The following is a 56,480-nucleotide window of genomic DNA, read 5'->3' on the forward strand; positions in this document are numbered from 1 at the left end:
ACTGGAATGCCGAAACTACATCGAAAACGCCGGATACAAGTCAACCTAAATGCGAAAGGCTCTAGCCTCCGGCCAGCAGGCCTTCGAGCGAGGGCAGGATCAGGGCCGGGGGAAAGTCCCGGTATTCCTCGGGCTGGTTGGAACGGTTGATCCAGACTGTCCGAAAGCCGAACTTGGTGGCGCCGGCGACGTCCCAGCGGTTGGATGACTGAAACGACACCGCACCCGGATAGAGGCGCCAGCCTGTCGTGACCATGTCGTAGACCGACGGATCGGCCTTGAACCGCTTGACGGCATCGACGGAATAGATGTCGTCCAGAACCTGGTCGAGCGCGGCCGATTTGACCGCCGCCTCCAGCATTTCAGGCGAGCCGTTGGAAAGGATCGCCAGCTTTGCGCCCGACGCCTTGAGCGCCTTGAGCACGGCCGGCACCTCCGGATAGCAGTCCAGCCGCCAATAGGCGTCGAGCAAGTTGGCCCTGAGTCCCTTGTCCGCGGAGGGAACCTTGCGCAGAGCGAAATCGAGCGCCTGCTCGGTGAGTTGCCAGAAATCGGTGTAGGCGCCCATCAGCGTCCTGACCCAGGAATATTCAAGCTGCTTGGCGCGCCAGATCTCCGACAGGAGCTGGCCGTCCGGCCCGATCTGGTCGGCATGACGGCGCACGGCGGCATGGACATCGAACAGCGTGCCGTAGGCGTCGAAAACGTAAGCCGCATGGTGCATGGTGATAGTTTTGCGGCGACGCAAGGCGAGGCGCAAGCACAGATCGCAATTCACATACCGCTGGCCTCAACAAATCTCAGCAAACCCCGTTGACGGCAGACGCCAAAGCATCTTCCAATGGCGAGACAGGACAAGTCTGTAACGGAAACAAGCGATGACACTGGCAACTGCGGCGCAATCCGCGACATGGACCTTCGTGGACGGCGACTGGTATGAAGGCAACGTCGCCATCCTGGGGCCGCGCAGCCATGCCATGTGGCTCGGCACCAGCGTGTTCGACGGCGCCCGCTGGTTCGAGGGCGTTGCCCCAGATCTCGACCGCCACGCCGCGAGGGTGAACGCATCGGCGATCGCGCTTGGTCTCAAACCATCCATGAGCGCCGAAAAGATGGTCGGGCTGACCTGGGACGGGCTAAAGAAATTCGACGGCAAGACGGCGGTGTATATAAGGCCGATGTACTGGGCCGAGCATGGCGGCTATATGGGCGTGCCGGCAGATCCGGCCTCGACCCGTTTCTGCCTTTGCCTCTACGAATCGCCAATGATCTCGCCGGCGGGCTTTTCGGTCACCGTCTCGCCGTTCCGGCGCCCGACCATCGAAACCATGCCGACCAACGCCAAGGCCGGCTGCCTCTATCCCAACAATGGTCGTGCCATCCTCGAAGCCAAGATGCGCGGCTTCGACAATGCCCTGGTGCTCGACATGCTGGGCAATGTCGCCGAGACCGGAACCTCGAACATTTTCCTGGTCAAGGACGGCCATGTCCTGACGCCGGCGCCGAACGGCACGTTCCTGTCCGGCATCACCCGCTCGCGGACGATGACGCTGCTTGGCGAGTATGGGTTCAAGACCACCGAGAAGACGCTGTCGGTGCGTGACTTCCTCGAAGCAGACGAGATATTCTCGACGGGAAACCATTCGAAAGTCGTGCCGGTCACCCGCATCGAGGATCGCAATCTCCAGCCTGGGCCTGTAGCCAAGAAGGCGCGCGAACTCTACTGGGATTGGGCCCATTCGACTTCGACCGGCTGACTGGCGAAAAAGCGAACCGGCGCTTCATTCCGGAGTTGCTCCATAACAATCCAGACCTATGTTAGTCCGGTATCGCACCGGATTTTTCCACGAGGAGTACGACCGATGGCTTTTGAACTGCCTGCCTTGCCCTATGACTACGAGGCCTTGCAGCCTTACATGTCGAAGGAAACGCTGGAGTATCACCACGACAAGCACCACAAGGCCTATGTCGACAACGGCAACAAGCTGGCTGCCGAAGCTGGGCTCGGCGATTTGTCGGTCGAAGAGGTTGTGAAACAGTCCTTCGGCAAGAACCCCGGGCTCTTCAACAATGCCGGCCAGCATTACAACCACATTCATTTCTGGAAGTGGATGAAGAAGGGCGGCGGCGGCAACAAATTGCCGGGCGCGCTGCAAAAGGCGTTCGACAGTGACCTCGGCGGCTACGACAAGTTCAAGGCCGACTTCATCGCCGCCGGAACCACCCAGTTCGGTTCAGGCTGGGCCTGGGTTTCGGTCAAGGACGGCAAGCTGGCGATCTCGAAGACGCCGAACGGCGAGAATCCGCTGGTCCATGGCGCGACGCCGATCCTGGGCGTCGATGTCTGGGAGCACTCCTATTATATCGACTATCGCAACGCCCGGCCGAAATATCTCGAAGCCTTCGTCGACAGTCTCATCAACTGGGACCATGTCCTCGAGCTCTACGAAAAGGCGTAGGCCTAACTGAGTTGCAGAAAAGCCCCGGTAAAACCGGGGCTTTTCTTTTGGCTCAAGATCGGCCGCCCTTTTCCAGCACAGAACGACTGTCGCAAAAAATTCACACAAGCGTGAGGCGAACTTCCGGAATTTTTAAGCCAATTTTGCCGTTATCGATCAGTGCCGACCTTCATCCGAAACGTCTTCACCATGGAGCCAATTGAATGAGAAAGCTTATCCTCGCCATCTCGACGCTCGCCTTCGCCGGTTCGGCGGCATTCGCCGATCCGATCCAGGAGCGCCAGGCCCTGATGAAGGAACGCGGAAAGATCGCCGGCCAATTGTCGAAAGTAGTCAAGGGTGAGACCCCCTACGACGCCGGGGCCGTGCTGGCGGCGTTGAAGGCGCTGCAGGCCAACGCCGAGAAATTCCATGCAAACGTCGAGACCCTTTTCCCGGCTGGCAGTGAAACCGGCGACACCACCGCTGCCCCCAAGATCTGGGAGGATATGGCCGGCTTCAAGGCGATTGAGGAAAAATATCTCGCCGACGTCAAGGCTGCGGCGGCCGCCGCCCCGGCCGATGTCGATGCCTTGAAGGCGGGGTTCAACACCATAGGCGGCGATTGTGGCACCTGCCACCAGACATACAGGATAAAGAAGGGCTGATCGCGGGCGATGCGCCTGCTGAAAAAACTCGTCGGCGCCGCCCTCGTTCTGGGCGCCGCCGGCGCTGTCGCCGGCTGGGTCCTGTCGGTGCCGGTCAGGCTCGACACTGAGACCCTGGCGCAGCTCGGCCCCGGCGATGCCGCCAGGGGCAAGCGCATTTTTTATGCCGGAGGCTGCACATCGTGCCATGCGAAGCCAGGTTCACAAGGCGATGCCCGCCTTCAACTTGCAGGCGGTCTCGAACTCAAGACGCCGTTCGGCACCTTCGTGCCACCGAACATTTCGCAGGATGCCAAGGACGGTATCGGCGCCTGGTCGGTCGAAGACCTCGCCAACGCCATGATGAAGGGAGTGTCGCCGAGCGGCGAGCATTTCTATCCGGCGTTTCCTTATGCATCCTACGCGCGCATGAAGCCGGCCGACATTGCCGATCTCCATGCCTTCATGAAAACGCTTCCGGCGGTCGCCGGCAAGGCACCGGCCAATTCGCTGGGATTCCCGTTCAACGTCCGTCGCGGTATCGGGCTGTGGAAACGTCTCTATTTGAGTGACCAGCCGGTGGTTTCCTTCCCCGAGGGCACGCCGGATCCGGTGATGGCCGGCCGCTACCTGGTCGAAGGGCCGGGCCATTGCGGCGAATGCCACACGCCGCGTGATTTTGCTGGCGGCACCAGGAAGAGCGAGTGGCTGGCCGGAGCCACTGCTGCCGAAGGCAGCGGCATCGTGCCGAACATTACTTCGGGTGAAGGCGGGCTTAGTGACTGGTTGGAGGCTGACATCGCCAACTTTCTCGAGACCGGCTTCACGCCGGATTTCGATACCGTCGGTGGCGCCATGGTCGACGTGCAGAGAAACATGGCCCAACTGACGCCCGAGGACCGGGCGGCGATATCAGCCTATCTGAAGGCCATACCGCCGCATCCCAATGGCTATCCGGCGCGCAAGCAGCCTTCGAGCTGACGCGAAAACCGAACGGGATGGCGGCGCGTCAGCGGTCGCCGAGGAAATCGAAGCCGGCTTCGAAGAAATGATTGTAGTTGCAGGTCATTTCCTCGCCGGGCGCGATGTCGCGCGACGCATACGTCTCCTCGGGCGAGGAGACGTCGCAATTCGGGTCATCGGCATGGTTCATGTAGCGTGCGTCGTCGGCTTCGAAGACGATGTAGTTCGGGTCGCGCCGGTCGGGATAGGAATAGCGATCGAGATAGGCTTTGATCGGCCCGGTTTCGCGCTCATAGGTCTCGACGGGAATGCGCCGGTCGTAATTGGGATCGAGCTTCCAAACCAGAGTGCCACGGGGAATGTGGTTCTTGGCAAAGACTCCGATGCCCTGGATACGCGATTTGTCGAGATAGACGTCGACGAGCAACATGGCAGACCTTTGACGTGACTGGATGATTTTGGTGGCGCGGCTGCGAAAAGCCGCGCATTGGGTAGCGCGCGGCCATCGCAATTGCGAGCGGAAAATCAGCCAGGCCGTGACCGGAAATTGGAATCGATTTTCCGCAGGGGATCGTGCGCAAGATCAAGCTCCTACAGCGCCCATTGCGCGTCCAAAGGGTGGGTGCCGCTGGTGGGGGCAAGGTCGGCCTTGCCCGCCACCTTCAGCGCAAACGCGTAGGTGAAGGCGATTTCCTCGAGCCTGGAAAACCGGCCGGATGCGCCGGCATGGCCGGAGTCCATGTTGATCTTGAACAGCACCGGATTGTCGCCGGTCTTGCGGTCGCGCAGCCGCGCCACCCACTTGGCCGGCTCCCAATAGGTGACACGCGGATCGGTGAGTCCGGCAAGCGCCAGAATCGGCGGATAGTTGAGCGCGGCGACATTGTCATAGGGGGAGTAGGCGGCGATCGTTCGGTAGTCCTCCTCCGAAGCGATCGGATTGCCCCATTCGGGCCATTCCGGGGGCGTCAGCGGCAAGGTCGCGTCGAGCATGGTGGTGAGCACGTCGACGAACGGAACCTCGGCGACAATGCCGCCGAAGCATTCCGGCGCCATGTTGGCGATCGCGCCCATCAGCAGGCCGCCGGCCGAGCCGCCCTGTGCGACGATGCGGTCATGTTGCGTATAGCGTTCGGCGACGAGGTGGTGGGCGACCGCGACAAAATCGGTGAACGTGTTCATCTTGTGCGTCCGCTTGCCGTCATCATACCAGCCATAGCCCTTGTCCTTGCCGCCGCGGACATGGGCAATCGCGTAGACGAAGCCGCGGTCGACCAGCGAAAACAAATTGGTGTTAAAGGCGGCCGGGACTGTGATGCCGTAGGAGCCGTAGCCGTAAAGCAGGCAAGGCGCTGATCCGTCGAGCGGCGTGTCGCGATGGTGGATGAGCGAGATCGGCACCAGTTCGCCGTCGGCGGCGGGCGCCATCAGCCGCCGTGTCACATAATGGTCCGGGTCGTGACCGGACGGAACTTCCTGCGTCTTCAGCAGCACGCGCTCGCGGGTCCGCATGTTGTAGTCGAAGATCTGCGCCGGCGTTGTCATGGACGAGTAGGAAAAGCGCATGATCTCGGTGTCGTATTCATAGGATCCCGACAGGCCGAGCGAGAAGGCTTCCTCGTCGAAGGAGATGAGGTGTTCCTCGCCGCTCTTGCGGTCATGCACGACGATGCGCGGCAGGCCTTCCTTGCGCTCAAGCCTGACCATATGGTCCTTGAAGCCGATCACCGAAAGGATCAGCCGGCCCGCTTCGTGCGGCACCAGTTCCTGCCAGTTGGCGCGCACCGGGTCGCTCGCCGGCGCCGTCATGATCTTGAAATCCTTGGCGCCGTCGGCGTTGGTGAGAATGAAGAAGATATCGCCGCCTTCTTCGAGGTCGTATTGCAGGCCGGTCTCGCGCGCCGAAACCAGCTTCGGTTCGGCGAACGGCTCGCTGGCGCTCATGATGCGATATTCCGAGGTCTCGTGGTCGTTGATGCCGACCATGATCCACTCGTTGGAGCGCGTGCCGCCGACATTCATGAAGAAGCCCGGATCGGTTTCTTCGTAGATCAGCCGGTCGTTCTCAGGACTGTCGCCAAGGGCATGGAACAGCACCTTGGAAGGACGGTGGTTGGGATCGAGGCGGGTGTAGAAAAATCCGTCATTGTCAGCATTCCATACGCCGCCGCCACCGGTAGCCGGGATCCTATCCGGCAACTCCTTGCCGTCGGCGAGATCGCGGACGCGAAGCGTGTAGAATTCGGAACCCTTGTCGTCGAAGGCCCAGAGAAGCTTGCGGTGGTCGGTCGAATGGTCGACACCGCCGAGGCGGAAATAGGCCTTGCCTTCGGCCTCGAGATCGCCGTCGAGCAGGATCTGCTGGTCACCGCCATCGCGCGGCGTGCGGAAATAACGCGGCTGCTCGCCGCCAAGCTTGAAAGATGAGCCATAGGCGTACGGCCCATCCTTCATCGGCACGGAAGAATCGTCTTCCTTGATGCGGCCCTTCATCTCCTTGAAAAGCTGCTTCCGCAACTGGGCGGTGTCTGCCATCAACGCCGCCTGATAGGCGTTTTCGGCTTCGAGATGGGCGCGGATTTGGGCGTCGAGCAGGGACGGATCCCTGAACATCTCTTGCCAATTGTCGGCTCTCAGCCACGCATAGTCGTCCGTCCGGGTTACTCCATGATGCAGATCGAAGACCGGCCGCTTCTCGGGTTGTGGCGGGCTGACAGTCGGAAATGCTGGGGTTCGGGTCATTGCGTCTCGCTGTGGAAGTTATTTGAATGGAGAATGAACACGCCGATCAGCGCAGGTTCAAGAGCCGGAATATATGTTTTGCGCTGGGCTCCAGAAGATGAGCCGGAGGAGAGAGAAAAATGAAATTCCGTTTTCGCGCTGCCGCGGCTTTCGTCGCGGCTTCGACAGTTTTGGCCTTTACCGGCCAATCTCATGCAACCGTGTTCGCAGCTTGGCAAGTGACCAACGTTCCGTTTGGCGACACGCTCAACGTGCGCAAGTACCCGACGGCGTCATCCCAGAAGCAGGCCGCCTATCCCAACGGTGCCGTTTTGCAGATGATCGGGAAATGCACCGGCGGCATAAACCTGCTCGACCTCGCCAAGCAGCCGGTTTGGAAGCAGGAACAAAAGATCCGCTATCGCTGGTGCGAAGTCTGGCATGATCCGGCACACAACGGCAATTTTTTCACCGGCTGGGTCTACGGAAAATACATTACCCCACATTGATGGATCGGCGCCGATCCGCGGCGCTGATTTCTGGTTTGTTTGCAAACAGCAAATCGCAACCTATGGTTTTGCAGATTCTGAAAACAACCAAATAGCCTGCGCCACAACCAAGCATAGCCAAGCATTGAGAACTTTTTACTGGCCATCGAGGATGTAACGGCAGTCCGACGGGGCGTCAGCCGTTGCTGGTCGGACCAGAAAATATCGCAAAATTACAGAGTGCACGAAAGGTTGAAGCTGATCGTGGAATATTTTATTAACATCGATGAATACAGCGCAAGAAGCGAATTGACTTACTTGGTTCACTGGCTCATTAGGATGTTGTGACGCGAATCGCAGAGGCTCTTTCCTGCAAAAATTTCGCGCGATGCCCGACTTGTCAAAAATAGGGCGCAGATAGAAACAACTCTCGTTGGGGTCATGAAGCCATGGATATTATCGAAACACCTTCCAGAAATAGTGATGCGCTGATCGAGTTGACGGCCGACGTCGTGGCCGCCTATGTCAGCAACAATCCGGTGCCGGTCGGCGAGCTGCCGAGCCTCATCGCCGATGTCCATGCCGCCCTCGGGCGCGTGGGCGGGACCAGTGAACAACCTCCTGCCGACAAGCAGAAGCCGGCAGTAAACCCGAAACGCTCCGTCCATGACGACTACATCGTCTGTCTTGAAGACGGCAAGAAGTTCAAGTCGCTGAAGCGCCATTTGATGACCCACTACGGTCTGACGCCCGACGAGTATCGTGAAAAATGGGGCCTGGACGCAAGCTATCCGATGGTTGCTCCCAACTATGCTGCCGCCCGCTCCCAGCTCGCCAAGAAGATGGGTCTCGGCCGCAAGCGCAAGGGACGCTGATATCGGCTCTTCCCAACGTGGGTTGAACGATCAACGGCGCCTCCGGGTGCCGTTTTGCTTTGGAGGCATTGCTGGAGCAATCGATACGCCTTGCCCGAGGTGCGGGGCTCACTGCCGTGCGGGGGCAATCGCGCGCTGTTGTCTAATCAGGCGGTCTGCCTCAACGCCGCCTCGGCGTCGCGCTTAATGCGCTTGACCATGGAACGAAGACCATTGGCGCGTTGCGGCGACAGGTGTTCGTCGAGGCCAAGTGCCTTCAGCGTGGCTTCCGCGTCGGTCTTCTGGATCTCGCTGGCCGGTCGTCTGGAAAACAGCGCCAGCATGATAGCGACGAGGCCGCGCACGATATGGGCGTCCGAATCACCGGCGAAGGTGACGACTGGATCGGGACCCGGTCCATATTCGGTTGTCAGCCAGACCTGGCTGACGCAGCCGGGCACCTTGTTGGCGGCGTTGCGTTCCTCATCGGGAAATGGCGGCAGGGCCTCGCCCAGTTCGATCACATAGCGGTAGCGGTCTTCCCACTCGTCAAGCAGGGAGAAGTCGTCGCGGATCGTTTGGATCGTCGTGCTCATCACCTCGGATATAGTCATCCGGCGACGCCGCGTCACGGAAAAAGAGGAAAAACACCATAGGCGTCGAGGTGCGGACGGCCTGCGGTGCAGTGACAGATGCGCTGAAAATATCTCAGTTTTTCGCCGGCAACTCGACTTTCGCGGGCAAGTGGACTTTCGCCGGTAAGACGATGTCTTCCGGCACGCTGCCGGTCGTTGTCGCCGTGTCGGGTTCGGCGGTCTTGTCGTCCAACATGGCGGCCGCGATCTTGGCTGTCTCCTTGGCCCGGGCGGTGATCGTGTGCATTGCGGACTTGCCGGTCTGGCAGACGTCGGGCTTGCGCTCGCATATGCCGGCAATATCGCCAACGGCTTCGCGTGCCGCAAACAACGCCTGGATCGGCCCGACGCTTTGGTGGCCTGTCTCGTCGGAGCCGACATTCAGCGGCAGCGCCAGAAGCACCAGCGAAAACCAGAAAGCCATTCTGATCAGAAAGCCCATCTGTATGCCCTCATCTTTGACCGGATCATGCATTCGGCGACATGACCTCTTTTATGGGGTACGATAGTGGCATAGACGCTCAAAGGACGGCTTGCCCGGTCAGCGAAAATTTTCCTCGAATTTTAGGCAAACTCGAAACGAAGTATTTTGCAATGGATTTGTGTCAAATCCAGCCGATTTTCTTCACTTAAGGCTAACTATCCATCTGCCTGTTTTCCTTAGTTATTTCTCGGAAGCGCGGGCGTGCCGGTGGCGACTGTCAGAGGCGAAAGGGCGGTCCGCCCGGATAACGCTCCATTTACTATGGCCGCAATTGCCAAGGTTTTGCCGCGCCGGCCTCCCAATATTTCCCTCAGGCTGGGCATTGATCGATCCCGCCTTATCCATTCCTTAAACGCTGGATGCGAGTTTCAGATCAATAAAAGCAACCTGCGAAGCAGGGCTGTTCACGACTAGGTGCGAGTGCGTTGAGTTGAGTTCGATAAGGGCCAGATACGTTGAGTTGCCCGGCGCGATGGCAGCCGGTTGCGAACGTATGGTTCATCCGTCGATCCTCGGAAAGAACGACCGCCGGTGCCAGGGGCGGTTTATCGGTGTCATGCTGGCCGCTCCGTTCTTTGCCGCAGGTGCAGCAGTCACGCTGGTTACCTCGGGCATGGGCGTGGCCGTGACCATGGCTGCGATCTTTGCGACATTCGGCCTCTGCTGGTTTGCTGCCTTGCTGGTGGCAGCATCGGGCAAGATGGCGTTCGCCGGCCAGGTCGCCCTGGTGATGGGCAGTCTTGCTCTTGCCGGTGTCATTGCCGCGGCGGGCGGGATGGCCTCGCCGGTAGCCATGCTTGTCGTGGCGCTGCCGTTCGAAGCCTGGTGGATCGGCGCGTCTCGTCGCGCTGCACTCTGGGGTGCCGCATCCGCATTTGTCGCTATCCTGCTGCAGGCTTTTGCCGGTTCTGTTTTCCCGTTCGGCCCGGCGGAAACCGCTGCTTGGCACTGGCTGCTGCCGCTGGCTTGGGCGCTCACCTTGGTTCCCCGCGTAGCAGCACCCGGCAGCCCGGCCGGCGCGCAGCTGGATCCGGCGACCGATGACCGGCTCGAGAACATCATCGACGCCGTTGTCCTGCGGGCCGGCAGGCATGGCGAGGTTCTGGATGCGTCGGCAAAGGCGCGCACGATCCTGAAGCTGCAGCCGGAACTGCTGTTCGGAACCGGCCTGTTCGACCGTATCCATCTGTCCGATCGCGTCGCGTACCTCAGCGCGCTGGCCGACATGCGCGACGGCGCGTCGGCGCGCCGGCTCGATCTTCGCGTCCGGCTGCCGCAAAACGGCCATGGCCCGACGGCGGACAACTACCGGCCGTTTTCCCTTGAGCTGATGCGGGCGGAGCATGAGGATGTCTTCACGCTCGTCCTGCGCGAAAACGACGAACTCGCCGGCTTGCGCGAAGAGCTTGCCGCCGCGAAAGAGGCGGCCGCGTCTGCCGAAGTGGCGAAGGGACGGTTTCTGGCGGTCGTCAGCCACGAGCTTCGCACGCCGTTGAACGCCATCATCGGTTTTTCCGACATGCTGCTGCATGAGATGTTCGGCACCTTCAAGGATCCGCGCCAGAAGGAATATGTCGGTCTGGTCAAGGAGTCCGGCCAACATTTGCTTGCCGTCGTCACCTCGATACTCGACGTGTCGAGGATCGAAGCCGGCGCCTACGCAACCGAGCCGGAACCGTTCCGTTTCGTGGAAGCCGTCGAAATGTGCCAGTCGATGATGCGGCTGCAGGCAGAGGCAAAGAACATCGATCTGCAAGCTCAGATCGCACCGGATGCAGGCGAGATAAACGCTGATCGTCGTGCCGTGCAGCAGATACTCATCAACCTAGTCTCCAATGCCATCAAGTTCACGCCCGATGGCGGCGATGTCGTCGTCGGCGCCAAGCGGATCGGCTCGCGACTGCATTTCTGGGTCAGGGACACCGGTATCGGCATCGCCGAGGAAGACTTTGCCAATCTCGGCAAGCCGTTCATGCAGATCCAGAACGACTATACGCGCCGCTTCGAGGGAACCGGGCTCGGCCTGTCGCTGGTAAAGGGCCTTGTGGCGCTGCACGAGGGCACGATGTCGATCGAAAGCATGCCGGGCGAGGGCACCACGGTCACGATCAGCTTGCCGGTGAATGGACCGAAGGGACGTTCGACCGACAAGCCCGGCGTGCTGCCGATGCCTGCAGCCAAGGCGGAGACGAAGGGGGACAGGCATGGCTCGCTCCGCAAAACAGCCTAAGGCGGTCAAGCGCCGTGGCAATGCCTTCCAAGGTAGCGCGGTCGCCGTCGGCAGCCTGATCTCGCGCAATCCGGTTCTGGTCGGCGGTTCGACCGCCTTCCTGGTGACGCTGTTCTACGTCTCGGCGAATGCCCTGTGGTATCAGCCTTTTCCTCATGCCGGCGCGTTTTTCGCGACCAGGAGCATCGAGGGCTTTCCTCGAGCCGGCGCCGAGGAACCCGAAACCACCATCAACATCGTGCGGCCGGGCTCGGCTCCGATCAAGAGCGATCCGGTCGTCGAGCAGATCCAGGGCATATTGAAGGATCTGGACTTTTATTCCGGCACCGTCGACGGCATTTCCGGCCCCAACACGCGTAAGGCCATACAAGCCTATCAGCAGAAAGTCGGGCTCAACGCTTCCGGCGAGATCGACAGCGTTCTGCTCGATCAACTGGGCGCCACGCCAACCGCCTCGACGGTCGTGCCGCATCCGGCACCTCGTCCGGACGACATGGCCGCAATTCCCGTCTCCGCTTCGGCGCCGGCAGATGCGCCGGCGCAGGCACCCGATGCCCGCATCATCAAAATCCAGGCCGGGCTGAAGGCATTCGGCAATGACGACATGCAGCTCGATGGCGTGGTCGGGGCCCGCACCAAGGCAGCGATCAAGGAGTTCCAGTCGCTGTTCGGGCTGCCGGAGACCGGCGAGCCCGACGAGGTCGTCTACGTCAAGATGCGCGAGATCGGCCTGACCAACTGAGGCTTTGGCCTACTAATAGTCGAAGCGATCGCTCGCGGATTGGCGATAACCTCGCTAAAAAGCATCCGGATCTCGTCCGGAGTTTTGTAATGCGCGTAACCACCGATCTGTGGGTGTCGGCCCTATTGCGCCGGGTTTTCGGCGCCGGCGGATTCGCCGCCGTGGTCAAGCGCGGCGCAACTGAGGCCGGCGCCGTCTTCGTGCTGGCGCGTGGCCGCCTGGGCGAGGTTGCTTTGTTTGGACCGGCGCCGCAGACGAGCTACGATTCAGCGAAACCCGACGACCGTTTCTTCAGTCTGCTCGGCGCCGGCGACGATGCCGCCGTCTTTGACGCGCGACTGGAAAGGGAGAAGAAATTCGATCCCGACATCTGGGTGATCGAGATCGAGGCCGGCGCTGCTCCCGTCGAGGAGTTTATTTCCGTCAAGTCGCTCTAACGATTGTGGATGAAAACAAAGGCTTAAAGCGTTCGCCTGAATCTCTTTCAGACGTGACGCGCCTTAGGCCTGGCGGCAGCATTATCGCTGTCCGCTTTACGGATGTCGGCGTTTGCCGAGATGGGTCCGGCATTGCGAATGGCCTTCGACAGTATCTCCGCCTTCCAGCCGCGTAGCCTGTCCAGCGCCGCGTCGCGATGCAGCAGTCGGTAGCGGTCGAGAAAGATGCGGATGGCCTGCGGATGCGGAAACTCTGTGGGATAGACGGCGGCGGTGATCAGGAACGCCCTCTCTTCGCCGAAATCAAGCGCGCGCAGGGCGGCCAGCAGCGACGTGTAGTTCTGGTTTGCGGTGAGCGCCCGCGCCGTTGAAAAATCGATTTCGAGCGCGTCGGCCAGTGCTGTCTGGAAGAATGCGGCGTTTCCGGTCAGCGCCGTCTCGCGCAGTTTGACATAGGTTTCAGCGCCGGCGAACGGATTGACGGTCGCGCCGCCGCTCTCAGTATCGGCACGCATCAACGACCGCAGCCGGCGCCGTGCATTCTCGGCGGCGGCGCCGGGCACCTGCTGGCTGTCGGGGCTGGGCGCGACGATCTCGGCGCTTTTAGGCGCCGTCTTGGCGATTGCCTCCGGCTGCCGCACGCTCACCAGCGTCGGCTTTTCAAGCGCCCTGATCAGCTGGGCGATGGTCGGGTTCAGATCCTTGCGGCGCGCGATGGCACGCGCATGCGGCAGGCCGTGCCGTCCGATCAGCGCGATCAGGTCGATATCGCTGAGCGCGCACGAGCGGATGAGCAATGGCGCGGCAACGTCGACCGGCTCCTCGCAAAGCCGCCGGACCAGCGCAGCGGGCGCATATTCGCATTCGGAAAGGGCGGCGGCGACGTAGCGGCGCGATTCGACCGACACATTGGCGAAAAGCGGAAGCGTCAAATCCTCAAGTTGCGCGATCTCCCGGCGCGAAGGGCGGGTGAGCGAACAGAACGCCGACACCGCGGCGCGGAACAGCCTTTCGGCCTTTCCCGATTCAGCCCGTATAGCGATTTGCCTGAAATCCGAAGCTGACACGAAGGATACGCCCGATACTCGACACAATCTGGACCATGCTCGACCGGGACTGTGTCGGTTTCGCATTTGCCTCGGGTCAAGAATTCCTGACCTCAGAACAAACATCAAATTAGCGGCGATCCGTTAGCGTTCCGTTAACCTACTGCCGTCCTTAATCAGATTGGAGGCGTTGCGTTGTGCTCCGGGGCAACCGAGAGGAATGCACGAACCATGGGCATGGTACTGACTTTCGTGCCGCGAACGGCGGCAACCAATCGAGCAGAACGAAACACCGGAACGCCGGCAGCGGTGATCATTTTCCCCGGCGTCCGCTACGAGCCACGGACGGGCGAAACGCGGCCAGGCGTCGGTCTGGACAAGCCGGGCTCGTCAAGGACGATGCCGGGATCGTCGGGGACGATGCCTGTTCCGCATCATTAGAGCGCCGCGCGCCCTGCTGGGCGCGCGCAAAGGAAGACCTTGAATGAGCGCCGCGGCCCGGTCCGACGCGCAAAGGATCTCTAACACTTTGAAAGCGCGCCGCGCGCCCTGTTCGGCGCGTACAGGAGGCTCTAACTTTGAATCGCTGCAGGCTGGAAACCGGCCGCCGCATACTTCGGTTGACGTCAGTAGCCCTGCAGTTCGCAGGAACTCCGCTCGAGAAACCGCGACACGATCGGCTTCCAGCTGTCATCGGGCACGAACGAGCGGATCACGAACATGCCTTCGTCGATGGGCGCCTCGACGAAGATTGCTCCTTGCAATTCCTCCGGGAGATCCTTGCGGATCTCGATCATCTGGGCCGGCGTCAGTACGATACTGTCCAGCACCCTTCCGGTCGCACTATGGTCGTTGAAGGAATAGATGTTATGTCCGCTGCGGTCATAGACCGATACGGACCAGAACGGGACGTTTCCCGGTGCCTTCACCCGAACCATCCCTTCGGACAGATCGAACCGGCAAGCCGCAGCATAAAACAGCGGATCGACGGATCTCACCACCGGCGTCCCGCCGGCCTCCGCATCCAGCCTGGTCATCTTATAGAGGTCCGATGCCATGGCCAGCCGCGACCACGCATCACGTTCGGAAAATTCCGGAACAAGCAGCAGCACGACGATGTGCACGATGCCGGCGCCAAGCAGGCCGAGCAGGATCGCGTGTAGCAGCCTACGCATTGCAGCCGACCTTCAGGACCTGCGGCAACGTGATATCCGAAAGACCCGTGCTGCTGGCGACCGGCGTGTCGTAGAATGTCAACACGAAATACATCCGGCCGAAGCCGTCGGAAAGCAGCCAGTTGCCTGGTGCGGGGCGGTTGCTGACGGAAATCGCCACCGAATTGTCGGGCTGGCGCAGCACCTGGTAGGATTGAAGTGCCGCAAGCCTTGGTTTTCCGGTCTCGATCACGCCGAGCGATTCATCGGCGGCATAGAGGGTCCAGAACCGGGCTGTGGGAAATCCGCCTTCGATCTCATAGGCGCATTGGCGTTTCAATTGTTCGCCGCCGGAATCGCGTTCGGCGATAAAGGACAGGCCTTCTGTCTGCCCGAGTGCAAGGACACCCTCGCGCGCCACGCGTGCTTTCGAATAAGGATCCGCCGCCCGCGTGCCGATATCGGGGAACGCCGTCCATGGGCCGATCCTGATCGCGCCGATGCCATCCTGCGTCTTGAGAGCGTACCAGACGCTGCCGCCGCCGCCGCCGATGGCTATGGCAAGCGCGAGGAGCGTCAGGAATGCGTTCTTGAGCATGAAGAGCCGCGGGAAAAAGGAGTGCGCTCGGGGATATCGCGGGGGAGGGGGCCATGGCAAGCGGACCTCTGTGGAATTGCCGGCGCGAGGGTGGCCTGGCCCGTGTGCCGGAATCAAAGCGCCGACAGGGTCTCCGGCGTCGCAGGCGCCTGGAGGACGGGCGCCGACTGGAACAATCTTGTGATGTCCCTGAGCGCCCGCGTGGTTTGGCTGGACAGCACTGGCGGGCGCTCGGCGGCGGCGTCGGCCGCTGCCTGCTCGGCATTCTTCTTTTCCGCTTCCTCGGCCTTGGCGGCGATCTCCTCGTCGACGAAGGGATGATCGAGACCGGGGATCGGCTTGAGGTCGATATTCTGGTGCGCATAGACCATCAGCCGCTGCCAAACCATCGCCGGCAGCGAGCCGCCGGTCATGTTGTTGGTCGTGGTGAAGTCGTCATTGCCGAGCCACACGGCAGCCGTGTAGTTGCCGGTGAAGCCGACATACCAGGCGTCGCGGTAAGACTGCGTGGTGCCGGTCTTGCCGGCCGAAACGATATTGGGAAGGGCAGCGCGCCGCGCCGTACCCATCACCGGCACCGCCGCCAGCATGGTGTTCATATATTTCAGCGCCTGTTCCGAGAGCACACGGTGCGGCGGCGGCGCATCCTTGGCGAAATCGTAAACCACCTCGCCGGTACGAGTAACCAGCTGGGTGACGCCATGCCGAGAGCCGACAAAGCCGTTTTGGGCGAACACGCTATAGCCTGTCGCCTGGTCCATCACGGTCATGCCCGATGTGCCGAGCACCATCGTCTTGTGCGATTCGAGCGGCGATTCGACGCCCATGGCTTCCGCCATCGCCTTGATCGGCTTGATACCGAGATGATTCTTGGCCAGCCGCACCGGCACGGTGTTGATCGATTTGGCCATCGCCGTGATCAGCGTGACATTGCCGGCCGATCCGCCATTGTAATTGTGAGGCGACCAGCCGCCCCAGGAGATCGGCCCGCCGGAAACGACGGAGTCCGGCGTGAAGCCGTGCTCCATCGCCGTCGCATAGACATAAGGTTTGAACGATGAGCCGCTCTGGCGCAGCGCCTTGGTTGCGCGGTTGAACTGGCTGGCACCGTAGTCGCGGCCGCCGACGATCGCCCTGACTGCGCCGTTGGTTTCGATGACGACCATGGCGCCTTCGGTGACGTTGTATTCCTTGCCGAACTGGCGGAGATGGAACTCCATCGATTCTTCCGCCCCCTTCTGGATGTTGGCATCGAAAGTGGTGTGAGCGACCAGCGAATGCTGGCCGGACTTCGCCGCGATCTTCTTGACCTCTTCGAATGCCCAGTCGAGGTAGTAATCCGGGCTCTTCTGCTCGCCGCGGTCGACGATTTCGGCCGGATGCAGCCGCGCCTGCAGCACCTGACCCTCGCTCATGAAGCCTGCCTCGACGAGATTGGACAGCACCACATTGGCCCGCGCCCTGGCAGCAGGCAGGTTGATATGCGGCGCATATTTGGTCGGTGCCTTGAACAGGCCGGCCAGCATAGCTGCTTCGGCGAGGTTCAGATCCTTGACGCTTTTGCCGAAATAGAAATCGGCGGCCGCTTCGATGCCAAAGGTGCCGCCGCCCATATAGACGCGGTCGAGATAGAGCTGCAGGATCTCCTTCTTCGACAGATTGGCCTCAAGCCACAGCGACAGGAAGGCTTCCTTGACCTTGCGCTCCAACGTCCGTTCATTGGTCAGGAATAGGTTCTTGGCCAGCTGCTGGGTGATGCTCGAGCCGCCCTGCACCACGGAATTCGCCCGCACATTCGCGAAGATCGCGCGCGAAAGGCCGAGCGCATCAATGCCGTGGTGATCGAAGAAACGCCGATCCTCGGTGGCCAGCACCGCCTTGATGACCTGGTCGGGCATCTCGTCGACTGGCACCGAATCACGCTGGATGATACCGCGCTGGCCGATCTCGTTGCCATAGCGGTCGAGGAAGGTGACGGCGAAATCGCCCTGGGCACGCCAGTCGCCAGCGGTTTCCTGGAAGGCCGGCAAGGCAAGCGCCAGCATGACGACGATGCCGCCGGCGCCGAGCGTGAAACCTTCGCTCAACAGTTCGATGATGCCGCGGCGCCAGCCGGAGACGCGGAAGCGCCGGAAAAAAATGGTGGCCGCTTCCCAGAACCGGCGTGCCTTGAAGCCGATCTCATAGAGCGAGGAATCGAACCACGCATCTGCCGCCAACAGTCGTGCGGCAATCGGACCTCTTCTCTTGCGTGGTTTCAAGGGACTGGTCATTCCAGGATCCTGCTGCGGCTACGCCTCCCACTGAGAAAACTGCTTGCGGGCAATTTCAGGGCGGCGCGCCAGCCAAGACTATTCGTCCATTTTGGCCCGGCTCACAAGAGCGAGTGAGGCTTTCGCGGTACAGTTCGTGGATACGAAGATTAGAGCTTGCCACTCGCACCGCTTTCAATATTACCGCGCGGCGATAAAGCGCATGAAATGCGCCACATGGGCGTCGCTTGGCTCCTGGCCGGTGAAGCTGCGCAGATAGGCAGCGAGATGACTGACTCTCGCCTCGACCGGTTCCTTGAGGTCGAGCACATAGTAACCGATCTGCATGTAGTAGAGCACGCGGGCGCGGATGAAGGCATCCTCATCATCGTAGCCATGCCGGCGATACATGTCGCGGATCGCGCCGAGGCGGTCATTGTCGGCCTGGTCGATGGCCCGGCGGACGTCGTCGGAGCGACGCGCCCATTCCCGGATGGCGAAGTCGAGCCTGGGATCGAACAGGCGCTCGTCCGCCCAGCATTCGAACACGTTCATGACGCCCATGATGATGCTTTCGGCCGGCCGCTGCGCGCGTTCGACGAGCGCCCTGGTGTTGGTGTCCCGCCAATGGGCAAGCAACTGGTCGAGCAGATCCTGACGGCTCTCGAAGTACCAGTAGAAGCTTGAGCGCGAAACACCGAGCTTCTGGCCGAGCGGCAGCACGCGCACGCTTTCGATGCCGTCTGAAATCAATGTCCGGAGCGCAAGATTGATCCAGTCCCAGCGCGTCACCTTGATGTTGCCGGGCGCCGGCTCGTCCTGCGGAGCAATCATGATCATGGCCGCACAATAGGCATGAGGCGAGCCGCATACAACCGTACTAGACACATATGTACAGTACAAGTATCCTGCCCGCTCCAACGAACTGGGCCGAGCGGCCAGCGCGCTCATCGCGGCTTCTCCCTACGATCCCCAAGGCACGGCAATACGGCAAGCATACGGCAATGAGGAGTATCCGCCATGATCGATGACGCCGCACGTGATCTCAGGCGCGAACGCAGGCGCGGACGAACCGGCGAGGCCGGCAGCGAGACCAGCCGCCGGCCGGACTATCGTTCGCTGAAGAACCCGTTCCTGCCGCAGCCGATCTTTTCGGTCGACCAGGTCGCCGCGATCCACGACACGGCGCTGCGCGTACTCGAGGAACTCGGCGTCAAGGTGCTGCTGCCGGAGGCGCGCACCATTCTTGCTCGTGCCGGTGCGCTGGTCGACGAGGACAACCAGATGGTGCGCATCGGCCGCGACATCGTCGCGGCGGCACTGGCTTCGGCGCCGAAATCGATCCGTGTCCACGCCGGCGACCGTGCCCGCGACCTGACGCTCGAGCTCGGCTCGATGACGTTTCTGGCGGGATCCGGGGCGCCGAACGTCACCGATCTAGAGCACGGCCGGCGGCCGGGAACGCTTGCCGCTTTCGAGGATTTCATCCGCCTGGTGCAGCATTTCGACGTGCTGCACATGCTGGGACCCTGCATCGAGCCGCAGGACATCGACAACCGCTTCCGCCACTATGCAGTCAACCGCGCGCAGCTGACGCTGTCGGACAAGTTGCCGTTCGTCTTCGCGCGCGGCACGCCGCAGGTGGAGGACGGCTTCGAGATGCTACGGCTGGCGCGCGGCCTGTCGGAGGACGAATTCCGTTCGGGCGCTCATTGCTACACCGTCATCAACACCAATTCGCCTCGCCAGCTCGACATTCCGATGGCGCAAGGCATCATCGACTTTGCCAGGGCAGGGCAGGTGTTGATCATCACGCCCTTCTGCCTGGCCGGCGCGATGGCGCCGATCACTGTGGCCGGCGCGCTGACGCTGCAGCACGCCGAAGCGCTGGCCGGGCTGACGCTGGCCCAGATCGTGCGGCCGGGTACGCCGGTCGTCTATGGTTCCTTCTCCTCCAATGTCGACATGAAGTCGGGGGCGCCGGCGTTCGGCACGCCGGAGCACGTCAAGGCGACGCTCGGCGCCGGTCAGCTTGCTCGCTTCACCGGTCTTCCTTGGCGGTCCGGCGGCGGCAGCGCCGCCAACATATCGGACGCGCAGGCGGCCCACGAAACGCAGTTCGCGCTGTGGGGCTCGGTGCTTGCGGGTGCAACGGTCTGCATCCATGCCGCTGGCTGGCTCGAAGGCGGCTTGAGCGTCTCTTTTGAGAAGCTGATCACCGACGTCGAGGCGCTGCAGACGGTCGCCGAACTCTGCGCGGCGACGCCCGGCGACGAGGACGCGATCGGCTTTGAGGCTATCGCTGAAGTGCAGCCGGGTGGGCATTTCTTCTCGGCCGGGCACACAATGGCGCGCTACCGCACCGCATTCTACGAGCCGCTGGTCGCCGACTGGTCGAATTTCGGCAACTGGACGCAGGCCGGGTCAAGAACCGCCACGGAGCGCGCGACCGGCATCTGGAAACGGCTGCTTGCCGATTTTCGGCCGCCGGCTTCCGCCGCTGCTACATCAGGTGTTCTCGACGAATTCATCGCGCGGCGCACGGAAGAGGGTGGCGCAGCACCGGTGTCGTGATCTAATTCAGTAACTACGTCAAAGGGGACGCGGTTGCTGCCAGCGCACGTGAGGTGCCAACCGCTCACCTCTTTAGAGCCGATGGCTCAAAAATGTTCATGGGCTGGTTGAAACTGTCGAATAGTATTATTCCGCAGTTTATTTTTACGAATCTGGGCGATCAAAGATAGCTCGGAAATTGAATTTTCTGCTCAGAGCTCCTATTTTAGGAGGAAATTGCAATTTCATCACCTCGGTCAAAAAGGGATATTTTATCGATGGCGGAATTCAATCAAAGTATCACGGAAAAGGCTGAAGCGCGCTTCATGGAGAAGCAAAAGAAAACTGCGGAGCGAAACCAGGCTACGGCCGAATATGTCTCCGAGGCCAAGGCCAGGACCATTAAGACTCAAAAGTTGCGGGCGCTGCGGCTGGCCAAGGAAGAGGCCGACCGCGCGGCGGAAGCCCTCAATCCCGTCGCTCCCAAGAAAAAGCGGGCGGCAGTCAAGAAGGCAGGAGCCGCTTAACTGCAGTGAAGTCATGAGCCTGACATTTCCAAACCTAAGCCGAAGCTACGACGAGGCGAGCCGACGGATCCGCTTCGTCGGCTATGACGGCATGTCCCAGATTTCTTTCTTTGTCGATGCAGCCGCCATCTCGACGGCACCGCCGGGGACGGCGACAGCCGAAGCCACATATCTCGCCGCTTTCGATTCGGCCGTCGGTCCCATACATGACGTCGCAAGGAATGCTTATGCCCGTACGGGCAAGAGCATGTATGTGCTGACCGCAGCCGATTTTCGATAATTCCGACGGTCCGCGCGATCGGGGCCTTGGAAATCCCGTGATCTGGCGCCAGAACTTCAATGCGGCTACGTTGCAAGCAGGAATCGCTGACGGCACAAAGGCCTGTTCAGCCGTGACGGGCGAGGGGAGAACACAATGACCGCGCCGGCTGCCGCGTTCCAGAAGGCCTTGTTCGAAGCACTGAACGGTGACGGTTTTCTGTCAGCGGCCTTGGGCGGCGCAAAACTATTCGACCATTCCCCGGAAAATGTCCCGTTTCCCTATGTCACCTACGGCCGGACCAGCGTCTACGACTGGACAACAGGCATGGAGAACGATGCCGAGCAGCTTTTCACGCTGCATTTCTGGTCGAAGTCCGAGGCCAGGAAAGAAATGCTCGATGCGATGGACCTAGTCAGCACACGCCTCCAGGATGCGGCGCTCGCGCTCGACGAACATCACCGCGCCAATCTCAGGCTCGAATTCACCGAGAACCGTTACGACGAGGATCTTTCAGCCTGTCACGGGCTGCTGCGCTTTCGCGCCGTGACTGAAGAAAACGCCTGACGCGCTTTCAATATGGCTGCAACACAGTCTAGACTGGCACTTGGATGAGTTTGCCGGGTTGGGGCGGCGAATCATAGGGTCGGTTGTCTCGCGTTTCAGGGGGGTGAGATAGGCATGTGTTGCAGGCGTTCACTGTTCATTTCACGTTCAGCACCGATGCGTTAGGACGCTGATCATGAAAACGCTTCGCTCCCATTTCCGAACCGCGACACTGGCGCTCTGCGCTGCCGGTCTGTTTGCGTCGCAGGCGACGGCGCTGCCGGTCGTCGTGCCCGAGCAGAACGGGCCGATCGTCCTGGCTGCCTCCGACTGCTACGCGATCGGTCAGCAGGTTGCCGAGCAGAATGGCGGCACGCTGGCCAAGGCGTCGCAGTCGACGCGCGGTGGCCAGCCGGTCTGCGTCATCGTCGTGCTGGTCCCGGGCAAGGACGGGCAGCGTCCGCGCCGGACCGAGATCGTCGTTCCGCTGAACTGATCCCTGCCGTTTCCCAGGCGCTGGAATCGGCCTATATCTGACGCCCAGTTTCTCGACAGGGCAGCTTCTCAAACAGGGCAGCTCTTCAACAGGCCAGTTCTTCAACAGGTATGATCCCCGCATGCGCGTACTCGTTGTCGAAGATGACAAGGATCTCAACCGGCAGATATCGGACGCCCTGGTCGATGCCGGCTATGTCGTCGACCGGGCTTTCGACGGTGAGGAAGGACATTTCCTCGGCGACACCGAACCCTATGATGCCGTCGTGCTCGACATTGGCTTGCCGCAGATGGACGGCATCAGCGTGGTCGAGCGCTGGCGGCGCGGCGGCCGCAAGATGCCGATCCTGATTCTGACGGCGCGCGATCGCTGGAGCGACAAGGTATCCGGCATCGACGCCGGCGCCGACGATTATGTCACCAAGCCGTTCCACATCGAAGAGGTGCTGGCCAGGGTCCGAGCGCTGATCCGGCGCGCGGCCGGCCATGCGTCGTCCGAGTTGACCTGCGGGCCGTTGCGGCTCGACACCAAGGCCTCCAAGGCCGATGTCGACGGCGTGCCGCTGAAGCTGACGTCGCACGAATTTCGCCTGCTTGCCTATTTGATGCACCATGTGGGCGAGGTCGTGTCCCGGACCGAACTGGTCGAGCATCTTTACGATCAGGATTTTGACCGCGATTCCAATACAATCGAGGTCTTTGTCGGGCGGCTTCGCAAGAAGATGGGCATCGACATGATAGAAACCGTTCGCGGCATGGGCTATCGAATGCGTGAGCCGGAGGCGTAAGGCGGAACCGCTCAAACAGACTGCAAGAACGCCGCTTTCACTGCGGTTCTGGCCGCGTTCGCTGGCGTTCCGGGTGATTGCCTTTTCCACGGTCTGGGCGATACTCACCCTGATTGTCATCTTCACGCTGATCACGACCCTCTATCGCCAGGCGAGCGAGCGCGGTTTCGACAGCCTGCTGTCGGCGCATCTGTTCAATCTGATCGGCTCGGTCGGCGTGTCCGAAGGCGGTTCACTGACCGGCGCTCCCGACCTTGGCGACCTCCGGTTCTCGGAGCCGAATTCCGGCTGGTACTGGTCGGTGGAGCCTGCGTCGGAAGGCGTACGCGGTGAGCTGCACTCCTCCTCGATGACCGAGGCGATCCTGTCGCCAAGCGTCGCCGAGGTTCCTTTCAATGCCAGCTTCCAGCGCAGCTATGCGACAGAAGGCATCGATGGCGAGGAACTGGAAGTGTTCGAGAGCGAATTCGTTCTCGACGCGAAAAATCGCGCAGCGCGCTTCCGTGTCATGGGCAACAAGACCGAGCTCGAGCAGGAAATAGGCGCCTTCCAGCGTCGCCTGCTGACCTATCTTTCCCTGTTCGGCGTCGGCATGATCGCCATCAACGCCATCGCGATCCTGATGGGCCTGCAGCCATTGCGCCGGGTCAGGAACGCTCTCGCTATGGTGCGCGAAGGAACCGCGCAAAGGCTCGACGGTCGCTTCCCGGCCGAGATCGAGCCGCTCGCCAACGAGACCAACGCGCTGATCGAAAACAACAAGCGTATTGTCGAGCGCTCACGGACGCAGGTCGGCAACCTCGCCCATTCGCTGAAGACGCCGCTGGCGGTGCTGATCAATGAGGGGCGGGCGCTCGGCGGCGCCAAGGGCCAGCTCATAGCCGAGCAGGCCGCGTCGATGCAGAAGCAGGTTGACCATTATCTGCAGCGCGCCCGCGTTGCGGCACAGCGCGACAGCGTCGTCTACCGCACGCCGGTGGCGCCGCTGGTCCAGCGCATGGTACGCGTGCTGCAAAAACTCAACCCGCAGACCGCTCTCTCGCTGTCGCTGCCCGCAGTCGATATCGTCTTTGCCGGCGAACGCGAGGATTTGGAAGAATTGCTTGGCAATCTGCTCGACAACGCCATGAAATGGGCAAAGAGCGCGGTCGCCGTGTCGGTGGCGCCGATCTCCGGCAAGAAGAGTGGCGTCGGCAACGAGGGTGCTGTCGATCTGTTCGAGATCAGCATCGAAGATGACGGCCCGGGCATTCCCGAAGACAAGGCGCGCGAGGCGCTGAAGCGCGGACGGCGGCTCGACGAGACAAAGCCGGGGACCGGGCTTGGACTTGCCATTGTCGCCGACCTGGTCAACGAGTATGGAGGCGTTCTGGCTCTGGAACGGTCGAGCATGGGCGGGTTAAAGGCGGTGGTTCGATTGCGGAGCCTTCACTAGACTTATGCTTTTGCTGGGCTAGTCGACATTGATCGACCGTGCGTGATATTGCGGCATGTCGACTGGTCCCGGAGCCGTCGGCCGCGGCCAAATTTCCGACAAACATCGACACTATGGCCACGCCGACTTCCCCCGATGGCGCGGCCCAGCTCTAACTCAAGAAAACTGGTTGTTGGCATGAAGATTCGCGTCGCGCTCGTTTCCGCACTGCTGGCCGTTTCCGGCTGCACGACGCTGGGCAGGAGCCCTGGCTCCACGGTGGCGCCGCAGCCGGCCGCCACGCCGCAAAGTGACGGCAAGATCGCGACGACGATCATTTCCGCCATGGGGGGCGGCCTCGTCAGCGGATCGATCGGTACCGGCTTGAGCGATCCCGAAAAGCGCAAGGCGCTGGAGGCGGAATACAGGGCGCTGGAGTACACGGCGAGCGGCCAGAAGGTGAGGTGGAAAAGCGATCGGTCGGCGCTTTACGGTGAAGTCGTGCCCGCCCAGCCCTATCGTGTCGGCTCGCAGGACTGCCGGCAATACACCCATACAGTCTTTACCGGCGCCGCCGGCACCACCGCGCGCGGAACCGCTTGCCGCAACGCCGATGGCAGCTGGACGCCACTGACATAACGACCGGCCGAATGCTCCGGTTGACATCAATCAAGGACATGCGACGCTCCTGCCGTCAAAGCGTCGCAGGACCCCTGTGTTGGCAGGGGAGGGCTCTGCCGTTATTGGAATAAGCATGCTGTTCTGGGTCATAGCTGCCATTCTCACGCTGGGTGCAAGCCTGGCGGTTCTGATACCGCTGGCCAGCGGCTCGAAGAGTGGTTCGGCGAGCAGCGATCATGACCTTGAAGTCTATCGCGACCAGTTGTCAGAGCTTGACCTGGACGTGGCGCGTGGCCTGATCCAGCCGGCGGAGGCCGAAGAGGCGCGTGCCGAAATCGCTCGCCGCATCCTTCGCCTGGACAATGCCGATCCGGCTGACAAGGCAGCGGCGCGGCAGCCGTCGATGGCGATCAGGCTGGTTGCGACGGCTGCGGTCCTGGCGGTTCCGCTGGTCAGTTGGGGCTTGTACAGCCAGCTGGGCTCGCCCGATCTGCCGTCGCAGCCGCTCAGCGAGCGGCTGGCCAAGAATCCCGCCGATAGTTCGGTGGACGAGCTGGTGGCACGCGCCGAGTCCCACCTTGCCGCCAATCCGTCCGATGGCAGGGGTTGGGATGTTCTGGCGCCGGTCTATCTGCGCATGCAGCGGTTCTCGGATGCAGTGACGGCCTATCGCAACGCCATTCGCCTCGACGGCGACAGCGCCGCCCGCCAGGCCGGCCTCGGCGAGGCGATTGCCAGCGCAGCGGGCGGCATTGTCTCGGCCGACGCTCAGGCCGCTTTCGAGGCGGCGCTGAAGCTCGATCCGGCAAATCCGAAGGCCAGCTTTTATCTGGCGATGGGCATGGCGCAGGAAGGCCGCATTGAGGAGGCGACAGCGGCCTGGCAGAAAATGCTAGCGGCCTTGCCGCAGGACTCGCCATGGCGCGGCGCCGTCGAGCAGGCGCTGGCCGAATCCGCCAAGCGGACCGTCGCTTCGGGAGAGCCTGCAAAAGGCCCGGACGCCGGGGATGTCGATGCCGCCTCGTCGATGTCGCCGCAGGACAGGGAGGCGATGATCAACACCATGGTTGCGGGACTTGATGAAAGACTTCGCCAAAACCCGCGCGATGCGGAAGGATGGATGCAGCTTATTCGTTCCTATGTCGTGCTGGGCAAGGCCGATCAAGCACGCGACGCGCTCAATCGCGGTATCGCCGTTTTTGGCTCAGATAGTGAGGAAGCGAAGAAATTCACCGCCTTTGCCGTCTCGCTCGGCCTGACGGCGACGGAGTAAAACATGACGCGCAAGCAGAAAAGACTGTCGGTGATCGCCGGAGGGTTGGCCTTCCTCGGTGCCGCCACCGGCCTGACCTTCTACGCGCTCGGCCAGAAGGCCTCCTACTTTTACATGCCCGCCGATCTGACCACCGCCAGCCTGCAGCCTGGGCAGCGTATCAGGCTCGGCGGCCTCGTCGAAAAAGGCACGATCGAGCGCGGTCAGGGGGCTACCGTCGCTTTTTCGGTGACCGACAACCAGAAGCAGGTCAAGGTCACCTACACCGGCATTCTTCCCGACCTTTTTCGTGAGGAGCAGGGCGTCATCACAGAAGGCACGTTTCGCCCGGACGGCGTCTTCGTCGCCGACAGCGTGCTGGCCAAGCACGACGAGAACTACATGCCCAAGGAGGTGGCCGACGGCCTCAAGTCCAAGGGCGTGTGGCAGGAGAGCAAGAGTGACTAGGCAGGTTCCGCAAAAGTGTCTCACGGTTTTGCGGCAAGAACCTGTGGCAAAACAAAAACCTGGCGGGCGCCACAATGGTTGAAACCGGACATTTCGCGCTGGTCCTGGCGTTCGCGCTGTCTTTGGTGCAGACGCTGGTGCCGATGTTCGGCGCGCGCATGAACAACCAGAAGATGATGGCCGTCGGCGGTCCGGTCGCGGTGACCGGCTTTACCTTGACCGCTCTGTCCTTCGCGGCGCTGGCCATAGCCTATGCGACGTCCGATTTTTCGGTGGCCAACGTCTGGGACAACTCGCATTCGCTGCAGCCGCTGATCTACAAGATCACCGGCACTTGGGGCAATCACGAGGGCTCGATGCTGCTCTGGGTGCTGATCCTGACCTTTTTCGGCGCCCTCGTCGCGGCTTTCGGCCGCAATCTTCCCGCGACCCTTCGAGCCAATGTGCTGGCCGTGCAAGGGGCGATCGGCGCCACCTTTTTCCTGTTCATCCTGGCGACATCAAACCCGTTCGCCAGGCTCAATCCGGCGCCGATCGAGGGCCGCGATCTCAATCCGATCCTGCAGGATCTCGGCCTCGCCATCCATCCGCCGCTGCTCTATCTCGGCTATGTCGGCTTCTCGATTTGCTTTTCCTTCTCGGTCGCCGCCCTCATCGAAGGCCGCATCGACGCGTCGTGGGCCCGCTGGGTGCGGCCATGGACGCTGGTCGCCTGGATGTTCCTGACCGGCGGCATCGCCATGGGTTCCTACTGGGCCTATTACGAACTTGGCTGGGGTGGTTTCTGGTTCTGGGATCCGGTCGAGAACGCCTCCTTCATGCCTTGGCTGGGGGGCACGGCGCTGCTCCATTCGGCGATCGTCATGGAAAAGCGCTCGGCCCTGAAGATATGGACACTGTTGCTGGCGATCCTGACCTTCTCGCTGTCGCTGCTCGGCACCTTCCTGGTGCGCTCAGGCGTGCTCACTTCCGTCCACGCCTTCGCCACCGATCCGACGCGAGGCGTGTTCATTCTCTGCATCCTGACACTGTTCATCGGCGGATCGTTGGCGTTGTTCGCCCTGCGCGCCTCGAGGTTGACGGCCGGCGGCCTGTTTCATCCGATCTCGCGCGAAGGAGCGCTGGTCCTCAACAACCTGTTCCTGACCACGGCCACTGCCACCGTGCTGATCGGCACATTGTATCCGTTGGCGGTCGAGGCCGTTTCAGCCGATAAAATTTCGGTCGGCGCGCCGTTCTTCAACCTGACATTCGGACCGCTGATGGTGCCGCTATTGGTCGTGGTCCCGTTCGGACCACTGCTGGCCTGGAAGCGCGGCGACATCTTCGCCGTCGCCCAGCGCCTGATGGCGGCCTTCGCCGCAGGGCTTCTGGCCGTGCTGGTAACGGCCTTGTTCATCGATGGCGCCTCGGTGTTCGCGGCACTTGGCGTCGGCCTGGCCTTCTGGCTGATCTGCGGCGCGCTCACCGATATTGCCGTCAAGTCCGGCTTCGGCACTGTCGCGCCCGGCGTCATGCTCAGGCGCTTCGCCGGCCTGCCGCGTTCGGTCTTCGGCACCGCACTCGCCCATCTTGGCCTCGGGCTGACGACGCTGGGCATCGTCGGCACGCTTTGCTTCGGCACCGAGAAGATCTTGTCGATGCATGCTGGCGAGACCGTGCAACTGTCCGGCCACATGCTGCGTTTCGAAGGGCTCTATCCGGCCCAGGGACCTAACTATAGCGAGGATCGCGGCCGCTTCGCTCTGCTCGGCGCCGATGGAAGCACTACCGCTGTAATCACCTCCGCCAAGCGCTCCTATCCGGTCCGACAGATGACGACGACCGAGTCCGGTATCAAGACGATCGGTTTCAGCCAGCTCTATCTCTCGCTTGGCGACGAGGGGACCGACGGTTCCGTCGTGGTGCGGCTGTGGTGGAAGCCGCTGGTGACGCTGATCTGGGGTGGCGGCCTTGTCATGATGGCGGGTGCCGCAATGTCGCTCATGGACCGGCGCCTGCGCGTCGGGGCACCGTCCCGCCGTCGCAAGTCGGCGGGCGCCGTACCTTCCGCGAGCCTGCTATGACCGCAAGATTTTCACTGGCCTCCTTAGCCTTGCTGCTGACGCTGTTGTTTGCCGGCGCCGCACTTGCGGTGAAGCCCGACGAGGTTCTGGCCGACCCGGCGCTCGAGGCGCGGGCGCGGACGCTTTCGGAGCAGCTGCGCTGCATGGTTTGCCAGAACCAGTCGATCGACGAATCCGATGCCGACCTTGCCCGCGACCTGCGCGTGCTGGTGCGCCAGCGCCTCGTCGCCGGCGACACCGACCGGCAGGTGATAGACTACATCGTTTCCCGCTACGGCGAGTTCGTGCTGTTGAAGCCGCGCTTCAGCCTGCGCAATGCGCTGTTGTGGGGTACGCCGGTGTTTCTGCTCTTTGCCGGCGGGATTTTCATAGTATTGACCGCCCGGTCGCGCCGTTCGACGGCAACCAATGCGTTGACCGCCGAGGAGCAGGCGGAGCTGGACACTATTTTGCACCGGGACTGAAGGCGGCGGCCGCCCGCAAACATTACAAAAGTTTCATGCACCGGAAATGGCGCCGTAATGTGCGCGCCCCTATTTCTCTTGCCCGAGGATGCCGACCGAAGCGCATCCCTTGAAAGAGGATACGAGACCCATGAATATTGCCCCCAATTCAAATCCCCGCACCCGCAAACGCCTGTTGGCTGCCGCCGCTTCAGTGGCCATTGCCGGCGCGATCGGCTTCGGCGCGGTTGCCACCGGGACAGCCCCGGTCCTGGCCGAGGCGGTGCGTGTCGAGGCACCGCAGGTCCCGAGCTTCGCCGACGTGGTCGAGCGCGTTTCGCCGGCGGTCGTCAGTGTCCGCGTCAAAGCCAAGATAGAAACGACCGCCGACGACGGCTCCGACCTGCCCGACGCCTTCGGCAATCTTCCCGACGATCCGCAATTGCGCCGCTTCTTCAGGGAGTTCCGTGGCTTTGGCGATCAGGATGGCCGGGATGGAATGCGGCGTTTCGAACGCCGTGACCGCCAGCCGCGGCCGGTCGCCCAGGGTTCCGGTTTCTTCATCTCCGAGGATGGCTACCTCGTCACCAACAACCATGTCGTCGGAGACGGCTCGTCCTTCACGGTGGTGATGCATGACGGCAAGGAACTCGACGCCAAGCTGGTCGGCACAGATCCGCGCACCGACCTCGCTGTGCTCAAGGTCGAAGGCGACGGCAAGTTCACCTATGTCGACTTCGCCGACGATTCCAAGGTTCGCGTCGGCGACTGGGTCGTGGCCGTCGGCAATCCGTTCGGCCTCGGCGGCACGGTCACCGCCGGCATCGTCTCGGCCCGTGGCCGCGATATCGGCGCCGGCCCCTATGACGACTTCATCCAGATCGACGCCTCGGTGAACCGCGGCAATTCGGGCGGCCCGACCTTCAACCTCGCCGGTCAGGTTGTCGGCATCAACACCGCGATCTTCTCGCCGTCCGGCGGCAGCGTGGGCATTGCCTTCGACATTCCCGCCTCGACGGCCAAACAGGTCGTGCAGGATCTGATGAAGGACGGCACCGTCCAGCGCGGCTGGCTTGGCGTCGAGATCCAGCCGGTCACCTCGGAAATCGCCGAATCGCTCGGGCTGAAGTCCGATAAGGGTGCGCTCGTTTCCAGCGCGCAGGAGGATGGTCCCGGCAAGAAGGCCGGCATCACCGCCGGTGACGTCATCACTCAGGTGGACGGCAAGGACGTCGCTTCGCCAAAGGAACTCGCCCGTCTGATCGGCGCCTACCAGCCCGGCAAGCCCGTCGACGTCACGCTGTGGCGTGACGGCAGGAGTGAGACCGTCCAGGTTGATCTCGGCACGCTGCCTTCGAGCGACAAGCAGGCTTCGGCCGACCAGCAGCCTTCCGCTCCGGCAAAGGCCGATACGCTGGCCGATCTCGGTCTCACCGTCACCAGGTCCGACGATGGCAAAGGGCTTGTGGTAACCGATGTCGATCCCGACAGCGATGCCGCCGATCGCGGCATCCAGCCCGGCGACGTCATCACCTCGGTCAATTCGACGGAGGTCAATGGCACCGACGACGTCGCCAAGGCCATGGCCGATGCGGTGAAGTCGGGCCGCAAGGCGGTGCTGATGCAGATCACCCGCGACGATAGCAACCGCTTCGTCGCGCTGCCTGTCGCCAAGGGCTGAGGTCCAAACTTTTCCGGTGCGGCGGTTTCAAACACCCCCGAGCCGCCGCACGGGAAAGCACGGGGCTTGAATACATCAGTTAGTCAGTCATCGTGTTCCGCCCCAGCGGCAGCGGGCGATGGGAGCCCGCTGCCGCTCGAACAAAGCATGACGGCATGTCAAACAACAAAGCAGGTCGCCCAAAAGCCCGCCTCGGGTTTGATCCGAGGGTGCCGGCGGCTCGGCGTCAGCGACATTCCAAAACAAAGACTTACTGCGTATCCTTGAATCACTTTGTTCGCGAAACGCCCTGATGAAGGCCACGATACATATGCCGGCCACTCAATCTTCCAGCGAAATCGCGTATAACGGTCCCATGAAGATTCTCGTCATAGAAGACGATCGCGAAGCGGCCGATTACCTCCAGAAAGCCTTTACCGAGGCCGGACACACCGCCCATGTCGCCGGCGACGGCGAAACCGGCTTCGCGCTCGCTGACTCCGGCGACTATGACGTGATGGTCGTCGACCGCATGCTGCCGCGCCGCGACGGCCTGTCGGTCATCGCCGGTCTGAGATCCAGGGGCAACACGACGCCGGTGCTGATCCTGTCGGCGCTCGGCGAAGTCGACGACCGGGTCACCGGCTTGCGCGCCGGTGGCGACGACTATCTGACCAAGCCCTATGCCTTTTCCGAGCTTCTGGCCCGGGTCGAGGTGCTGAACCGGCGCGCCAGCGCCAGGGAAGCCGAAACCCTCTACCGGGTCGGCGATCTCGAGCTCGACAGGCTCTCTCATTCGGTGCGACGCGCGGCGCGCGAAATCACGCTGCAGCCGCGCGAGTTCCGCCTGCTGGAATATCTGATGCGCCATGCCGGCCAGGTGGTGACGCGCACCATGCTGCTGGAAAATGTCTGGGACTATCATTTTGATCCGCAGACCAACGTCATCGACGTTCACGTCTCGCGGCTGCGCGGCAAGATCGAGAAGGGCTTCGACAAGCCGATCCTGCACACGGTTCGTGGCGCCGGCTATATGCTCAAGAGCGGGTAGCATGGCTCTTTCCATGCCGGCCATCATGAAGACGACGGCAGCGCGGCTTTCGGCGCTCTATCTCCTGCTGTTCGCCATATGCGCGGTGCTGCTCGTCTTCTACATGACTTCGCTGTCTGAACGCATGCTGACCGGCCAAACGCAAGAGACCATCAACGACGAAGTGCTCGGCCTCGCCCGGGCCTACCAGCGCGGCGGCTTGCCGCTGCTGGTCCGCGTGGTCGAGCAGCGCTCCCGCCAGCCCGGCGCCAATCTCTATTTGATCGCCGACACCAACGGCCAGATCCTGACCGGAAACGTTCAGAGTCTGGAGCCTGGCGTTCTCGAAGCCGAGGGCTGGACGACGGAGCCGTTTTCCTACCGGCGCTTCGGCGAGGGCGAGCTCGAGCGGCAACGCAACCCGGTGGCCGACCCGAACGAACCCAGTCAGAGCGAAGTCCAGATCGAAGGCGAGAAGGGTCACAACGCCATCGCGCTGGTGCTGCGCCTGCCAAACCAGATGATCATGCTCGTCGGCCGCGATCTCGGCGAGCCTGAGCGGTTCCGCGCCGTCATCCGTCGCGCCTTGATGCTGGCGCTCGGCATGATGGCGCTCGGCGGGCTCCTGATCTGGTTCTTTGTCGGCCGCGCAGCGCTGAAGCGCATCGACATCGTATCGGAAGCTAGCCGCCGTATCATGGGGGGTGACCTCTCCGGCCGGCTGCCGGTCACCGGGGCCGGCGACGAGTTCGACCGGCTGTCGGAAAACCTCAATTCCATGTTGGCCAGGATCGCCACGCTGAATGAAGGGCTGAAGCAGGTCTCCGACAACATCGCCCACGATCTGAAGACACCGCTGACCAGGTTGCGCAACCGTGCCGAAGCGACGCTTTCCGGCAAGCACAGCACTACCGACTACCGCCAGGCGCTGGAAGGGACGATCGCCGAGTCCGACCAGCTGATAAAGACCTTCAACGCCATCCTGATGATCTCCAGGTTGGAGGCGGGCTATTCCTCCGAAAGCACCAGCCGGGTCGATCTGGCTGCGTCCGTGCACGATGTCGTCGAGCTCTACGAGCCGGTGGCGGAGGAGGCGGGGGTGACACTCGAGACCTCGGGTCAGGATGGCTTCGCCGTCGAGGGCAATCGCGAGCTGATCGGCCAGGCGCTATCGAACATCGTCGACAACGCGATAAAATATTCGACCGATTCGACCTCCAAGCCGACCGTCCGCGTGGCGCTCGATCGCGTCGGCAGGGAAATCAGGCTTTCCGTCACAGACAACGGCCAGGGCATTCCCGACGATGCCGATCGCGCCAGGGCAACCGAGCGTTTCGTGCGGCTGGAGAGAAGCCGCTCGCAGCCGGGTTCCGGCCTGGGCCTCAGCCTCGCCAAGGCAATCATGACATTCCACAATGGACGGCTTGATCTTCTGCCCGCCGATCCCGGATTGTCCGTCGTCATGAGTTTTCCCGAACGGGAGGATCGCTGATGGCGGTGAGGGCGGCTGGGGAACAGACCAACTGGCTTTTGAAGCCGGCGGCAAAGCTCGCTCCCCTGGATCAGAACCGCGCCAGGCGGGAATTGTCGGAAATCACTTCCGCCGCGCAGGAAGACGGGCTTACCCGGCTCGCGAAATTTCTCGCCGGCAAGGGCGCCAGTCAGGAGTTCCTCGCGGCAGTGTTCGATCTGTCGCCATTCCTGCGGGGCACCGTGCGCCGCCGCCCGCAGATCCTTGATGCGCTTTTCGATGAGACCGTCGAGACCCGGTTGGCGTCGATCGGCGCCGCGATCGACAAGGCGGCGCGGGCGGAAGGCATTTCTGAAAACAGCCTAATGATGGAGCTGCGGCAATGGAAAGCGGAAGCGCATATCCTGATCGCGCTGGCCGACCTTTCAGGCGAGGCTGAAACTGCAATCACAGTACGGCGGCTGAGCGATCTTGCCGACGCCTGCACCCGCGCTGCTGTCGACTTCCTGCTTCGCGACGCGCACGGACAGGGCAAGCTCAAACTTCCGGACCCCGAGGATCCGGCGCGCCGGTCGGGCTGGATCCTGCTCGGCATGGGCAAGCTTGGCGCGCATGAGCTGAACTTCTCCTCCGACATCGACCTCGTCGTTTTCTTCGACCCGCAGGCGCCAGCCGTCGTCGATCCGCTCGATGCGACGGAGCTGTTTTCGCGCCTGACCCGCCGGCTGGTCCGCATTCTCCAGGACCGCACCGAACACGGCTATGCTTTCCGCACCGACCTCAGGCTTCGTCCCGATCCCGGTTCGACGCCGCTGGCGATCCCGGTCGAGGCGGCACTGCGCTACTACGAGGCGCGCGGCCAGAACTGGGAGCGCGCGGCCATGATCAAGGCGCGTCCGGTGGCCGGCGATCTCGCCGCCGGTGCTGCGTTCCTGAAGGACCTCCAGCCCTACATCTGGCGCAAATACATGGACTACGCGGCGATCGCCGACGTCCATTCGATCAAGCGCCAGATCCACGCCCACAAGGGCCACGGCGAGATCGCGGTGAAGGGCCACAACGTCAAGCTCGGCCGCGGCGGCATTCGCGAGATCGAATTCTTCGTCCAGACCCAGCAGCTCATCGCCGGCGGTCGCTTCCCCGAGCTGCGCGGCCGCGAGACCGTGCCGATGCTTGGCCAGCTTGCGGCACGCGGCTGGATTACGGCCGATGCGCGCGACGCGCTCGCTCGGCAATACTGGTTCCTGCGCCGTGTCGAGCATGCCGTCCAGATGGTCGCCGACGAGCAGATCCATATACTGCCGGAAGATGACGAAGGGCTCGAACGCATTGCCCGAATGCTCGGTCTTGCCGATGCGGCGGTCTTTGCCGAGGCCTTCCGCGCCGCACTCCATCAGGTCGAACGTCACTACGCAGCGCTTTTCGAAACCGCGCCCGAGCTTTCGGCCGGCATCGGCAATCTGGTCTTTACCGGCGATGTCGATGACCCCGATACGTTGCAGACCCTGCAGAGACTGGGATTTCAGCGGGCGAGCGACATCTGCCGGGTTATCCGCGGCTGGCATTTCGGCCGCTATCGCGTCACCCAGTCGGCCGAGGCGCGCGAGCGGCTGACCGAACTGACGCCGGCGCTGCTGCAATCCTTCGGTCAGACGCGCCGGGCGGACGAGGCGTTGATGCGCTTCGACGAATTCCTCGCCGGCCTGCCCGCCGGCATCCAGCTCTTCTCGCTGCTCCAGTCCAATCCGGCTCTGCTGAAGCTGCTGGCGACGATCATGGGCGCGGCTCCCCGGCTGGCCGCCATCATCACGCGCCGGCCGCACGTGTTTGACGGCCTGCTTGATCCGGCCCTTTTGACCGAACTGCCGGACCGCGCCTATCTGTCCGGCCGTCTCGCCGCCTTCCTCGAAGGCGACAGAGACTATGAGGACGTGCTCGACCGCTTGCGCATCTTTGCGTCCGAGCAAAAATTCCTGATCGGCGTCAGGCTGCTTGCCGGCTCGATCGATCCGGCCCGCGCCGGCCGCGCCTTTTCCGATCTGGCCGATCTCACCATCGAAGCGGCGCTGCAGGCGGTCATCGCCGAGTTCGCGCTGCGCCACGGTCGCATCGCCGGCGGCACCGTTGCGCTGCTCGGCATGGGCAAGCTCGGCAGTCGCGAATTGACGGCCGGCTCCGACGTCGACCTTATTCTGCTCTATGATCACGACACCGATGCCGAAGAATCCGATGGCGACAAGCCGCTCGCCCCATCCCACTATTACAGCAGGATGACGCAGCGGCTGATATCAGCCGTGTCCGCGCCGACCGCCGAGGGCGTTCTCTACGAGCTCGACCTTCGCTTGCGGCCGTCCGGCAACAAGGGGCCGGTGGCGACCCATGTCGATGCCTTTAAGAAGTACCAGCGCAAGGACGCCTGGACATGGGAACACATGGCGCTGTCCAGGGCTCGCGCGATCGGTGGCGATCAAACGCTGTGCACCGAGGCCGAGGCCGAGGTGGCGGCGGTGCTTGCCCTGCCGCGCGACAGCGCCAAGGTGATGGCCGAGGCGTCCGAGATGCGCACGATGATCGAGAAGGAGAAGCCGCCACGCGATCTCTGGGACATCAAGCTGATTCCGGGCGGTCTCATCGATCTCGAATTCATCGCGCAGGTGGCGGTGATCACGGGAAAGGTCGAAGCCGGCCGCCGAATCACCGGGACGGCGGAAGTCCTGTCGAGGCTGGCGCCGGATTTCGCTGAGGTCCAGGTCAGGCAAGAGCTTTGCGATGCTTATGCGCTTTATCTGGCGCTGACCCAGATGACGCGGCTCTGCATCACCGGCGTATTCGAACGGGACGACGTTCCGCCGGGGCTTTCGGATCTGCTTCTGGCGGTTACCGACCTGCCGGATTTCGGTGTGCTGGAAGCGCACCTCAAGGAGACATCGCAAAAGGTGAGAAAGGATTTCGACCTTTTGCTTCGTGCGAAACGATCATGACGTCACAACGCCAAACGGCTGTTTCGAAAAGCATCGGGGGCGCTGTCCATTCGGCGTTTCCGAAAGTTCCAACCGCTTCACGACAACAGAGAGTCAGGCGGCGGCCCTGACCGGCTGCGTCGACTTCTTGATCGGAATGCGCACCGACACGATCGTGCCGGTGCCTTCGGTGGAGCGGATTTTCAAGGCGCCGCCCTGAAGCTCGGCCAACGAGCGTGAGATGGCAAGGCCAAGGCCGGAACCGGCATGGCTCTTGGAAAACTGGTTCTGCACCTGTTCGAACGGCCGCCCGAGCTTGCTCAGCGCCTCCTTGGGGATGCCGCAGCCATTGTCTTCGATCGTCAGGACCAGAGCACTGGACGTGTTGCGGGCCCTTACCGCGATGCGGCCGCCCTGGCCGGTAAATTTCACCGCATTCGACAGCAGATTAATGATGATCTGCTTGATCGCCCGGCGGTCGGCGAACAGCGTCAGTGAATCGGGGATGCGGGTTTCGACGGTGATCGACTTTTCCGCTGCCTGCAGCGAGATGACGCGCACCGTTTCCCTCATCAGCGGACAGAGGTCGATTTCCTCCTGATCCATCGAGAACTGGCCGGCCTCGATCTTCGACATATCGAGGATGTCGTTGATGACGCCCAGAAGATATTTGCCGCTGCCGTTGATGTCGGTGGCATATTCCTCGTAGCGCGGCGAACCCAAGGGCCCGAACAGCGCCTGTTCCATCAGCTCCGAGAAGCCGATGATAGCGTTGAGCGGCGTGCGCAATTCATGCGACATGTTGGCCAGGAACTCGGATTTGGCCCGGTTCGCCGCCTCGGCGCGCTCGGTTTCCTTCATGTATTTGCGATTGAGCTCGACCAGTTCGCGCGACCGCTCTTCCTCCGCCCGGCGGGCAAGGCTGAGATCGTGGATCGTCGCCATCAGCCGGCGCTCGCTGTCGACCAGCTTCTCCTGGTGCAGCTTGATCTGGGTGATGTCGGAGCCGACCGAGACGGTGCCGCCGTCCCTGGTCCGCAGCTCGTTCACCTGCAGCCAGCGGCCATCGGCAAGCTGCCGCTCGAAGGTCACGCCGCCTTGCTGCCCGTTGGTGTTGGCAAGCCGGCGCTCCGAAGCGAAGGCAAGCATGCGATCTTCGAGAACGGCGCGCGAGGCGCCTGGCATCACGTCGCGATCCGACAGACCGTTGTCCTGCTGGTACTTGGAATTGCACATGATCAGGTGCTGGGCGGAATCCCAGAGCACGAAGGACTCGTTGATGTTTTCGATGGCCGTTCGCAGGCGAAGATCCGCGGCCTCGGAGCGCAGCGCCAGGTGCCGCTGCTCGGTGACGTCAACGGCGATGCCGATCAGCTGGATCTCCGGCGCTTCCGGGTCGATCACCTGCGCCCTTGCGCGCATCCACACCCATTGTCCGTCGGCATGGCGCATCCGGAACACCTGGTCGATGTGATCGATCTCGCGGGCGACGATTCTGTTGGCGAGCTGGAACAGGTCGCCATCCTCGGGATGGATGATCTCGTCGACCTCGCCGAACGACAGCATTGCGTCGCAGGGCTCATAGCCCAGCATGTCGTACATCGAGCGCGACCAGTACATCTTGCCGCGGACCATGTCCCAGTCCCACAGGCCGCAGCGGCCGCGCACCAGCGCCATGTCGATGCGCTGGTGCGCTTCGAGATAAATGCGGTCGGCCGCCTGGGCGCGCGCCGCCTGGCCGAAATAGGCGTAGAGGATGACGATCAGTACGCCGGCTGTCAGCACGAACAGCGTGACGTTGAGCGAAACAGTCTTGCGCCAGGTGTAGAAGACCGCATCCTGCGGAACGAGCGCTGCGGCAGCACTGTTCCTGCCGTTTGTCAGGCTCACCGCCGCATACCAGTCCTGGCCGCCGATTCTGACCTCCATCACCCCGGCGCGGTCGCCGAACATGAACAGCGGCTGACCGCCCTGGGCGATGGCGTCGAGCGACCGCCCTTCCCAGCCGGTCGATTGCGGTGTCACGGTAACGATCTTGAACGCGCTGTCGGTGACCGCAAGCACGTGGCTTCGGCCCATCGCGCCCTGACGGCTGATGCCCTCCAACAGGTCCTGCGTCGCGCCAGGCGTTGAGCCCAAGTTCGCATCCACGCTAATCGAACTGGCCAGTTGGCCTGCCGCGAGCGAGAGGATCGCCTTGGCGTCGCGTTCCACGTCGTCACGCTCGTTCATCAGCGACAGGAACCGCAGCGCCGCGATGACGACCAGGAAAATGATGATGAGGGCCGGTATCGATCGGCGCAACAATGGCTCGGCTGCCAGAAGCCGTCGGTAGGCGGGTTCGGCGATGAGCCGCGCGTTGCCGGCGAGACCATCGCTTCTCGCCTCACGCCGCTCAAAAGCTGTCCCTCCGGGCGCGCCCCACGCGTCCGCCTTCGCCATAAATGGCTCTCCCCGATTTTAAATCTGCTTGATGATCCGGCGACGCCGCACTTCCGAATCTTCAGCTAAAGAATCAAAGGTGATTCGGCTTGTCCATAGGCGCGGCGAAAAAAGATTAAAAATCGACTAAAATAGTTCGGCGCCGACTTTCCCTCCCCCTTGGGGGGAGGGTGGCCCGTAGGGCCGGGAGGGGTCCCCGGCGAAGCGCTCCACCTTTTAAATCAAAGGTCGGGGCGGGTGGCGTCGGTCGACGCCGCGTACTGCCGCAGTGACCCCACCCTTCCATCCGCCTTCGGCGGCTGTCCACCCTCCCCTCAAGGGGGAGGGGAACCCTCACGCCAGCGTGCGCTCGACGATGTCCCGCAAATCGGCCGATAGGTTCTCGGCATTGGAGATCGAAAGCAGCGCTTCCCTTGCCTTGGCCTGCCGGGCAGGTTCGAGCGAGCGCCATGATCTGAGTGCTGTCGCCAGCCGGGCGGCCAACTGCGGATTGCGCTTTTCGACCTGCAGGACCGTTTCGACGAAAAACCTGTAGCCTTCGCCGTCGGCGCGATGGAAGCCGGTCTGGTTGGCGCTGGAAAACGTGCCGACGAGCGAGCGCACCCGGTTCGGGTTGGCCATCGAGAAGGCCGGATGGCTGGTCAGGGCGCGCACCGCGTAAATGGTTTGCGGGCCGGGCACGCTGGCCTGGATCTGGAACCATTTGTCCATCACCAGCGGATCGGTCGTATATTTCGCTTCGAAGTCGGCCAGCGCCTTGACCGTCTCGGGCGAACCGCTGTGGCGGAGCGCAAGCACGGTCAGTGCGGCGGCGCGGTCCGTCATGTTGGTCGCGGACTGGAAATGCCGGGCCGCAAGCGCCGCGCCTCCCGGCAGCAGCGAGAGATAGTCGAGCAGGATGTTGCGCAGCGCCCGGCGCCCGGCGCTCGCCGCATCCGGACTGAAAGCGTCCTTGTCGGCCAGTCGATGGTAGAGGTCGGAGAATATCTCGCGGTTGGCCTCGGCGATCGCGGCCGTCAGCGCCTCGCGGGCGGAGAAGATGGCATCGGGATCGATGTTCTTGCCGATGTCGCGGGCGATATCGGCTTCGCTCGGAAGCGCCACAGCCAGCGCCCGATAGGCCGGTTCGAGCGTCTCGTCGCCGGCTATTTTGCCGGCAAGCCCGGTCAACCGTGATGCGAAACCGGGCTGCTGGCCGTCAAGGACCTGGCGGAAGGCTGATATCAGCGCCTCGGTCAAAAGCGTGTTGAACGCCTGCCAGCGCGAGAAGGTATCGTTGTCATGGCCGGCAAGGAAGAACTGATCGTCGGCCTTCTGCTCGACCGAAAGCGTCACCGGCGCCGAAAAGCCGCGATTGAGCGACATCGCCGGGCGCTCGCCAACGCCCGAGAAGCGCACCATGTGCCGGCGCCTGCGGATATGGATGACGCCGTCCTCGACGCCGGCCCCCTCGACGCCGCTATAGGCTATCGCTTTGCCGTCGGTGCCGACTAGGCTGAAGGCAAGCGGAATATGCATCAGCCGCTTGCGGCTTTCGGACGGCGTCGGCGGCACCGACTGCTCGATCTCGAGCGTGAACTCCTGCGCTGCCGCATTGTGCGTCGAACTGATCGTCAGATTGGGCGTCCCCGCCTGATGGTACCAGAGCGAAAATTGCGAGAGGTCGCGGCCGGACACATCTTCGAACACCTTGATGAAGTCCTCGATCGTCGCAGCCTCGCCGTCATGACGCTCGAAATAGAGATCCATGCCGGCCCGGAACGTCTCGCTGCCGAGAATGGTACGGATCATGCGCACCACTTCCGAGCCCTTTTCATAGACTGTCGCCGTGTAGAAATTGTTGATCTCGCGGTAGCGGCGCGGCCGCACAGGATGCGCCAGCGGTCCCTGGTCTTCGGGAAACTGATGTGCCCGCAATGTGCGCACTTCGGCAATGCGTTTCACCGCTCGCGAGCGCTGGTCAGCGGAGAATTCATGATCGCGGAAGACCGTCAGCCCTTCCTTCAGGCAAAGCTGGAACCAGTCGCGGCAAGTGATTCTGTTGCCAGTCCAATTGTGGAAATACTCATGCGCGATGATCGCTTCGATATTGGCGAAATCGGCGTCCGTGGCGGTCTCCTGGTCGGCCAGCACATATTTGTCGTTGAAGATGTTGAGGCCCTTGTTCTCCATCGCGCCCATGTTGAAGTCGGACACGGCAACGATGTTGAAGACGTCGAGGTCGTATTCGCGGCCGAACGCCTCCTCGTCCCATTTCATCGACCGTTTCAGGGCGTCCATGGCATAGCCGGCGAGCCCCTCCTTGCCCGGCTCGACATAAATGCCGAGCTCGACCTTCCGACCAGACAACGTGACGAAGCTGTCCGCGACCTTGCCGAGAGCGCCCGCCACCAGGGCGAACAGATAGGACGGCTTGGGGAAGGGGTCGTGCCAGACTGCGTAATGCCAGCCGTCGGCAAGTTCGCCGCTTCCAGCCGGGTTGCCGTTGGAAAGAAGCAGTGGCGCCTCGTGGTGCCGCGCCTCGATGCGCACCGTATAGACGGACAGGATATCGGGACGGTCGAGAAAATAGGTGATGCGCCGAAAGCCCTCGGCCTCGCATTGCGTGCAATAGACGTTGCTGGAGCGATAGAGGCCCATCAGGGCTTCGTTGTGCGCCGGCGCCAGCTCGGTTTCGATCAGGAGCTGGAAGTGGGATGCTGCGGGCAGCGTGGTGATCGTCAGCTGATCGGGCGTGGTAAGAAAATCTGCCGGCGTGAGTGTCCGGCCGTCGATTGCGAGGCGGCTGAGCGTCAATCCATCGCCGTCCAGCACCAGCGGCACTGACGCCGCGACACCGTCGCGGCGTTCGACCGTCAGCACGGCGATGACGCGCGTGGCTTCTGGTGACAGGCGGAAAGTCAGGCCGGTTTCCGGAATGAGATAATCGGTGGGGCGATAGTCTTCGAGCTTGAAGACCTGGCCGGTGTCCGTGCGCATTCCGTGGGGTTTCCTGTCGATTCCCGCAGCGGCAGGTGGATCCGCTGGTCTAAGAAATTTGAAGCACGCGCTCTTTACACGAAACCGTCACTCGACAAAACTGGCGCAGTGCCTATTTCAGGCACTCGTTCTCCCATCATCATCGCGAGGCATTCATGACTGTCGTCACACCGAAATTCGGCATGGGCGCCTCTGTGCTGCGTCGCGAGGACCAAGCCTTCATCAAGGGTCTCGGTCGCTACACGGACGACATCCAGCCGGCTGGCCTCCTGCACGGCTACGTCCTGCGATCGCCGGTGGCCAAGGCAAGCTTCACCATCGGTTCGACCGAGGCGGCCAAGGCGGCACCTGGCGTCCATCTGGTGCTGACTGGTGCGGACCTTGCTCATCTCGGCAAGCTGAAATCCGGCGTCATGCAGAGGCAGCCGGACGGCACCAAGGCGCCGACCCGCGACATTCCGGTCCTTTGCTGCGACCGAGTCAATTATGTCGGCGACGCCGTTGCCTTCGTCGTCGCCGACAGCCGCACCCTGGCGCAGGACGCGGCCGAATTGATCGAGGTCGATTACGAGGCCGAGGATGCCGCGTCCGGCACCGCCACGGCGCTTGACGAAGGCACGCCGCTGGTCTGGCCGGAACTCGGCTCCAACCGTGCCTTCAGCTACCACATCGGCGACCAGGCGAAGACCGCGGCGGCATTCGCCAGGGCGGCGCATGTCACCCGCATAGAGTTCATCAACAACCGGCTGGTCTGCAACTACATCGAGCCGCGCTCGGCGATCGGCGAGTGGAACACGCAAGAGAATCGCTTCGTGCTGACCACGGGCTCGCAGGGCGTGCATTCCATGCAGTACATCCTGGCCGATGTGTTCAAGATCAGGAAGAACCAGCTGCGCGTCATCACGCCTGATGTCGGCGGCGGCTTCGGACCGAAAAGCTTCGTCTATCGCGAACATCCGCTGGTGCTCGAGACCGCCAGGCGCCTTGGCCGTCCGGTGAAATGGGCCGGCGACCGCACCGAGCATTTCCTCACCGATGCGCAAGGCCGCGACAATGTCGTGACCGCTGAGATGGCAATGGACAAGGACGGCCGCTTCCTCGGCATGAAGGTCGATCTTCTCGCCAATATCGGCGCCTATGTCTCGCAATACGGCCCATTCATCCCCTATATCGGCGTCACCATGTCGACCGGCGTCTACGACATCCAGGCGCTCGATGTTTCGGTGACCGGCCTCTACACCAATACCTGCCCGGTCGATGCCTATCGCGGCGCCGGCCGCCCGGAAGCAGCATTCCTCCTGGAAAAGCTCGTCGACGCCTGCGCCCACGATCTGGGCTTGCCAGTCGAAGAGATCCGCCGGCGCAATTTCATTCGGCCTGAGCAGTTTCCCTATCGCACGCAGACGGACCGCCTCTATGATACCGGCGAATTCGCAGGCCATATGGACCGCGCCATCGAAGAGGCGGAGTGGCGGGCGTTTCCGGAGCGGCTGGCGCAGTCGAAGGTGGCCGGCAAAATCCGCGGCATCGGCATGGCGACCTATATCGAGGCCTGTGCCTTTCCGGGCTCTGAACCGGCCTTTGTCGAATTGAACGGCGACGGCACGGTGACGCTGAAGATCGGCACCCAGACCAACGGGCAGGGGCACGCGACGGCTTATGCGCAGTTCCTCTCGGAAAAGCTTCATCTCGACATCGACAAGATCCATGTCCGCCAGGGCGACACCGACGAACTGAAAGCCGGCGGCGGCACCGGCGGCTCGCGCTCCATACCCCTTGGCGGTGTATCAGCTTCTCGCGCGGGCGAAGATCTGGCCAACAAGATCAAGCGCATCGCAGCGGATGAGCTGGAAGCCTCGGCCGGCGACATCGAATTGTCCAACGGCGTTGCCCGCATCGTCGGCACCGACCGCATGATCGATTTTTCGGCCATCGCCAAGGCCGCCAAGAACCCGGACGATCTCAAGGGCTTTGGCGAATTCGCGCAGGACGAATGCACCTATCCGAACGGCACCCACATCTGCGAAGTCGAGATCGATCCCGACACCGGCATGACGGAGATTGTCCGCTATACGATCGTCGACGATTTCGGCGTCACCGTGAACCCGATTCTGCTGGCCGGCCAGGTGCATGGCGGCGTCGTCCAGGGCATCGGCCAGGCGCTGACGGAGAACACCGTCTATGACGACGACGGGCAGCTGTTGACGGCGAGCTTCATGGATTACGCCATGCCGCGCGCCGACGATTTCCCGTTCTTCCATTTCGAGACCCGCAACGTGCCCTCGACCACCAATGCACTTGGCATCAAGGGAGCAGGCGAGGCGGGCACGATCGGAGCAACGCCGGCCGCGCTCAACGCGGTGACGGATGCGCTCTATCGCGCCTACGGCATCAGGCATATCGACATGCCGGCAACACCGGCGCGCATCTGGGCAGCGATCCAGGAAGCAGCTGCTAAGTGAACCCGACGGACCATCCCGGCGGGCACAACACGCTGACCGGGATCATGCTCAAGATCGTGTCGGTGGCGGTCTTTGTCGCCATGTCGTCCTGCATCAAGGCGGCGGGCACGGTGCCGGCCGGCCAGATCGTCTTCTTCCGCTCCTTTTTCGCCATCTTTCCGATCGTCGTCTTCCTGGCCTTCCAGGGAAAGCTTGGCACCGCGTTTTCGACCAAGCGCCCGCTCAACCACATTGCGCGCGGCGTTGTAGGCGTCTGCGCCATGGGGCTTGGCTTCTTCGCGCTGATACGGCTGCCGCTGCCGGAAGCGATCACGCTGAACTACGCACAGCCGCTGCTGGTGGTGGTGTTCAGTTCGATCTTCCTCGGCGAAGCGATCCGCGTCTATCGCTGGAGCGCGGTTGCGGTTGGACTGGTCGGGGTGCTGGTCATCTCATGGCCGGAACTGACGCTGCTGGGTTCGGGCGCAGCACTCGGCGATCAGGAGGTGATCGGCGTCATCGCCGCCCTGGTCGCGGCAGCGATCTCGGCTGTCGCCATGCTGCTGGTGCGCAATCTCGTCCAGAGCGAGCCTACGGCAACCATCGTGCTGTGGTTTTCGGTGACGGCGAGCGTCCTGGCGTTGCTGTCGCTGCCGTTCGGCTGGCAGGCGCTGACCCCGGTCCAGGCGGGCCTGCTCATTGCTGCAGGCTTTTGCGGCGGGGTCGCTCAGATTCTGATGACGGCAGCCTATCGCCATGCGGAGGCCTCGGTCGTGGCGCCCTTCGAATACACGTCGATGCTGCTTGGCATAGTCGTCGGCTATCTCGCTTTCGGCGACGTCCCGACGGTTCATATGCTCATCGGCGGCCTGATCGTCGTTGCCGCTGGCATCTTCATCATCTGGCGCGAGCGCCAGCTTGGCCTCGAACGTGCCCGCACCCGCCAGGCGACCCCGCCGCAAGGATGATCAGGGCAGCTCGGCCCGGTCTTTCGCCAATCGCACCAGCACCGTCCGCGTTTGTTCGTCGGCGGGGAAAAAGGATTCGATCGCCAGTTCCGACAGCGTCACGTCAAGCGGCGTGCCGAACACGGTGATGGTGCTGATGAACGACAGCACGGCATCGCCATGCGCGAGCCGCAGCGGGTGCACGATCGCGTTCGGCTCGACCGGCACCGGCCGTGCGCCGTTCAGGCCGGACGGATAGGTCCGAAGCTCGCGCTCCAGTTCGACCAGAACCGGATCGCCAGTAGCGTCGTTCTGGCGTTTCAGCCGATCGAGAAGATGCGCGCGCCATTCGGCGAGGTTGACGATGCGCGGCGCGACGCCACCGGGGTGCAGACTGAGCCGCAGCACATTGACCGGGGGCGTCAGCAAGGACGCCTCGGCGACGTCGGCGAGGAACGGGCCGATGGCGGCGTTTGCCGATACCAGGTTCCAGTGCCGGTCGACAGCGAGCGCTGGGAAGGGTTCGTGCCCCTTGAGCACGATCTCGACGGCTGCCATCGCCGGCGCCAGCGAGGCATCGGTGAGCGAACGCTCGCTGAAGCTAGGGGCAAAGCCCGCGGCCAGCAGGAGCTGGTTGCGCTGCCTCAGCGGGATCGACAGCTGCTCGGCCAGATGCAGCACCATGTCGCGCGAGGGCGCCGCGCGGCCGCTTTCCACGAAGCTCAGATGCCGTTGCGAGATTTCGGCTTCCATGGCGAGATCGAGTTGGCTCATTCGACGGCGCGTGCGCCATTCGCGAATAAGGCTGCCGGCGGAAGTCTGGGTTGCTGTCATGAGCGTATGACTAGGCCGGCAGCGGATGTATTTCAATTACCGGGCAGGTTATAGCGCTTCTTCTCCCCTCTTTGCGGGGCGAGGAAACGCTGGTCGTCAACCGAGCGCCCGCAGCTTCGCTTTCACCTCGAGGAAATCCCGCCACGCCAGCTTCTTGTGAGCGGGGGTTCTCAAGAGATAGGCCGGGTGAAGGGTCGGCATGGCGGGAATGGCAATACCGGAGGCGGTCGTGTGGACGCGCCAATTGCCGCGCAGCCGCAGGATGCCCTCGGTGGTGTTGAGCAAGGTCTTTGCCGAGGGGCCGCCCAGGTTGACCAGCACCTTCGGCTTGACCAGCTCGATCTGCCGTTCGATGAATGGCCGGCAAATCTCGGTCTCGTGCGGTGTCGGCGTGCGGTTGCCCGGCGGTCGCCAGGGAATGACATTGGCGATGTAGGCCGAGGTCCGGTCGAGTCCGATCGCGGCCAGCATTTGGTCGAGCAGCCGGCCCGAGCGGCCGACGAACGGCAATCCCTCGAGGTCCTCGTCGCGGCCGGGCGCCTCGCCGACCAGCATCACCGCGGCATTCGGATTGCCGTCGGCGAACACCAGGTTCTTGGCGGTGAATTTGAGATTGCAGCCGTCGAATGCCGCCATGTGCTGGCGAAGCTCGTCCAGGCTCGTCGCCCTCGTTGCCAATTGCCGCGCCAATGCCGCTTGTTGCTCATCGGGCACCGTCGCCGTACCGGACGGGGGGCGCACCGCCGGTGCCGCGCCTTGCCTTTCGCCCATTCCGGCGCGTGACAGGCTTGTCGAGCGTGGCAGTGCGGCGTTTTCACCAGTTGTCGGCGTAACTGTCGCTGGCGCCGGCTCAGGCGACTTTGACGCAGCCTCGGCAAACCTATTCAGCGGCTCCTCTTCGAGCGCTTCATCGACGCCGGCGCTGGCGTAAAAGGCCAGCAGGTCGGCGATAGCAGGTCGGTTGTCTCGGGAAACGGCAGTCATGCTTTCACATTCGGCCGCGCAGCAAGAATTTGCAAGTAATGCATGTCGCCCGAAAGCATGCCCTCGGGCCTGACCCGAGGGTGCATAGCGGTTTTGGGAACGACATAAACAGGACCCTTAGCTCGACGGTATACGCGGATCCTGAACCAGATAGAACGTCCAGCGCGGTGTGTAGTCGGTGATCAGGTAATCGAATTTTGCTGTCTTCAGCGGGTCGATCTTGCCACTCTTGAACAGCAGCCGATCATAGGGTTCGAAGTCGCGATCGAAATCGGCAAAGCTGCTCGACCAGATGTTGTCAGGCGTCTTGTTGCGCTGGTCGAATGACAGGCCGTCGCCGAACACGCTCGGCCGGTGGAGCACCTCCTGGAGCTCGAACTGGAACTCGACCCAGGCCTGGCCGCTGTTATTGAGCACGTCGATGCGCATATACATGAGGCCGTTCGCAAATTGGCCCGCGGTGCCGAAGGGATGGATCGGCTTCGTCGTGCGGATAGTCAGTGTCACCGGTGTTGCCGAGTTCAGCTCTTCGGTGATGACAAGCGGGTCCTCCTTTGTCCCGATGCCCGAGGCGCTGGTGATGCGGAAGCCGCCCAGCTCGTCGGAAAAGGAGTAGGCTCCGGCCGCCCAGACCCTCTGCGGCTCGGCATGGGCGCCAACGGGCATCAGCGGCAAAAGGGCCAAAACGAGCGCCCGGCAAATCCGTCCGGGCGCGGAAAAAAAGCGCGTCGATGAAAAGCCAATTGGCCCGTATATGCGCATGGTGCGAAGTATGGCCGATAAGCAAGCCGTCGAACAATTAAAAACGTCAGGGCGCCGGCTCTCCTTAAAATGGGGACTGGCCGGGATCGATGTTCCGGTGGACCGCAAACCGTGATTTTGTAGTACGATGCGCGACTTTTTGACGAAATCGGCATTGTCACGTCAGCGCCGGTTTCGCGTCGCGAATTGATGCGCTATGCAGCGGATAAGCCAGCAAGATGCGCAAATGCGGCAGCCAGTGAGGGGTTGATGAGCGAGATCGAACGCGAAAGCATGGAATTCGACGTGGTCATCGTCGGCGCTGGTCCGGCCGGCCTCGCCGCGGCGATCCGTCTCAAGCAGGTCAATCCCGAGCTTTCAGTCGTCGTCCTGGAAAAGGGCGGCGAAGTCGGCGCCCACATCCTGTCTGGCGCCGTAGTCGACCCGATCGGCATCGACCGGCTGCTGCCGGGCTGGCGTGACGAAGAGGGACATCCGTTCAAGACGCCGGTTACGGCAGACCATTTCCTGGTCCTCGGCCCTGCCGGTTCGTTCCGTCTGCCCAACATCCTGATGCCGCCGCTGATGAACAACCACGGCAACTACATCGTTTCGCTCGGCAATGTCTGCCGCTGGCTGGCGACCAAGGCCGAGGCGCTGGGCGTCGAGATCTACCCGGGCTTTGCCGCGGTGGGCCTCATTTACAGCGACGAGGGCGCGGTCACCGGCGTTGTCACCGGCGATATGGGCGTCGAGAAAGACGGCACGCATGGCCCGGGCTTCGCGCCGGGCATGGCGCTGATGGGCAAATATGTGCTGATCGGCGAGGGCGCGCGCGGCTCGCTGGCCAAGCAACTGATCGCCAAATACCATCTTTCCGACGGCCGCGAGCCCGGCAAATACGGCATCGGCCTCAAGGAGCTCTGGCAGATCAAGCCGGAGCTCCACCGGCCAGGCCTTGTCCAGCATTCCTTCGGCTGGCCGCTCGACATGAAGACCGGCGGCGGCTCCTTCCTCTACCATTTGGAAGACAACCACGTGGCGGTCGGCTTCGTCGTCCACCTCAATTACAAGAACCCCTATCTGTCGCCTTTCGATGAATTCCAGCGCTTCAAGACCCACCCGGCGATTAAAGGCACATTCGAGGGCGGCAAGCGGCTGGGTTATGGCGCCCGTGCCATCACCGAGGGCGGCTGGCAGTCGGTGCCGAAACTGTCCTTCCCCGGTGGCGCGCTGATTGGGTGTGCTGCCGGCTTCGTCAACGTGCCGCGCATCAAGGGCTCGCACAATGCCGTGCTCTCCGGAATGCTGGCGGCCGAGCATATCGCCGAGGCGATCGGCGCCGGCCGTGCCAATGACGAACCGGCTACTTACGAGGCGGCATGGCGGGCGACCGATATCGGCAAGGATTTGAAGAAGGTGCGCAACGTCAAGCCATTATGGTCGCGCTTCGGCACCGTCGTCGGCGTCGGTATTGGCGGCCTCGACATGTGGCTGAATTCGCTGTTCGGCTTCTCGCCTTTCGGCACGCTGAAGCACGGCAAGGCCGACTATGCGACGCTGGAACCGGCCGCTAAGCATAAGAAGATCGCCTATCCCAAGCCGGACGGCGTGCTCACCTTCGACCGCCTGTCCTCGGTGTTTCTCTCAAACACCAACCACGAGGAAAACGAGCCTGTCCACCTGCTGGTCGCGGATATGGACCTGCAGCAGCGTTCCGAACACGATGTCTATGCCGGGCCCTCGACACGCTACTGCCCGGCCGGCGTCTACGAATGGGTCGACAAGGATGGCAACGCCGCCGCCGATCCCGAGGCGAAGGACGTGCGCTTCGTCATCAACGCGCAGAACTGCGTCCACTGCAAGACTTGCGACATCAAGGACCCGAACCGAAACATAACCTGGGTGCCGCCACAGGGTGGTGAGGGACCAGTCTACCAGAACATGTAGCCTGCCAGAACGGCCCCGCCGGCCATCTCGACGTCGACCAAAATGAAAGCCGGTAAAGGCCTATTATATTTGCGGTGTCTAAAAAAAGTTGAAGCGGCGCGGCGCTTGTGGTTCCTTTCCCTTCTGACCGGAGAGATGACCATGCGCCTGGCGGTTTTGACGTGCCTTGTGGCGATTGGTGGCTTGTGCGGCTTCGCACCGTCGGCATCGGCTGACACGAAGGTGCTGGTCAAGACCCGGACGTACGACATATCAGGAACCACGGGCGCCGCCCTGATCGAGGCCATGGACCGCAACGGCCCGAAGCGGCACGGCTTTATGACGCACGCCATCGCGCTGACCGCCTATACCGTAAGTTGGGACCTTGAGATCAGCAGGGAGGGTGGCGTCTGTCGGCTGCGGCAGGCCAATGGGACACTCGATCTCACCTACACCTTACCCCGCATGGTCTCAGCCGCGAGACCGGCGCTTCAGAAGCGCTGGAATCGGTTCTTCGCCGGCGTTCGTGCTCACGAGCATAACCATGGCCGCATCGCCAGGACAATGATGCGGGCGACCGAAAGATCGATCACGGGACTGGAGTTCGCCGACAACTGGGTTTGCAGCAAGACGCACCGCGAGGCGAGGCGCCGGATCAAGGCCGTCTATGCCGAATACGAGGCGAAACAGAACGCCTTCGACGCGCGCGAGCATCGCCACGGCGGCCATGTCGAACGCCTCATCGGTGCCCTGTTGCGCAAGCAGTAGGCGCTCAGCCTCGATTCCTGCCGTGCTGTGTCACGGATGCGGTCGCAGTTTCATCTTCATCGACCGGCTTTTTCTGTTCCGGCCTGAGCGAGAATTCCACCATCAGCGGAAGATGGTCGGAGCCGGTGCCTTCCAGCCTCGACACCGAATGGATAAGAACCGCGCCCTTGCTGAAAACCTGGTCGATCGGCAATCCGGCGAAGCGCAGGAAATCCGGCAGCTTGATGGAGAGCCAAGTCGGCCCCGGCGAAGGCGCCACGGTCAGCTTGCCAAGATCTGCGACGCGCCGGACGGCGGCGCTCCACGGCACTGCATTGCAGTCGCCTGCCATGATCGATGTCTCGCCAAGCGATGCGAACTCTTCCGACAATCCGCCGATCTGCCGTGATTGGTTGTACGGCCATGGCCAGGTGAGGTGCACGGCTGCGACATCGACGTCGGTTCCGCCGAAATCGACTGTCGCGATGGCAATCGCGCCGCGCCTGTCGCAGCGTGGTTGTGTGCCGGCGGCAAACGGCCGTCTGGACAGCAGCGCAACGCCGAACACGCCATTTGGGTAAGGGCAGAGGATCCGGTAGGGGTAGGCGCTGGACAGCAGTCCAAGCTTTGCCTTCCACATGTCGGATACCTCGTCGAGGGTAATCACATCAGGCTGGGTCCGGCCGATCAGCGACAGCACCTTTTCAGGCGTTGGGTTGTTGAACCGCAGGTTCATCTGCAGCAGGCGATAGACCGCCTTGTCACCGGGATAGACCGACTGGTTGCCGGGGTAAACGGGCTGGTCGCCGGGGTTGGCTTCGTAGGCTGCCTGGACCGGCCACAGGCGAGATAAGCCCAACGCGCTCGACGTGGTGGCAAAGGCAGCCACCGCAAAGAGCAGCGCTGCGGCGGCCTGTAGGCGAAACGAGGTCGCGAGCAGCGGCAGCGCGCAAAGCGCCATCAGCACGGCAAGATGAACGCGGAAGTGAGCGAAGGAATCGAGGGCCGGATGCAGCGTTCCGAAAAACCCAGCCACCAGCGCGACCGAGCAGCCGAGCATTGCGACGAATGCCGCCGATGTCATCATGTTTCGAACGCGTGCCATCTACTTTGCTTATCGGTAGAAATGCGGCCCAATCAAGATGGCGAAATGCCCTGCTGCGCTCTTACCAAGCTCTGGCCATGCTCCGGTCGATCGATCGGTGCTACTGGAATGCCGTTTCCGAAAAGCTTCTGAGCTTGCGCGAATGCAACCGTTCCATCGGCATCTCGGCCAGCTTTTCCATCGCCCTGATGCCGATGGTCAAATGCTGTGCCACCTGGCGCTTGTAGAACTCGGTCGCCATGCCGGGCAGCTTCAATTCGCCATGCAGGGGCTTGTCGGACACGCAAAGCAGCGTGCCATAGGGCACGCGGAAACGGAAGCCATTGGCCGCGATCGTCGCCGATTCCATGTCGAGCGCAATCGCCCGTGACTGCGACAGCCGCTGCACCGGCCCACGCTGGTCGCGCAGCTCCCAGTTGCGGTTGTCGATGGTGGCGACGGTGCCGGTGCGCATGATACGCTTGAGGTCGTAGCCGGAAAGACCGGTGACTTCGGCGACCGCCTCCTGCAGCGCCACCTGGATTTCGGCCAGCGGCGGGATCGGCACCCAGACCGGAAGATCATCGTCCAGAACATGGTCTTCCCGCACATAGGCATGCGCCAGCACATAGTCGCCCAGTGCCTGGGTGTTGCGCAGCCCGGCGCAATGGCCGAGCATCACCCAGGCATGCGGCCTGAGCACCGCAATGTGGTCGGTGATCGTCTTGGCGTTGGAGGGGCCGACGCCGATATTGACCATCGTGATGCCGCCATGGTTCGGCTTCTTCAGATGATAGGCCGGCATCTGCGGCAGGCGCGGCGGCGCCACGCCATGGCAAGGCGCGCTTTGTCCAGCCTTGGTGACGACATTTCCCGGCTCAACGAATTCGACGTATCCGCCGCCGCCTTTCGCCATCAGCTCGTGCGCACGGGCGACGAATTCGTCGATGTAGAACTGGTAGTTGGTGAACAGCACGAAATTCTGGAAATGCTGGGGACTGGTCGCCGTATAGTGCGACATCCGGTGCAGCGAGTAGTCGATGCGTTGCGCCGTGAACGCCGCCAACGGCCTGGCTTCGCCTAAAGCCACTTCGAACGTGCCGTTGGCGATCTGGTCGTCGGTGCCGTCGAGATCCGGCACGTCGAACAGGTCACGGATCGGCCGCCTGATGCGCTCGGCTGCCGCGCCGTCGACATGGGAGCCTTCCAGGAACGCGAAATGCAGCGGGATGGGCGTCGTCGATTCCGAAACCGTGACCGGAACGCCGTGATTGCGCATGATCAGGCGAAGCTGTTCGATGAGATAGCGTTCGAAAAGGGCGGGCTGGGTTATGGTGGTCGAGAAATGCCCAGGCGTCGGCATATGGCCGTAAGCCTGCCGCGAGTCGATCTGGGTGAACGAAGTCGTGGTGACGCCGACCTCGGGGTAAAAGGCCCGGTAGCGCTTGTTGTTGTCGCCGCCTGCGGCGAGCGCCGTAAACGAATCGCGCAGGAATTTGGTGTTGCGGTCGTAGAGGGCCTGCAGGGCCGCGACGGCCTTTCCGGCATCATTGAAGATCTGCCGGCCAAACGGCTCCGGCATCACGACTGAGTCTATGGCTTGGGGATAGATTCGCTTTTCCATGACCCAATATAGAGGCTTGGCCATACGGTTGGGAGGGCCAAAGGGTCGTTTTTCATTATTGAATGGATTCAATGAAGGCCGATCGACCCTAGCCGCGTCGCAGGCTGACCAACAGCACAAAGCCGACGCCGTTCTTCTTCAACGCCGGCGCTTCGATCGTCGAGCCGGCATCGGCGCGCATCGTGGGCACGGCCAGAACCGGCGCTGCAAGAACCGTCAGGATGAGCGTCGCCCGCGGCACAAGCCGAAGGGCCTTGAGGGCGTTGGCGACGATGCGGTTCATGGTATGTTTCTTCTCTCTAAGGTTTTGCCGGCTTCAATGGCGAAGGTGGCTCGGGCAACCGAACCGGCAGGAATTGGCCTGGTCCCAGGAGCGGGCCGGGCGGCCGGCCTCGGCAACCAGGATGGCGAACAACATGCCGAACAGGCTCATCAGCAGGCAGACGATGGTGAAGCGGCGGGCGAACATTGCGTGGTGTCTCCTTCAACACGCATGAGAATGCCCTGATGCAACTGAACCGGTTCTGATGCCGGCGTTCATCTGCGGTTCAAACTTATCGACGGAGTGTTGAGTGCCCGCCGCTACCGCGCGGTCGCCGGCCACGAGCGTCGCCGCAGTCGTGCTGCCGGCCCGCAGTCTTGCTGCCCCCCAAATCTTGGTGACAGGGACGAAGGATGCACTCAAACAGACGGCGCAAACAAAAACGGGGCCTTCTCGGCCCCGTTTTCAATTTGTGGCAGTCAAAACGATCAGAGCTTGTGCCAGGTCTGGGTCCTGCAAATCAGCCCGCCGAGCACGCAGCCGCTCATTTTGAGCGAAGCGCCTGAGACCGAGGCCTTGCCGGAATAGGTCTTGTCGGTCTCCGGGTCGGTTATGGTCCCGGTATATTTGTTGGCGCCGGACACCTTGAACGAACCAATGCGCTTGCCGGAAAATTTGCCTGATTTGAGCGTGATGGAGAATGCCCCGCCGCCGCCGGCTATGGCGGCGGTCGCGCCGGCCTGCGTTTTCCAGTTGCCCTCGATCGGATCGGCCCAAGCCGTGCCGGCCATGATCCATGTGGCCGCCAAGGCCATGCTGATTTTGCGAAACATGTTTGTCCTCCCGGTGGAAATCCGGCCGGATGTTCCGCCCGCCGGTCTGCCTTTTACGCAAACGTAAGCTAATTCACGTCCCGGCAAAACAAAAGCGGTGCCGCTGCGGAAGACTTCAGGATTTTCTGGTCGCCCGAAGCGGTCTCATCGGTGAGAAATGAAACGTTCGCAACTCCGTCTTTGTCTCCCGTGGTTAGCGGAGTCTTGATCTTCGCCTCGCAAATTTTCGTCAAATTTAGTGCAAACCGGCGAAATTGCTGGCTTCGCATCCTTAACGAATTCTCGCGTTTACCTCTTGTTTTAGCTTTGTTTTCCTCAAATTAAGCACGCCACTTAACGACGGATTCAAGCCTCCGGTTCATTCTCGAAAACATCGAAAGAGCGGCCACCCCCAAGGTTTATCAACAGATACCAAGGGACAGAACGAGGCAGCTCTCGGGAGCCTGACAGGGGCTAGAACAGGGGATTGAAATGGCACGTTTTGAAATGCCTGAAGCCGGCTTCGGCGCCATGGGGGCAACTGCCCAGGCCGACATTCTTTTCGAACTGGGCATGATGTATGCGACTGGCCGCGATTGCGAGACCGATGTCGTCGCCGCCCACAAATGGTTCAATATTGCTGCGATCAAGGGTTCTGTCCGCGCTGCGGAACTGCGCTCGGAATTGTCGGCCGCCATGTCGAAGGTCGAGATCGCCAGGGCTCTGCGCGAAGCCCGCGAATGGATGACAATGCACTAGGTTGGCCCTGAGTTCATCAGGCACTGAGATACCGACAGGGACGCTTCAGGTCGAGGCCGCGCAAGACGGCCGGGCCGGCAAGAACAAGGCCGCGCAAGACGGTCGTACCAACAATGACAAGAACGCGGCAGGCCGGATACGGCCAGGCTGCGCGACGGACAGGGAAGGCGAGCGGTTTTCGGGCGCGTGAGCGTTCGGGATTGTTCGATCGACAAAGCCGCGACCGGCCGGAACAAGGCAGGCGCGGCTTTTGCGTTTTCTGACCATGATCCCAAAAAGTGGAAACCGGTTTTTGGAAAAGATCATGGTCAAACAGAAAGGCTGCAGGCCCAATTGAGTGCCGCCGATGCGCCTAGACAGGCTTGGCGAAGGGTGAGATTCTCCCGGCCACTCTGGAAGAGGCGCGGCCGGAGCGGCCGCGCGAGAGTGGAGGAGTTGTGTCACCATGAAAAAGTTGGGTATTTTGAGCGCGGCCATAATCGGCCTGATGATGAGCGCGCCGGTTGCGTTCGCCGAAGACATCACCTTTTCGGTGGTCGGACCAATGACCGGACAGCTTGCCACCATCGGCGACCAGTTCAAGCAGGGCGCGCAAGCCGCCGCCGACGCGATCAACGCGGCTGGAGGTGTCGAAGGCCGCCAGATCAAGCTCGACGTACAGGATGACCAGTGCGATCCGAAACAGGCGGTTTCGGTCGCCAACCGCATCGTTGCCAACGGTGTCAAGTTCGTCGATGGGCATGCCTGCTCGGGCTCGAGCATTCCGGCCTCGGCCGTCTACGCCGAAGCCGGGACGTTGATGATGAGTCCGGCTTCGTCGAATCCAGAGCTGACCGACGCGGCCGCGAAAGCCGGCTGGCCGACGATCATGCGCCTTTATACGCGCGATGATGCGCAGGGCGCTTTCATCGGTCCATGGATCGCCAAGAAATATGCCGGCAAGAACGTCGTCATCATGCACGACAAAAGCGCCTATGGGCAGGGCGTCGCCGACGCCGTCAAGGCAACGATGAACCAGAACGGTCTCAAAGAGATCCTTTACGAGGGCATCAACGCCGGTGAAAAAGACTACGCGGCGCTTGTCACCAAGCTCAAGGACCTGAAGGCGGATGTGGTCTATTTCGGCGGCTACCACCCCGAAGCCGGCCTCATCCTGCGCCAGTCGGCGGAACAGAACCTGAAGTATCAGCTGATCATGCCGGACTCGATCGCCACGCCGGAATTCTGGCAGGTCGCCGGTCCGGCCGGCGAAGGCACCATGTTTGTCTTCCCGTCGGATCCGCAGGCGAAGCCCGAAGCGAAGGAAGCCATCGAAAAGATCAAGGCGGGCGGCTTCGTGCCCGAGGGCTTCACGCTGTTCTCCTATGCCGTGATCCAGGCCTTTGCCGAGGGTATCAAGCGCGCCGGCAGCGACGACCCGGCCAAGGTTGCCGAAGCGCTGAAGAATGGCGAGCCGATCAGCACCGTCGTCGGCCCTGTCACTTTCGATGAAAAGGGCGACCTCAAGAATGTCAGCTACGACATCAACCAGTGGCATGACGGCAAATACGCGCCGATCCAGCCGTAATGGCTAATGCATGTCGCGCGAAAGTGCGCAGCGGTTTTGCGATAACGACATCCATAAAACAAGAACTAAAGCGGGTCGAATGAGAC

Annotated in this window: 51 protein-coding genes; 31 read left to right on the forward strand and 20 right to left on the reverse strand. The window is 62.2% G+C overall.

Features of this window, described 5'->3' with window-relative positions; translation table 11 throughout:
• Positions 1-61: 61 nt before the first annotated feature.
• Positions 62-724 carry a haloacid dehalogenase type II gene (locus ACWUKX_RS26430; protein WP_029354636.1) on the reverse strand — a complete coding sequence of 221 codons (663 nt, stop codon included), beginning with the start codon at positions 722-724 and terminating at the stop codon, positions 62-64.
• 154 nt (positions 725-878) lie between these two features.
• On the opposite strand from ACWUKX_RS26430, the gene ACWUKX_RS26435 reads away from it, so the two are divergent.
• From ACWUKX_RS26435 to ACWUKX_RS26450, 4 genes are all read left to right on the forward strand, one after another.
• On the forward strand, positions 879-1,757 hold the full coding sequence (locus ACWUKX_RS26435) for a branched-chain amino acid aminotransferase (RefSeq protein ID WP_127211997.1): 879 nt from the start codon (positions 879-881) through the stop codon (positions 1,755-1,757).
• Positions 1,758-1,862: 105 nt separating this feature from the next.
• On the forward strand, positions 1,863-2,459 hold the full coding sequence (locus ACWUKX_RS26440) for a superoxide dismutase (protein WP_029354634.1): 597 nt from the start codon (positions 1,863-1,865) through the stop codon (positions 2,457-2,459).
• Positions 2,460-2,662: 203 nt separating this feature from the next.
• Positions 2,663-3,106, forward strand: coding sequence for a c-type cytochrome (locus ACWUKX_RS26445; protein WP_456009702.1), 444 nt, complete (start codon positions 2,663-2,665; stop codon positions 3,104-3,106).
• Positions 3,107-3,115: 9 nt separating this feature from the next.
• Entirely contained in the window at positions 3,116-4,066 is a 951-nt protein-coding gene (locus ACWUKX_RS26450; protein WP_456009703.1) for a c-type cytochrome, read from the forward strand.
• 28 nt (positions 4,067-4,094) lie between these two features.
• Here ACWUKX_RS26450 and ACWUKX_RS26455 read toward each other — a convergent pair whose 3' ends face one another.
• Entirely contained in the window at positions 4,095-4,478 is a 384-nt protein-coding gene (locus ACWUKX_RS26455; RefSeq protein WP_029354629.1) for an SET domain-containing protein, read from the reverse strand.
• A gap of 161 nt (positions 4,479-4,639) precedes the next feature.
• Positions 4,640-6,790: a S9 family peptidase gene (locus ACWUKX_RS26460; RefSeq protein WP_456009704.1), complete on the reverse strand. Its 2,151-nt coding sequence runs from the start codon at positions 6,788-6,790 to the stop codon at positions 4,640-4,642.
• Between the two features lie 119 nt (positions 6,791-6,909).
• Here ACWUKX_RS26460 and ACWUKX_RS26465 point away from each other — a divergent pair, with 119 nt between their 5' ends.
• Positions 6,910-7,278 carry an SH3 domain-containing protein gene (locus ACWUKX_RS26465; protein ID WP_456009705.1) on the forward strand — a complete coding sequence of 123 codons (369 nt, stop codon included), beginning with the start codon at positions 6,910-6,912 and terminating at the stop codon, positions 7,276-7,278.
• Between the two features lie 428 nt (positions 7,279-7,706).
• Entirely contained in the window at positions 7,707-8,132 is a 426-nt protein-coding gene (locus ACWUKX_RS26470) for a MucR family transcriptional regulator (RefSeq protein ID WP_029354623.1), read from the forward strand.
• 146 nt (positions 8,133-8,278) lie between these two features.
• Here the strand turns inward: ACWUKX_RS26470 and ACWUKX_RS26475 are convergent, their stop codons facing one another.
• Both ACWUKX_RS26475 and ACWUKX_RS26480 read right to left on the reverse strand, forming a co-directional pair.
• Positions 8,279-8,707 carry a SufE family protein gene (locus tag ACWUKX_RS26475; RefSeq protein ID WP_095519694.1) on the reverse strand — a complete coding sequence of 143 codons (429 nt, stop codon included), beginning with the start codon at positions 8,705-8,707 and terminating at the stop codon, positions 8,279-8,281.
• Between the two features lie 112 nt (positions 8,708-8,819).
• A complete protein-coding gene (locus ACWUKX_RS26480) occupies positions 8,820-9,188 on the reverse strand; it encodes a DUF5330 domain-containing protein (protein ID WP_456009706.1) in 369 nt (122 codons plus the stop codon).
• Between the two features lie 535 nt (positions 9,189-9,723).
• On the opposite strand from ACWUKX_RS26480, the gene ACWUKX_RS26485 reads away from it, so the two are divergent.
• The 3 genes from ACWUKX_RS26485 (at position 9,724) to ACWUKX_RS26495 (ending at position 12,639) form a co-directional block, all read left to right on the forward strand.
• Positions 9,724-11,460, forward strand: a complete 1,737-nt coding sequence (locus ACWUKX_RS26485) for an ATP-binding protein (RefSeq protein WP_456009707.1) — start codon at positions 9,724-9,726, stop codon at positions 11,458-11,460.
• Entirely contained in the window at positions 11,435-12,202 is a 768-nt protein-coding gene (locus ACWUKX_RS26490; protein ID WP_455837353.1) for a peptidoglycan-binding domain-containing protein, read from the forward strand. The genes ACWUKX_RS26485 and ACWUKX_RS26490 overlap by 26 nt, the downstream gene beginning before the upstream one ends.
• A gap of 89 nt (positions 12,203-12,291) precedes the next feature.
• A complete protein-coding gene (locus ACWUKX_RS26495; protein ID WP_287367473.1) occupies positions 12,292-12,639 on the forward strand; it encodes a DUF1491 family protein in 348 nt (115 codons plus the stop codon).
• Positions 12,640-12,686: 47 nt separating this feature from the next.
• Here ACWUKX_RS26495 and ACWUKX_RS26500 read toward each other — a convergent pair whose 3' ends face one another.
• The 5 genes from ACWUKX_RS26500 to ACWUKX_RS26520 form a co-directional block, all read right to left on the reverse strand.
• Positions 12,687-13,706 carry a hypothetical protein gene (locus ACWUKX_RS26500; protein WP_456009708.1) on the reverse strand — a complete coding sequence of 340 codons (1,020 nt, stop codon included), beginning with the start codon at positions 13,704-13,706 and terminating at the stop codon, positions 12,687-12,689.
• 605 nt (positions 13,707-14,311) lie between these two features.
• On the reverse strand, positions 14,312-14,860 hold the full coding sequence (locus tag ACWUKX_RS26505) for a DUF1254 domain-containing protein (protein WP_127210103.1): 549 nt from the start codon (positions 14,858-14,860) through the stop codon (positions 14,312-14,314).
• Positions 14,853-15,437, reverse strand: coding sequence for a DUF1214 domain-containing protein (locus tag ACWUKX_RS26510; protein ID WP_456009709.1), 585 nt, complete (start codon positions 15,435-15,437; stop codon positions 14,853-14,855). The genes ACWUKX_RS26505 and ACWUKX_RS26510 overlap by 8 nt, the downstream gene beginning before the upstream one ends.
• A gap of 113 nt (positions 15,438-15,550) precedes the next feature.
• Entirely contained in the window at positions 15,551-17,710 is a 2,160-nt protein-coding gene (locus ACWUKX_RS26515) for a transglycosylase domain-containing protein (RefSeq protein ID WP_456009710.1), read from the reverse strand.
• Between the two features lie 180 nt (positions 17,711-17,890).
• Positions 17,891-18,529: a TetR/AcrR family transcriptional regulator gene (locus ACWUKX_RS26520; protein WP_287112959.1), complete on the reverse strand. Its 639-nt coding sequence runs from the start codon at positions 18,527-18,529 to the stop codon at positions 17,891-17,893.
• A 180-nt stretch (positions 18,530-18,709) separates the two neighbouring features.
• Here ACWUKX_RS26520 and ACWUKX_RS26525 point away from each other — a divergent pair, with 180 nt between their 5' ends.
• From ACWUKX_RS26525 to ACWUKX_RS26600, 16 genes are all read left to right on the forward strand, one after another.
• On the forward strand, positions 18,710-20,263 hold the full coding sequence (locus ACWUKX_RS26525; protein ID WP_287330614.1) for a trimethylamine methyltransferase family protein: 1,554 nt from the start codon (positions 18,710-18,712) through the stop codon (positions 20,261-20,263).
• 257 nt (positions 20,264-20,520) lie between these two features.
• The gene (locus tag ACWUKX_RS26530) at positions 20,521-20,769 is read left to right on the forward strand and encodes a hypothetical protein (RefSeq protein WP_029354601.1); all 249 of its coding nucleotides are present in this window, start codon (positions 20,521-20,523) and stop codon (positions 20,767-20,769) included.
• 13 nt (positions 20,770-20,782) lie between these two features.
• The gene (locus ACWUKX_RS26535) at positions 20,783-21,049 is read left to right on the forward strand and encodes a DUF1488 family protein (protein WP_127313587.1); all 267 of its coding nucleotides are present in this window, start codon (positions 20,783-20,785) and stop codon (positions 21,047-21,049) included.
• 135 nt (positions 21,050-21,184) lie between these two features.
• Positions 21,185-21,595, forward strand: a complete 411-nt coding sequence (locus ACWUKX_RS26540) for a DUF3168 domain-containing protein (protein ID WP_456009711.1) — start codon at positions 21,185-21,187, stop codon at positions 21,593-21,595.
• Positions 21,596-21,770: 175 nt separating this feature from the next.
• Complete coding sequence (locus tag ACWUKX_RS26545) at positions 21,771-22,070, forward strand: hypothetical protein (RefSeq protein ID WP_456009712.1); 300 nt, start codon at positions 21,771-21,773, stop codon at positions 22,068-22,070.
• Positions 22,071-22,191: 121 nt separating this feature from the next.
• A complete protein-coding gene (locus ACWUKX_RS26550; RefSeq protein WP_456009713.1) occupies positions 22,192-22,857 on the forward strand; it encodes a response regulator transcription factor in 666 nt (221 codons plus the stop codon).
• Positions 22,841-24,292 (forward strand): ATP-binding protein, encoded by a 1,452-nt coding sequence (locus tag ACWUKX_RS26555; RefSeq protein ID WP_456009714.1) that lies wholly within the window; start codon positions 22,841-22,843, stop codon positions 24,290-24,292. The genes ACWUKX_RS26550 and ACWUKX_RS26555 overlap by 17 nt, the downstream gene beginning before the upstream one ends.
• A gap of 177 nt (positions 24,293-24,469) precedes the next feature.
• Complete coding sequence (locus ACWUKX_RS26560) at positions 24,470-24,910, forward strand: hypothetical protein (protein WP_456009715.1); 441 nt, start codon at positions 24,470-24,472, stop codon at positions 24,908-24,910.
• A 115-nt stretch (positions 24,911-25,025) separates the two neighbouring features.
• A complete protein-coding gene (gene ccmI / locus ACWUKX_RS26565) occupies positions 25,026-26,165 on the forward strand; it encodes a c-type cytochrome biogenesis protein CcmI (RefSeq protein ID WP_456009716.1) in 1,140 nt (379 codons plus the stop codon).
• A gap of 3 nt (positions 26,166-26,168) precedes the next feature.
• Positions 26,169-26,612, forward strand: a complete 444-nt coding sequence (ccmE, locus tag ACWUKX_RS26570; RefSeq protein WP_065010432.1) for a cytochrome c maturation protein CcmE — start codon at positions 26,169-26,171, stop codon at positions 26,610-26,612.
• Positions 26,613-26,686: 74 nt separating this feature from the next.
• Positions 26,687-28,678, forward strand: a complete 1,992-nt coding sequence (locus tag ACWUKX_RS26575; RefSeq protein WP_456009717.1) for a heme lyase CcmF/NrfE family subunit — start codon at positions 26,687-26,689, stop codon at positions 28,676-28,678.
• Entirely contained in the window at positions 28,675-29,142 is a 468-nt protein-coding gene (locus ACWUKX_RS26580) for a cytochrome c-type biogenesis protein (RefSeq protein ID WP_456009718.1), read from the forward strand. Before ACWUKX_RS26575 ends, ACWUKX_RS26580 begins: the two co-directional genes overlap by 4 nt.
• A gap of 130 nt (positions 29,143-29,272) precedes the next feature.
• Positions 29,273-30,802, forward strand: coding sequence for a Do family serine endopeptidase (locus ACWUKX_RS26585; RefSeq protein ID WP_456009719.1), 1,530 nt, complete (start codon positions 29,273-29,275; stop codon positions 30,800-30,802).
• A 355-nt stretch (positions 30,803-31,157) separates the two neighbouring features.
• Entirely contained in the window at positions 31,158-31,832 is a 675-nt protein-coding gene (locus tag ACWUKX_RS26590; RefSeq protein WP_029354580.1) for a response regulator transcription factor, read from the forward strand.
• A 1-nt stretch (position 31,833) separates the two neighbouring features.
• Positions 31,834-33,303 (forward strand): ATP-binding protein, encoded by a 1,470-nt coding sequence (locus tag ACWUKX_RS26595; RefSeq protein ID WP_456009720.1) that lies wholly within the window; start codon positions 31,834-31,836, stop codon positions 33,301-33,303.
• On the forward strand, positions 33,303-36,263 hold the full coding sequence (locus ACWUKX_RS26600; RefSeq protein WP_456009721.1) for a bifunctional [glutamine synthetase] adenylyltransferase/[glutamine synthetase]-adenylyl-L-tyrosine phosphorylase: 2,961 nt from the start codon (positions 33,303-33,305) through the stop codon (positions 36,261-36,263). Before ACWUKX_RS26595 ends, ACWUKX_RS26600 begins: the two co-directional genes overlap by 1 nt.
• Positions 36,264-36,356: 93 nt before the next feature.
• Here ACWUKX_RS26600 and ACWUKX_RS26605 read toward each other — a convergent pair whose 3' ends face one another.
• Together ACWUKX_RS26605 and pepN are read right to left on the reverse strand one after the other, a co-directional pair.
• Positions 36,357-38,684: a PAS domain-containing sensor histidine kinase gene (locus ACWUKX_RS26605; RefSeq protein ID WP_456009722.1), complete on the reverse strand. Its 2,328-nt coding sequence runs from the start codon at positions 38,682-38,684 to the stop codon at positions 36,357-36,359.
• A 333-nt stretch (positions 38,685-39,017) separates the two neighbouring features.
• A complete protein-coding gene (pepN, locus tag ACWUKX_RS26610; protein WP_456009723.1) occupies positions 39,018-41,663 on the reverse strand; it encodes an aminopeptidase N in 2,646 nt (881 codons plus the stop codon).
• A gap of 155 nt (positions 41,664-41,818) precedes the next feature.
• Between pepN and ACWUKX_RS26615 the strand changes: the two genes are divergently transcribed.
• Both ACWUKX_RS26615 and ACWUKX_RS26620 read left to right on the forward strand, forming a co-directional pair.
• A complete protein-coding gene (locus ACWUKX_RS26615) occupies positions 41,819-44,125 on the forward strand; it encodes a xanthine dehydrogenase family protein molybdopterin-binding subunit (RefSeq protein WP_456009724.1) in 2,307 nt (768 codons plus the stop codon).
• A 44-nt stretch (positions 44,126-44,169) separates the two neighbouring features.
• A complete protein-coding gene (locus ACWUKX_RS26620) occupies positions 44,170-45,072 on the forward strand; it encodes a DMT family transporter (RefSeq protein ID WP_456009740.1) in 903 nt (300 codons plus the stop codon).
• Here ACWUKX_RS26620 and ACWUKX_RS26625 read toward each other — a convergent pair whose 3' ends face one another.
• From ACWUKX_RS26625 to ACWUKX_RS26635, 3 genes are all read right to left on the reverse strand, one after another.
• Positions 45,073-45,885, reverse strand: a complete 813-nt coding sequence (locus tag ACWUKX_RS26625; RefSeq protein ID WP_456009725.1) for a helix-turn-helix domain-containing protein — start codon at positions 45,883-45,885, stop codon at positions 45,073-45,075.
• A 96-nt stretch (positions 45,886-45,981) separates the two neighbouring features.
• Positions 45,982-46,869, reverse strand: a complete 888-nt coding sequence (locus ACWUKX_RS26630) for a uracil-DNA glycosylase (RefSeq protein WP_456009726.1) — start codon at positions 46,867-46,869, stop codon at positions 45,982-45,984.
• Positions 46,870-46,986: 117 nt separating this feature from the next.
• Complete coding sequence (locus ACWUKX_RS26635) at positions 46,987-47,631, reverse strand: hypothetical protein (RefSeq protein ID WP_456009727.1); 645 nt, start codon at positions 47,629-47,631, stop codon at positions 46,987-46,989.
• Between the two features lie 249 nt (positions 47,632-47,880).
• Between ACWUKX_RS26635 and ACWUKX_RS26640 the strand changes: the two genes are divergently transcribed.
• Positions 47,881-49,560, forward strand: coding sequence for an electron transfer flavoprotein-ubiquinone oxidoreductase (locus ACWUKX_RS26640; RefSeq protein WP_456009728.1), 1,680 nt, complete (start codon positions 47,881-47,883; stop codon positions 49,558-49,560).
• A gap of 141 nt (positions 49,561-49,701) precedes the next feature.
• Positions 49,702-50,307 carry a DUF922 domain-containing protein gene (locus ACWUKX_RS26645; RefSeq protein WP_456009729.1) on the forward strand — a complete coding sequence of 202 codons (606 nt, stop codon included), beginning with the start codon at positions 49,702-49,704 and terminating at the stop codon, positions 50,305-50,307.
• Between the two features lie 4 nt (positions 50,308-50,311).
• On the opposite strand, the gene ACWUKX_RS26650 is transcribed toward ACWUKX_RS26645, so the two are convergent.
• The 5 genes from ACWUKX_RS26650 to ACWUKX_RS26670 all read right to left on the reverse strand — a co-directional run bounded on the left by ACWUKX_RS26650 (position 50,312) and on the right by ACWUKX_RS26670 (position 54,089).
• Complete coding sequence (locus tag ACWUKX_RS26650; protein ID WP_456009730.1) at positions 50,312-51,391, reverse strand: endonuclease/exonuclease/phosphatase family protein; 1,080 nt, start codon at positions 51,389-51,391, stop codon at positions 50,312-50,314.
• A 100-nt stretch (positions 51,392-51,491) separates the two neighbouring features.
• On the reverse strand, positions 51,492-52,952 hold the full coding sequence (locus tag ACWUKX_RS26655) for an AMP nucleosidase (protein WP_240992499.1): 1,461 nt from the start codon (positions 52,950-52,952) through the stop codon (positions 51,492-51,494).
• Positions 52,953-53,082: 130 nt separating this feature from the next.
• Entirely contained in the window at positions 53,083-53,277 is a 195-nt protein-coding gene (locus ACWUKX_RS26660; protein WP_065010445.1) for a hypothetical protein, read from the reverse strand.
• A gap of 33 nt (positions 53,278-53,310) precedes the next feature.
• Positions 53,311-53,463 carry a hypothetical protein gene (locus ACWUKX_RS26665; RefSeq protein WP_164759935.1) on the reverse strand — a complete coding sequence of 51 codons (153 nt, stop codon included), beginning with the start codon at positions 53,461-53,463 and terminating at the stop codon, positions 53,311-53,313.
• Between the two features lie 281 nt (positions 53,464-53,744).
• Positions 53,745-54,089: a DUF2147 domain-containing protein gene (locus tag ACWUKX_RS26670; protein ID WP_456009731.1), complete on the reverse strand. Its 345-nt coding sequence runs from the start codon at positions 54,087-54,089 to the stop codon at positions 53,745-53,747.
• A 471-nt stretch (positions 54,090-54,560) separates the two neighbouring features.
• On the opposite strand from ACWUKX_RS26670, the gene ACWUKX_RS26675 reads away from it, so the two are divergent.
• Together ACWUKX_RS26675 and ACWUKX_RS26680 are read left to right on the forward strand one after the other, a co-directional pair.
• Positions 54,561-54,827 (forward strand): SEL1-like repeat protein, encoded by a 267-nt coding sequence (locus ACWUKX_RS26675; RefSeq protein WP_027152750.1) that lies wholly within the window; start codon positions 54,561-54,563, stop codon positions 54,825-54,827.
• Between the two features lie 445 nt (positions 54,828-55,272).
• The gene (locus tag ACWUKX_RS26680; protein ID WP_095519661.1) at positions 55,273-56,394 is read left to right on the forward strand and encodes a branched-chain amino acid ABC transporter substrate-binding protein; all 1,122 of its coding nucleotides are present in this window, start codon (positions 55,273-55,275) and stop codon (positions 56,392-56,394) included.
• Positions 56,395-56,480: the final 86 nt, after the last annotated feature.

Source organism: Mesorhizobium sp. f-mel (assembly GCF_053850215.1).

Coding starts and splice junctions, on each gene's coding strand:
- ACWUKX_RS26430 (WP_029354636.1), bottom strand. CDS start 724: ATGCACCATGCGGCTTACGTTTTCGACGCCTACGGCACGCTGTTCGAT.
- ACWUKX_RS26435 (WP_127211997.1), top strand. CDS start 879: ATGACACTGGCAACTGCGGCGCAATCCGCGACATGGACCTTCGTGGAC.
- ACWUKX_RS26440 (WP_029354634.1), top strand. CDS start 1,863: ATGGCTTTTGAACTGCCTGCCTTGCCCTATGACTACGAGGCCTTGCAG.
- ACWUKX_RS26445 (WP_456009702.1), top strand. CDS start 2,663: ATGAGAAAGCTTATCCTCGCCATCTCGACGCTCGCCTTCGCCGGTTCG.
- ACWUKX_RS26450 (WP_456009703.1), top strand. CDS start 3,116: ATGCGCCTGCTGAAAAAACTCGTCGGCGCCGCCCTCGTTCTGGGCGCC.
- ACWUKX_RS26455 (WP_029354629.1), bottom strand. CDS start 4,478: ATGTTGCTCGTCGACGTCTATCTCGACAAATCGCGTATCCAGGGCATC.
- ACWUKX_RS26460 (WP_456009704.1), bottom strand. CDS start 6,790: ATGACCCGAACCCCAGCATTTCCGACTGTCAGCCCGCCACAACCCGAG.
- ACWUKX_RS26465 (WP_456009705.1), top strand. CDS start 6,910: ATGAAATTCCGTTTTCGCGCTGCCGCGGCTTTCGTCGCGGCTTCGACA.
- ACWUKX_RS26470 (WP_029354623.1), top strand. CDS start 7,707: ATGGATATTATCGAAACACCTTCCAGAAATAGTGATGCGCTGATCGAG.
- ACWUKX_RS26475 (WP_095519694.1), bottom strand. CDS start 8,707: ATGAGCACGACGATCCAAACGATCCGCGACGACTTCTCCCTGCTTGAC.
- ACWUKX_RS26480 (WP_456009706.1), bottom strand. CDS start 9,188: ATGGGCTTTCTGATCAGAATGGCTTTCTGGTTTTCGCTGGTGCTTCTG.
- ACWUKX_RS26485 (WP_456009707.1), top strand. CDS start 9,724: ATGGTTCATCCGTCGATCCTCGGAAAGAACGACCGCCGGTGCCAGGGG.
- ACWUKX_RS26490 (WP_455837353.1), top strand. CDS start 11,435: ATGGCTCGCTCCGCAAAACAGCCTAAGGCGGTCAAGCGCCGTGGCAAT.
- ACWUKX_RS26495 (WP_287367473.1), top strand. CDS start 12,292: ATGCGCGTAACCACCGATCTGTGGGTGTCGGCCCTATTGCGCCGGGTT.
- ACWUKX_RS26505 (WP_127210103.1), bottom strand. CDS start 14,860: ATGCGTAGGCTGCTACACGCGATCCTGCTCGGCCTGCTTGGCGCCGGC.
- ACWUKX_RS26510 (WP_456009709.1), bottom strand. CDS start 15,437: ATGCTCAAGAACGCATTCCTGACGCTCCTCGCGCTTGCCATAGCCATC.
- ACWUKX_RS26515 (WP_456009710.1), bottom strand. CDS start 17,710: ATGACCAGTCCCTTGAAACCACGCAAGAGAAGAGGTCCGATTGCCGCA.
- ACWUKX_RS26520 (WP_287112959.1), bottom strand. CDS start 18,529: ATGATCATGATTGCTCCGCAGGACGAGCCGGCGCCCGGCAACATCAAG.
- ACWUKX_RS26525 (WP_287330614.1), top strand. CDS start 18,710: ATGATCGATGACGCCGCACGTGATCTCAGGCGCGAACGCAGGCGCGGA.
- ACWUKX_RS26530 (WP_029354601.1), top strand. CDS start 20,521: ATGGCGGAATTCAATCAAAGTATCACGGAAAAGGCTGAAGCGCGCTTC.
- ACWUKX_RS26535 (WP_127313587.1), top strand. CDS start 20,783: ATGAGCCTGACATTTCCAAACCTAAGCCGAAGCTACGACGAGGCGAGC.
- ACWUKX_RS26540 (WP_456009711.1), top strand. CDS start 21,185: ATGACCGCGCCGGCTGCCGCGTTCCAGAAGGCCTTGTTCGAAGCACTG.
- ACWUKX_RS26545 (WP_456009712.1), top strand. CDS start 21,771: ATGAAAACGCTTCGCTCCCATTTCCGAACCGCGACACTGGCGCTCTGC.
- ACWUKX_RS26550 (WP_456009713.1), top strand. CDS start 22,192: ATGCGCGTACTCGTTGTCGAAGATGACAAGGATCTCAACCGGCAGATA.
- ACWUKX_RS26560 (WP_456009715.1), top strand. CDS start 24,470: ATGAAGATTCGCGTCGCGCTCGTTTCCGCACTGCTGGCCGTTTCCGGC.
- ccmI (WP_456009716.1), top strand. CDS start 25,026: ATGCTGTTCTGGGTCATAGCTGCCATTCTCACGCTGGGTGCAAGCCTG.
- ccmE (WP_065010432.1), top strand. CDS start 26,169: ATGACGCGCAAGCAGAAAAGACTGTCGGTGATCGCCGGAGGGTTGGCC.
- ACWUKX_RS26575 (WP_456009717.1), top strand. CDS start 26,687: ATGGTTGAAACCGGACATTTCGCGCTGGTCCTGGCGTTCGCGCTGTCT.
- ACWUKX_RS26580 (WP_456009718.1), top strand. CDS start 28,675: ATGACCGCAAGATTTTCACTGGCCTCCTTAGCCTTGCTGCTGACGCTG.
- ACWUKX_RS26585 (WP_456009719.1), top strand. CDS start 29,273: ATGAATATTGCCCCCAATTCAAATCCCCGCACCCGCAAACGCCTGTTG.
- ACWUKX_RS26590 (WP_029354580.1), top strand. CDS start 31,158: ATGAAGATTCTCGTCATAGAAGACGATCGCGAAGCGGCCGATTACCTC.
- ACWUKX_RS26595 (WP_456009720.1), top strand. CDS start 31,834: ATGGCTCTTTCCATGCCGGCCATCATGAAGACGACGGCAGCGCGGCTT.
- ACWUKX_RS26600 (WP_456009721.1), top strand. CDS start 33,303: ATGGCGGTGAGGGCGGCTGGGGAACAGACCAACTGGCTTTTGAAGCCG.
- ACWUKX_RS26605 (WP_456009722.1), bottom strand. CDS start 38,684: ATGGCGAAGGCGGACGCGTGGGGCGCGCCCGGAGGGACAGCTTTTGAG.
- pepN (WP_456009723.1), bottom strand. CDS start 41,663: ATGCGCACGGACACCGGCCAGGTCTTCAAGCTCGAAGACTATCGCCCC.
- ACWUKX_RS26615 (WP_456009724.1), top strand. CDS start 41,819: ATGACTGTCGTCACACCGAAATTCGGCATGGGCGCCTCTGTGCTGCGT.
- ACWUKX_RS26620 (WP_456009740.1), top strand. CDS start 44,170: ATGCTCAAGATCGTGTCGGTGGCGGTCTTTGTCGCCATGTCGTCCTGC.
- ACWUKX_RS26625 (WP_456009725.1), bottom strand. CDS start 45,885: ATGACAGCAACCCAGACTTCCGCCGGCAGCCTTATTCGCGAATGGCGC.
- ACWUKX_RS26630 (WP_456009726.1), bottom strand. CDS start 46,869: ATGACTGCCGTTTCCCGAGACAACCGACCTGCTATCGCCGACCTGCTG.
- ACWUKX_RS26635 (WP_456009727.1), bottom strand. CDS start 47,631: ATGCGCATATACGGGCCAATTGGCTTTTCATCGACGCGCTTTTTTTCC.
- ACWUKX_RS26640 (WP_456009728.1), top strand. CDS start 47,881: ATGAGCGAGATCGAACGCGAAAGCATGGAATTCGACGTGGTCATCGTC.
- ACWUKX_RS26645 (WP_456009729.1), top strand. CDS start 49,702: ATGCGCCTGGCGGTTTTGACGTGCCTTGTGGCGATTGGTGGCTTGTGC.
- ACWUKX_RS26650 (WP_456009730.1), bottom strand. CDS start 51,391: ATGGCACGCGTTCGAAACATGATGACATCGGCGGCATTCGTCGCAATG.
- ACWUKX_RS26655 (WP_240992499.1), bottom strand. CDS start 52,952: ATGCCGGAGCCGTTTGGCCGGCAGATCTTCAATGATGCCGGAAAGGCC.
- ACWUKX_RS26660 (WP_065010445.1), bottom strand. CDS start 53,277: ATGAACCGCATCGTCGCCAACGCCCTCAAGGCCCTTCGGCTTGTGCCG.
- ACWUKX_RS26665 (WP_164759935.1), bottom strand. CDS start 53,463: ATGTTCGCCCGCCGCTTCACCATCGTCTGCCTGCTGATGAGCCTGTTC.
- ACWUKX_RS26670 (WP_456009731.1), bottom strand. CDS start 54,089: ATGTTTCGCAAAATCAGCATGGCCTTGGCGGCCACATGGATCATGGCC.
- ACWUKX_RS26675 (WP_027152750.1), top strand. CDS start 54,561: ATGGCACGTTTTGAAATGCCTGAAGCCGGCTTCGGCGCCATGGGGGCA.
- ACWUKX_RS26680 (WP_095519661.1), top strand. CDS start 55,273: ATGAAAAAGTTGGGTATTTTGAGCGCGGCCATAATCGGCCTGATGATG.